This window comes from Patescibacteria group bacterium, assembly GCA_030583705.1.
Lineage (GTDB): Bacteria > Patescibacteriota > Patescibacteriia > Patescibacteriales > Patescibacteriaceae > Patescibacterium.
The window spans coordinates 576,714-634,384 of sequence record CP129471.1; the positions used below are offsets into that span (position 1 = coordinate 576,714).

Consider the following 57,671-nt stretch of genomic DNA (forward strand, 5'->3'; position numbering starts at 1 on the left):
CGCAAAATAAAGGCTGCCTGATTTTACAGTAAAATTATTTAAAAAACCAAAATCTTTTTTAAAAGAAATTAATTGTGAACCTCTCCCTGGTGGAGTGGTTTTAATCATCAGATCAGACGATTTAATAAAGAGATTTTCTCCTCTGAAGAAATTCTTTAGCTCTTCGGCTCGTTCAAATAAAGGCTGGGAAACTTGTTCTTCTAGTCTCAGTAATTTCCCCAACTGCTGATTAATATCAGCGTCAATGACCAAAACCGGTAAAGACTTAGAAGATAAAAATTTAGCAAAAAGATAAGAAAAAGTTGTCTTGCCAGACCCACCCTTACCAACAAAAGCAATTCTCATATAATATTAAAAAATTAATACTTATATAATACGCAACTAAGTTGTCTATATTTTAAGCATGTTTACAGGCCCTCTTATCTAATAAAAGGACCTATAAACCTTAATAAATAACGCTAATTAATGTCCGTATTCAAAAATCTCCAGATGACCGAAAATTAAGAATAAACCGATCATCACCGCTGCCCCAATTACCAAATAAAGGGTCTTAAAGGCTTTCTCCTGTGAAGGGTTAAGTCCTTCGCTAGTTACTCTTAGGTAAACTTCTTTAAGCAACAAGAAGCTAACATATGTTAAGGAGCCGGCTGCTAAAGCTCCCCCAGCTTGAACCACTTCTTCGGAGAATTGTAAAAGAGTGGTTAAGAAGCCGGCTATAATAATTGTTCCAAAGGTATAGATAATCTTTACCCAAGCAATTTTTCTACTATCTCCCTGTCGACGTAGAAATTGGTAACCAATGACTTTATGAATAACATCATGCAGCATAATACCCAAAGCTACTAAAAGTCCGAACTCCCAACTTACCATAATCGCCAAACCAATAATAAAACCATCGGTAATGTTATGAATATGCAAAAAGGTTAGGAACTGATTACCCAAACCCTTAACCGGAGTTAAAAACTTATGCAAAAGATACTGAAAGACAATACCAAAGATAATGAAAAGAATAATCATCATTAAAGAGATTTCTCTTTCTTCAAAGATCTCAGGCACAGTATGAAAAAGCAAATTAGCCACCACCATACCCACTAAGAAGGACATAAGGTAACGCCAATTATTTTTAGGTGTTGTTTCCATAGGATTAAATAAAATTAAAAGTTAAAGTTATTAATTAATAATAAATGAATAATAATTAAGCGCACGACTTCTGGCATAATCTACATAAACCGAAAAACTCCAGACTGTGCTTTTCTATAACAAAATTAGTTTCTTTCATAATCTTTTTTTCTAAAAGACAAACATCTCCTTCAGCGTAAACATCTTCAACAATTTTACAAGAACGACAAACCAAGTGATGGTGATGCGGCAGCCCGGCAATCTCGTAATATGTTTTATCATCATCAAAATAAATATCAACGATAACGCCTTGCTTTAGTAAAAAATTAAGCTCACGGTACACGGTAGTCTTATTAACCTCAATTCCCTTTTTTTTCAAATAAACCAAGAGTTCAACCGCATCAATGGGCTTTTTAAGTTTATTTAAATAACCGATCAGCTCTTGTCTGACCTTGGTTTTTTTATAACCACGCTCGCTTAACTCATGGATAATCTCAGCACTGGATTTATTATTAGTTACTGTCATATTGACTTATTAACACCTTACTTAAATTATCTAACCAGTATAAGCAACTTAGTTGCGTTTGTCAATAGATAGTTTTAAAGCTTATATTGAATAAAAAGAATACGCCAACCGGGTGGCGTATTTAAGTTAAAAATATACAAGATTAATTTATGTAATTAATCTTTAAAACAAAAATTAGAAGATAAATGTCTTTTAGAGTTAGAGATATAATGTAATATATATTTAATCAATTAAACCAAGTGTATATATACTCTCTTGCTCTTCTGTTGTCACTACCCTTTGATATATACGAAACTCACTAATATGTCCGTTAAACATATATGTTGTGCTATGCCCCCAACCAATTCTAATAGGATTAGCGGATGATTGAAAAGGAGTTGTTCTATTTGCCTCTAATACCTGCACTCCATTAACATATAATCTTTGTTTACCTTCAGCTTGGCTGTATGTATAACCAATCAGCATCCATTCATTTGTATTAATGACACTGCCTGAAGTATTAGTTCCTCCAATACTGGAATTCTGTAAGTAGAGAGGTCTAGAACTTCCCGCACCATTAACCATAATGCGACCTGGATCATGACCGTTTCCATTCCAAAATATTCCCGAATAACCTCCAGAATGATTCCCATTCCATTTTATCCAAGCTAAAATTGAAACCTCAGTTAACCCACCCATAGGAATTAAACCAACATTAACACTTTCACTAACATTTCCTGAGAACAATAAAGAGTGCCCATTCCCCGAAGGAGTGTCGGTTGACCAGAGTGACTGAGTATCAATATTAATAGTTCCATGACGTTCATTGCCACTCGTGTCAAAAGCTGTACTACCACTCCCTTCATTAAACTGCCACCAACCAATTAAACCAGAGTTGCCTATGCCTCCTTGGGGGCTAGCTGTATGTATACCGGCTTTAAGAGAACCAATATCTGAGCCCAAACAAAAACCAATAGCGTATGATGCACCATTTAGATTAACAACATATGAATATTCACTATCCGGACAATCCCCATCAGTTCTTGGGGTTGGGTTATTGGGTACTTTACTCATATATACTACTCCACCTTGTTCTAGGGGTTGTCCTGGGGTAATAGAAGCGGGATATGAGTTATTATCTGCAAAATATAACTCTAGAGCATTAGCCATAGCTTTTAGATCATTTAGTCTTTTAGCGTCTCTGGCACTAGTTCTAGAGTTACCTAGGGCTACTACTACTAGAGTAGATAATATACCTATAATAGCTATAACCACTAATAATTCTATTAGGGTGAAGGCTTTATGAGTCTGATTTATAGATTTTTTATAACTCAAATAAGTCATGTAATGACATCTTATAATAATATCATTATTATAGCATTTATAATGCTAGCTCGCAATAAAAAAGTGGTTGACTTTAAGAAAATATCGAAATTATAGGTAGGATGACATAAGAATAAACACCTCAACTAGTTGAGGTGTTTGATTGCTCAGTAAAATAAAGGCTTAAAATGACTAGGCCTCAATAAAATTAACAGTAAAAGAATACATACCGCCCATAGTACACATACCAACCAAACTATCTCCGGCTTTTTGTACCGGTATCTCAATTTCCGTTAAACCAGTGGCTGGTAACTGTTGGCGGTAATTAATGGAAGGAATAGTAAAAGCAGCGGAACAGTCATAGGTTGAATTGGTTTCTATTTCCAGCCTTGTTGGCATACCGGCTTTGGCAACAATCTTTTTCGGAGTGTAACCTACCTTGGCTAAAACCCTAATAACCTGCTCACCGTTTTCTTCGCTCACAACCTCGGAAATTGCCTGCTCTCCTCCAAAAGAATATACTTTACCCTCTTGGGACGATCTACTTGAAAAAAACCAAACAGCCAAAACCGCTACTGCCGCTACAATGATCAAAGTCTTATTATTCATATTTTTTAATTGTAATAAATTTAAAATAAAGTAAGTGGTTTAATTATACCAAAAACCGCCAAAATACCCAAGAGGGCATATAAACCAAGCCCCACTACCACAATACCCGAAGTCTTAAAGAATAACGAACCATATTTACTTGAGGCTAAAGAAAAAGATGCAAAAGACAGAGTAGATAGAACTGGTAGGGTACCAAGGGCGAACAAACCCATAATTAAAGCGCCTTGCAAAGGTGAAGAGCTGGCTAGGGCCAAAATCTGCATGGATTGGGTAAAACCACAAGGCAAGAAAAAGGTACCAGCTCCAACAATAAAGGGCGAAAAAGATCCAGAGCTTCTTTTGGTAATGGAACGAAAAATCTTATCAGGCAAAGTCATAAAGCGATGATGACCTGAACCCTTAAAGACTTCTAATAGATTAAGCCCAACAATAATCATTACCAAAGCCGCTAACATACCCAAAAAAGAGGTTACCTCATGACTAACGGAAAAAGCTTCTCCCACCAAACCAAGTAGAGCTCCTAAAACAATAAAGGACAAAAGTCGCCCAATATGAAACATAAAAGCAGATTGTTTTTTAGCCCCAACTTTAGCGGCGTTAGCGGATAAAGATAAAACCAAACCTCCCACTACTGCCAGACAACTAGATAAAGAGGCAATTAAGCCAAGCAGGAAGGCGGTAGATAGATTAAAAGACTCACCAGTAGAAAAATCTAGAATCCCTGAACGCTGAAAAATAACAAAACCAAATAAAATAAAACAACCTAAAAGAAAAGCTTGGAGTAGAGTTGTTTGTTTTCTTTTCCGCGCTTCTACTGTTATATTCTCTTCTATCTTACTTCCTTCTTCTCCCCTTCCTTCTTCTCCCCTTCCTTCTTCTCTTTCTCTTCCTTCTTCTCCTTCTTCTTGTGAGTAAAGACTATAACCATGAACTTTTAATTGACCCTGCCAATCTTCCAAGAGATCTTTTTGTTCACGACTAAAGTCTCCTTCCACATGTAGTAAATTAGTTTTTAAACTAACTTCAGCTTTAATGGTTTCTTTATCTTCTCCAATAATATCTTCAATTATTAGACGGCAAGCGGCACAATGCATGCCTTGTATTTTAAAACTATGTTTTTGCATATTGTTGATTAAATAATAATACCATAACTGTCTTAAGAATTAAACATTTTTTTTGCGATAAACCATCCTTAGAGAATTACCAACCACCAAAACACTGGAAGCGGCCATAGCTCCACCGGCTAAAGCTGGATTAAGTATAATTCCGAGAAACGGATAAAGAATCCCGGCAGCTATTGGAATACCGGCCGTATTGAACAAAAATGCCCAAAAAAGATTTTGTCTAATTGTTCTTTTGGTTTGTTTAGATAGAGCAATAGCCTCAGATAGTTTACCAAGATCTCCATGAAGAATGGTCAGATCGGCTGTAAAGATAGCGGTGTCTGTACCGGTAGACATAGCAATACCCACATCAGCCGCCGCCAAAGCCGGAGCATCGTTAACTCCATCACCCGCCATGGCCACTAAACCTTCTTTCTTATCTTTAAGACTATTAATTAACACTTGCTTATCTTCCGGCAAAAGCCCTGCCTGATAATTATCTAGACCAATTTCTTTGGCCACCCAGGCCGCTGTTGATTCTCTATCTCCTGTAGCAAGGAATAACTCTATCCCCTGTGCTTGCAAGGAAGCTACCGCCTCTTTAGCTGAGTCTTTTATCTTATCACCAATCATAAAGTAGGCCAAAATATTTTTCTCATCAGATAATATTACCGGAGTTTGGGTAAGATAAGTATCATTATTAATAATCTCTTCTTGAGGTTTTAAATTAATTTGTTCTTCTATAAAAAGCGGACTACCGATCAAATATCTAGAATCTTCTATATAAGCTTCCGCTCCCTTACCTCGGTGAATAGTAAAATCTTTTAAAGCTAAATTATCTGGAGCACCTTTTTCCTCTCCATATTGCATAATCGCCCGCGCTAGAGGATGCCCAGCTGAAGCTTCCAGGGAAGAGGCTAAGGAAAGAATACGTGAATCACTTAAAGTTGAAACATTGATAAAATTCATTACCTCAGGCCGCCCAACAGTTAGGGTGCCAGTTTTGTCAAAAACTATTTTCTTTACTGCCGAAAGCTTTTCTAAAGCCTCAGCGTTTTTAATTAAAATTCCCCGCCCAGCTCCTCGTCCTACTCCAACCACCATAGCCGTTGGAGTGGCTAAACCTAAAGCACAAGGACAAGCAATAACCAAGACCCCGACAAAACAAGCCAGACCTAAAGCTAAGGCAGATGAAAAATCCATAAAGCGCGGACCAATTAATAACCAAGCGGCTAAGGATAACAAAGCAATCACCACTACAATAGGCACAAAGACCGCAGAAATCTTATCCACCAATTTTTGAATCGGTGCCCGACTGTTCTGGGCTTTTGTTACTAAAGAAATAACCTGGGCTAAAAAGCCGGCTTGCCCAAGAGCTGAGGTTTTAATTATTAAACGACCGTCTTGATTAATTGTTCCGCCTACCACCTTTTCTCCCTCCTTTTTCTCCACTGGCATAGCCTCCCCAGTAATCATCGCCTCATCCACAAAGGATTGACCTTCTAAAACAACTCCGTCTAAAGGTATTTTTTCTCCAGCCGAAACTACTATTATTTCCCCTATTACAACCTCAGACAAAGGCAAAGTCATTGTTTTTCCATCGCGTTGTACCGTAGCTTCTTTGGCTTGAAGAGAAATTAAAGAGCGTAAAGCCAAGCCGGTTTTGGCTTTAGCCCGACGTTCAAGATAGGCTCCAAGAGTTACAAAACCAATTACCACAATGGTAACATCATAATACATAACCTCAACGTCTAAATAGGGTGCCAGACTACTTTTAAAAGCGCTTAAGATAAAACTGTATAAAAAAGCGGCCGTAGTACCAAGACCGATCAAGGAGGTCATATCCGCTCGCCCATGACGCAAAAAACGCCATAGACCGGCCAAATAAGGCAGACCTATAACAAATAACATATAAAAGGCCAAAATAGGCATGAGGTGATGAATAAAGCCCTTTAAAGGATCCTCAGGCATAGCCCAGAGTCCATAAGAGGCTCCAATCTCCCAAGCCATAACCACTATACTGATAACGATAATCGGCCAAGAGATCATTACTTTTTTTCTTAAATCAAGTAATTCTTTATCAGCCTCATCTTTATCAGCCTCATCTTTATCCTTAGAAGAGTTATCTTCACTACCACCTTCTTTAACTAAAGAATAGCCCAAGTCTTTAAGATTAGCATTAAGTTTCTCATACCCAACCTCGCCTTTAATCGTCATACTTTCAGTAGCATAAGAGACTTCAACCTCATTAACTCCGGGAAGTTTTTTTAACGATCGCTCAATTAAAGAAGAACAAGAAGCACAGTGCATGCCTTTTACTTGGTAGCTTTTTGAATCGTTCATATAATTAATTTAGTTAGTTTAAAAATAGTAAAGAGAATTAAACAGAGAGATTATAAATCTTTAAAAGCTCTTTAACGGTCTGCTCTTTGTTCTCTTTTAACTTCATAGCTAAACAACCATCCAAGTGTCCGGCTAAAAGTTCCTTTTTTAAAGACTTAATCAAACCGCCAACACTGTCCGCTTGTTGGATAATGGCAGGACAGTACTCACCATCTTCAATCATAGCGGCCACTTTGGCCATAGTGCCTTGGGCTTGCTTAGCCAAAAGCAAAGCTTTTTTACCATGAGTTACTTTTTTCATAAAAAATCTTTAAAGACCTTAAGCTGGTCTATACCTATAGTATAGGCTATAGGTTAAAATTAAGCAAGAGAAAAGCCGCCTTTGTAAAAGCGGCTTTAAAATTTTAAGACTCAGAGGGTTTTTTAATTTTGAATATTAAAGATCTAGATAAATTTTATTTTTTAAAAAATCCATCAGATCATAAGCTTTCCCGAATTGGGGAAATCTTATATTAAGAATTAAAGATAGAAAAATAACATTTTTATCTTTAAGTTCTGTAAAGTCTGCAGTAAAATCATGACCCTTGTTTAATTCTCCGGCTAAGACCAAAATTACATCATATTGATCATAATCAGAAGAATCAATTTCTTGCTCCTCTTCTTTCATCTCAATCTTAACATGATAGCTGTTTTTTACTGTGATTAGATGTTGTAAAATATCATCTATTTTGTTTTGTCTAAAATGCTGGTTAGTAATAATCAGCACCTTTTTTTCTTTTTCTTTTCTCTCTTTCTTTTGTGTTTTTTCACCTTCCATTTTCTTTTTTATATTTTTTAAATTTTTAATTTGCTCTTAAATAGAAACATAAATAAAGAAAAAAGGCAATAGTATTTTGATCCATCTTGGCTTATCCACAACCCTACCTCTTGACAAGATATATATAATTTGCTAAGATGTATATATAATATATATAAATAATAAATATATGAAAAAACTAACAGAAAAACAAAAGAATGTGCTTGATTATATTACGGGGTATATAAAAGAACATGGTATCTCCCCTACTATTGAAGAGATAAGGCTTAAATTGGGCTTTCTTTCCATTAGATCAGTAAGTCAGTATTTGGATGCCCTGCAGAGTAAAGGCTATATTAATAAAACCGCTAAACCAAGAAGTATACGGATTATTGATCAGAATAATAACAATAAAGCTGAAACTGTTTTAGTACCTCTTTTAGGTATGGCTTCCTGTGGTACTCCGGCTTTTTATGCGGATAACAATATTGAAGGCTATATGCCGGTTGATGCGAAATTACTTAAAGGAAGTATTAAAGAACACTTTCTTCTAAAGACTTCCGGTAATTCCATGAACAAAGCCGGTATTAATGATAATGAATTGGTTTTAATTAGGAAAAAAGATTATTATGAATCAGGAGAAAGAGTGGTAGCAGTCGTGGATGATAAGGCCACTATTAAAAAACTTCATAAAGGAGACCAAGCCGTTATCCTTTCCCCGGTTTCTACCGACAAATCCCATAAACCGATTATGGCTACAGAAGCCGCTATTTGCGGTGAAGTAATCTGTGCTGTCCCCTTCTTTACCGATGTACAAGGTAACCTAAGTTATTTTGCATAAATAAAAAAATACTCCCTAACAGATGTTAGGGAGTTTTATTTTAAAATATGTTTTTATAAAATCTATATTATTCCTCCTTTTCTTCAAAAAGAGAAACATTATCTTTTTTGTGCCAATGTCCTAGGCACGTTTTTATATAATAATGTGTTTTTTTGGCTTTTATCTTTTGATCAAAAGTTAAAAGCAATTTTTTTAAGGTAAGAACTGTTAAATCTACTTTTTTCATTTTTTTCTTCTTTTAAAAATACTACGTATACGAAAACGTTTTTCTAATCAACCTCTATTTAAACTCCCCTCATGAGTTTAAAGTTCAACCAAGTACCACTCCCTGGCTTAATAAAAAAACAGAGGGGAATCTTAAAGAATCGATCAATAATTGCTTGGAACCCTTATTAACCCTTTTTGTAATTTGAGGGGTTACTATGGGCTCCGTTTATAACCTTGTTTTTTATATTGGTAATTTTCCTCACCTCTTGAGGTTTGTACTTTTTACTTCCTAAAGATTTTGAACTTTTTTTAGACATTAATTTATTTTTTTGATTTCTTAAAAATACGAAGCCTCGTTTTCTTTAATGTACAAAAATATAAAACTAGAAACTGTCCATTGTTACTCCTTTTTAATTAACGGAAAAAAACTACCATATATACTAATTATCATATAAATCATAATCAGGCAAGTGGATAACAAAAGCTGACCTTTTTTTCCAAAACAAAGGTTTTTAGCTGTCTAAACAAAACCACGGCTCCCCTATGGGTAAGCCGTGGTTTGTTGGGCCAAAATAATCTGGCTCTTTAAGAAAATCTTAAAGAACAGCGTCTTTGGCAGACTTAGAGAGACGGAACTTTACTACCGTCTTGGCCGGGATCTGGATTTGTTCACCAGTGGCCGGGTTGCGACCCATGCGAGCCTGGCGACGCACCTTTACCATTTTACCAAGACCCGGCAAGGTAAATTCGCCGTTGCTCTTAACCTCGCTGTAGGCCATGTCGGTCAAAATATTCATAAAATTGACGACATCCTTTTTAGCAAGGCCTGTCTTAGAAGCCAAAGCTTCCATTAGTTGGGACTTTGTCATAAATCCTAATAAGTTAGTAAGCAAAAGGCTAAACACCTTTCTTAATTACCATTATACAGCAAAATGAACAAAACGGCAATAAAATAAAGGGTTTTAGCAAGAGCTTGCTAAGTATCCTTTTCTTGACAATACCAATTTTTTGTTATCATTAACCTATATAATAAAAAATAGCTAATATTAGGTGGTTTTTAACAGAAAATAGGATAAAATAAAGCTTTTTTGTTAAATTAACAACTAGTCATGAAAAAAATCCCTTCTTCTACTTAAAAGTTTTCAACATGCCATATTATCAATTACCGGCTAATTCAAGTATCTGTTCTGGCGTTAAAACACCCTCATAAATACGTAAATCATCAATCGCAAACCTATCCCATGTCTCATAAATAAAGAGACGATCTAAAGGTAGCCATGGCCAAACAACTAAATAGTCAATATAAGGTTGTCCATTAAAATAAACCGTTAAAGTCATCTCTTGTGCATCATAAACCAACCCCATATGAATCCAGGCGTAATAAGCTAGTGGTCTGTTTAAGAAAAAGGCATAATTATTTATCTTGGCATAGATATTGCCATAACCCCCTTGTAAACCAAAGTGCCCATCTAGTAGACTACTATATAAACTAACACCACCTTGTCCGGAAAAACCCGGCATACTGTGTCGCCAAAAAGACAGAGAGACTGAACGACTGTTTAAGCTTGGTATTGATATATCATAATTATGGACTCCTTGCACCATTAAAAGACCTTGACTATACCGACCAGTCGTTAGAGCGGCTTGGGGAATAATCACTCCCCCGACCTTATCAACAGCCAAGGTTCCGCTATCTTCAAAATCCCAGTAATGTAATAGCTTAGCTGGCTTAAAGCTTGGTTGTTCAACCACTGGCGGAATTTGCTGATTAAATAAAGCCGCTACTTCTTCTTTAGCTAAGGCTCTGTCCCAAATGCCAATCTCATCAACTAACCAAGCGCCAACTCCTCCATACATGTTCATTGTCATCTTAACAATCTCGCCAGACAGTGCGCCAGACAGCGGATATTTTTTAACCAACTGTCCATTAAGATACCAAGCTATATAATTATGACCAAAAACAAAGGTCATTAAATTCCAATCTCTATTTTCCGGATAAAGTCTGCCTATACTCGGCCATGACCCATTATGGATATATAAAACATTATGGCCGGAAAAATGAGTACCTGCCAAAACTTCTTCATTCTCATCAAAAAAGTAAAAACCATTTTGGGCAATACCATTAACGTCTTTGGAGTAAAAGGAGAAGGTTAATTCCGGACTATTAAGTGTAAGTGGTATGGTGGTGGAAGTCTTTTGTTCATAATAATTATACTCCAAAGCACAATCCCACTTACCAACTGCCCATAAGGTATCTGGTAAAACATCTTCAATTAAACTATCCCGAGGCTCACCAACGCATTCCGAGAAATGCCAAAGTCGTTTAAGACCCCTGTTTAAATCTACTGTCCGACTACCTAAAAGATGATTAGCTTTGGGCTCTTGGCTAAAGACAGTCGGCTCATCATAGCTTAAATGATCAATAACCGTGTTATTATAAAACAACCTAAGCTCTCCTTCCGTGTTAGGTATAACCGGTGAAACATAATAACGATCAGCTACAACAAAGTTCTCGCTATATCCTGGACCGGCAATTAAGAAAAAAGAGTGAGGTTCAAGGATAACATAATTAAGAGAAGCACCTGAAGCTAAAGTATTCCAAAAACTTAAATCAAGACGCTTAGCCTGTACCGCTAAACCACTTAGACTAATCGGCTTATTGGACTGATTATAAATCTCCAAGTATTCTCCTCCATCAAGGCCAGTGCCATAGGCGGTAATTAATAAAGAGCCGAGCTTAGGAGACTCAGGCGGACCATTATAAACAATTTCTTCTTCCTCAACCTCATCTACCTGTTCATTATCTTCTCCTTGTTGTTCTTCATCGCCGTTTTCTTCTTCTACCCCATTCCCTTCTTCACTACCTTGCCCACCCCCATTATCTTCTTCATTACCTCCTTCTTGTTCAGAGTCCTCTTCTTCAGATGAAGAATTACCTGATCCCGACCCTCCTCCTATACCAGGTAAACTAGGCCACCAAGGCTGGCTTGGTATGTTTATATTACCAATTAACCCATCTACCGCCTGCCTAGCTGGATCTGGTAATAGAGCAATGGCTCCTTCCACTAAACCGGGTATTATCGGTAGAGGAATAAAATTATTACCAGGCTGAGTAATTCTCTCTATCACCTCTCCTACGGCTTCTCGTCCGCGGTTAACTGTTTCATTAACCGCGTCATTGATCGCCTCATTAATAATTTCCCCTGGAGTTGGAGGCTCTGAACCAACGTTATCAAAAAAGAGCTCTAACAAACGAACACCGTAGGAAATCATCATGGGAGAGATTTCATGCCAATAGGCTTCATGAATATCTTCGGTTAAAATAAGTTCATCTGTCCTTATATTATAACGAGCTAGGGGTCGTGAGCCATCGAATAATATATCCCCTCTTACCGTTATCCGATTAAAAGGTTCTCTAAAATCAGAACCGTCAATCGTGTCTTTACTAAAAAAACGACGATTAACCCAAGTAGCTAAAGAGGCTATGCAGTCTCGGTAATCGCTACAATCAGGCAAAGGCGGTAAGGGCTCTTTCATTGGTGGACGATTAAACTTAAGCCATTGTTCAAAAGGATCCCCCTCCGCATGCTGATCATTTCTTACATGAGCCGGCACCGCCGAATCTTGTAGAAGATGTAAAACATGTCCCAAACAAGTATGAGCCTTAGCTAAATTATTATCCCTTAAAGCTCGCCTGGCGGTTGGCCAAGAACAATCGCCAGTAATTGGTTCAAGTCTTTGTCTGGAAGGCGAAGAAGCCCAAAAAGGCGAAGGCCAGCCCAGACTAATACCCAAGATAGACAAACCTTTTTTAGATAAAGGATTAAAAAAATGATTAAGCGGCCGAGAAACTGGTACATCTTCGCGACTACTGCCATGCGCCAACCAAGCGATGGCGGTAGCGTCCAGACTATTATCCGGATGACGATCGTTATAAGCATAAGCTACTGCCCTAGAAAGTGCCGGATGGACCCCATAGGTGTCAAAAGCTTTGGTAGATATTGGCCAAAAAGACATGACCAGAAAAAGCCCAACACCCAAAAACCAAACTTTGGCTAAGAATATTTTTAACATAAGAAAGAGTTAATAATTAAACTGAGGGCTAAAGCTCACTAATCTGCCAAACCGAGGGAGAGAGCTTAATAAACCTTATTTGCAACGTTCGTCTTCCGGCTTCAAGATAAACTCTTTGGCCAGCTATCTCGCGTTCTTCGTCTTGTAAAAGGTCATAATCATATTCATAAACAGCGGTTTCTTCGCAAATATTTTCATAATCACAAGGCTGGCGATAAAGCTCTCGTAAAATTGGTTTGTCACTAATTTGTCTTTCACGCCATTCTTCGTTAGTTAAAAGTTCTTTATAATAATCTCTTTTCTCACGAGAAATATATTTAAGGGCTGTTTTAAGATCATTGTCCTTAAGAGCCGAGGAAAAAGCCTCATAAGCTTCTTGGGGCGAGGAGCTTACCGGATAAAAACGAGCTTCATATAGATAGGGGGCGAATAATAAATACGAGCGATAATAAGAAAATAGCCAAAAGGCGAAAAACAGGCTTAATAATAAGCCTCCCCATAAAATAAAGGATTTTTTCATAAGAAAAAATTAATAATAAAGGAGGAAAATAAAAAACACCCTCACGAGGAGGGTGTTTAAGTTTTAGTTATTACTTAAAGGATTTATTCATCCTTAGAAAAATTCTTGGTCCAAAACTCAATACTACGCATGGCTTTATAACCATCGCCTGGACGACCCATGAAATAACGCTTTCCGTCCGATGGACTTACATACCAAGCTTCGTTATTACCATCTACTTGTAAAAGTATTCTACCTTTTTGGCTATCCGCAAAACCTTGGTCAATAGGCAAACTCTCACCTGGTATTAAAGGATTAAACCCGGCTAGAATTTCTTCTTTATCACTATAACCATCACCATCGGTATCGGGATTATTGGGGTCTGTACCAAAAGAAGCTTCAACTTCATCAGATAAACCGTCACCGTCCGAATCAAGACCAACATCCAAGTTAGAATCAGCTACCGGAATACGCATAAGATCAGCCGAGCTCATACCAGAGCCTAATTCAAGAATTAAGTTATACACATTAGCATCAGCTGCGGAAAGAGCTAAACGACATTCACCAAGATCTTGTCCGGCATTGGCTTGAAGTTCAATCTCCTGTCTATATTGGGTGGCTTTAAGATCCAACTCGGTCTGCAAAACCGAAGATCTCTCCAAGGCCTCAGCAGCTTTTTCTTGAGCCGAAGCAACTTCCTGTGTTTTACTCGTAAGGTTAGCTTGTAAGTCACTAACTTCTTTCATTAACTTTGCGTTATTATTACCAGTAATAACAGTTAAACCAATAGCTCCCAGCACCACTACAATTAACAAAGCATAAAAAAGCCAACGTTGCCAATGGCGTTTCTTAACTTCACGATGCACTGCTTCATGATGTTCGGCGTGTGGTACGCCACTTGGTACCGGATTAGCCCCAACTGGAGAGGCTACCGGGTTAGTCGGTTGTTCAAACATAGGTTTTTCGTTAGATGATTGAGCTACCGCTTGACCGCAAAACGGACAAACGGCTGTATTATTTAAAATTAGCTTTTGACAATTTGGACATCTCATAAATTAATTATAGCACAACTTATTAAAAATTGCCAAATAGTCTTATAGGATAAGAATTAGGTGGTCGCGTCAACTCGCTTAACTGACTCAAATTCCTTTTCAAGCCTACGGTTAAAAACATCGTTCTGATCATGAATAATGTTAACTAAATCACCTACACGTTCACGCATAAAACCACCCGCTAATCCGGTTAACTCACCAACTTCTTCAGAGAGCTTGTCAAATCGGCGATCCATTTCTTGTCTAACTTGAACAAACCCGTCTTTCATTTCTTGTCTAATCTCAAAAATATCCTGTTTCGTCTCTTGTCTTAATTCAGCTATAGCTCGCTCGTTGCGATCAAAACGCTTATAAACTTCCGCACGAAAATCACTCATTTCAGCACGAAAAGCAACGAATGATTTCGCCATATCAACCACCATAGCGGTTAAAGAAGAGACTGAGTCTTCAAGAGATGAAACAGAAGCCCTAAGAGAAGAAACCGAAGTTTCAAGAGATGAAACAGAAGTTTCAAGGGAAGAAACAGAAGTTTCAAGGGAAGAAACAGAAATTTCAAGAGAAGAAACAGAAGTTTCAAGGGAAGAAACAGAAGTTTCAAGGGAAGAAACAGAAGTTTCAAGGGTGGAGAGACTTACTGATGGTATACTCATAAAAGTACATTACTAATAACCGAGGGAGATTATCTTAACCTATAATAATATAGAGGAGGGGGATAAGAAGATTATAGCAAAAAATATTAAGATAAGGCAAATAATTTATAACGCTCTTTCTTCTTTATGGATTAAATGTTTTAAGATTAAAAAACCTTTTATAAAACCCTTATAAATAAAGCAGTTAAACCCGCCAGGCGGTTGGCGGGTTTATTTTTAACAACCTCATTAAAATATATAAAATAATATCTAATAAAGTTCTCTCTTGACTAACTGTTACACTTTTGATACACTATTAATATATGACAACCGTTAAAACTAGAATCAATATAACCACAGAACCTGAGGTGGAAAAAGCCCTAAAAAATGCCGCTAAAAAAGACGGTATACCTGTTGCTGCCAAAGCAGCTCAATTAATACAAATGGGGCTTATGCTGGAAGAAGATATTGCCCTTGCCTCCCTGGCGGACAGCCGTCGCTTTAAGAAATCTTCTCTAATAACCCATGAACAAGCCTGGCTTTAAAATTCTCTATCATCCTTTGGTCGTTAAGAACGATATCCCGAAATTATCAAAAACAGAAAAAAACAAAATTAAACAAGCTATAGAAAATAAACTGATTAATTATCCACAAATATACGGCCAACCGCTAAGGGGAACTCTTAAACATTACTGGAAGCTGAGAATCGGCGACTGGCGAATTATTTATATCATAAAAAGCAACACAGTGATTATCCTTCTTATCGCTCACCGCGGAATTGTTTATAAAGAAGCTAAAAAAAGACTCTAAAAAAATATTCCAATCTTTCTTAATCTTTCTTATAAAAACAGCCCCCTAAAGGGCTGTTTGGTTATATAATCATTATCTTAAATTGTTTATCAATAAAACAATAAAATTAACCCAACTACCTATTTAATTATTCAATGGTAGTGGTTAAACCATTAGGTTCAATAGGGATATCAAGATCTTCGTCATCTTCATCCTCCCCTGTTTCCGCACCTTCAATAGTAGTGGTTAGTCCACTGGGTTCAATCGGGATATCGTTTATAGAGTTTTCATCTTCATTATCTGCCCTAACTATTGTAACGCCTAAAAGCATTACCAGAGATAAAACAACAGCCAAAGAGGCTTTAACTAAAGAAAAATAGCCTTTCATGTATTTTGATATTAATAATTATTTTTTATAATTAATCTCCTGAAACATTCCAAACATGTTGAGAAAGAAAATCCAGAGTGTATTTTACTGATAGATTATCCTTGTTAATGAACTCAACTCTATTGGGATATTGAGATAATAATGGAGCGATAAACTCATCAGCCCAACTCGGAGTCAAAACTTTAACTCCGGCAAAATCAAGGGTAATTTCTCCCTGTTTAGGGATTTCTCTGGTTTTAAAAACCAGGGCCGCCTCCCTGCCTATTAATCTTGAAAGGAGCATATCTCCGAATTTTACAATCATGATATTCATATTTTTATGATACTATATTTATAATAGATAGACAACTTTTGGAAAACCTTATACATTTCGTCAAATATCTCTCAAAAATACTAATAAATACCCCAAGCCTTATACAAAATATAGCAAACCTTATACATTATCGAAAAACTTCAACCACAACGCATATTTTCAGTTGTCCGATTTTTGCGGACAACTGGCCATTTAATCTACTTTGTTTAATTAAGTAAGAAGTGTATATCAAAAAAGCCTTGATTTTAAAGGACTTAAACCCGCCAACCGGCTGGCGGGTTTAATTGATTTAAGAATAAAAAAACAATAAATAATATTTATATGTATAAAGATAGACATATAAAGGAACATCCATATTAACTCACACCAATACACCTCACCTACCAAATAAAAATATTCTCATATACCAAAAACCCCTCCTTTTTAAGGGAGGGGTTTTGGTTAGTTAAGTTTAAGAGGTTATCAAAAACTAAACTATCTGCGAAATTCTTTCAGGGCTAGTTAATAGCCTCGAAAGGAGTGGCAGCTTTGTTGCCTAGGTTAAAGGTGTATGAATTGATGGTCGGAGCAACTCCTCCACCAATAGCACCGTTTGTAACTTCGTCAACAGTCCACTCAATGTTTTGAAGCAAAGCGCGAACCTGTTTAGCCTGGGTCTGGTTAGTTCCTATTACAGTAATAGTAAACGTACCAGTCTGACCAGCAGCAATTCTAAACAAAGCCTCACCGTCATAAACAGCACCAGTGTAACCACCGGCACCAGTTACGGCTTCAACCTCTGAACCACTTGAGGTAGTGATAGTACCTGATTGGCTAGCCAATTCAGCACCTGCTGAATATTCAATAAGGTAGATAACGTCAACATCACCAGCGGCAGCTCCAGCAGCTAATACGATATCAGCAGGAGCACGGTTAATGTAAACATCTCTATCACCAAAGGCTTCAACATCAACCTTCCAGGTAAACTGGGCAATATCATTGAAGTTACCATCAACATTAGTTATGGTAGTAGTAGCTTCGTTAACAGTTACCATAATACCTCTTGAGCGAAGTTCATGGGTCTGAGAAGTAGCTGAAACAGATTTGATAATATCATCCTCGTCATGACCATTAGCGTCAGTTCCCTTAAAGTTAGCTGCATTAACAACTACATTTAAGTTAGTGCCTTCCACATAACGAACACCTTCATTTGTGTCAAACAAGTCAACTTTAACAGTGAAAGTCTTAGTTTGGTTGGCAGCTAAGGCGATGTTCATGTTGTTAAACAAGGTAACACCTCCATTAGGAACGGTCTTAACACTTCTTTCAGTAGAACCTTCATATAGGTAAGCTCTGCGGATAACACTGTTTTCAGCAGTAGTACCAGCAGGATCACCAGTAGTAAAGGTTACCTGAAGATCATTAACGGTCATAGCAACACCGTTCTTTTCCTTCATGGTGAAGGTGTAAACAGAAACTCCGTTAGTGTCTGAAGTTTCGCTTACTTCAACGATAGCAGCATCAATCTGAGGGTTGGCAGTTCTAACTTCCAAAGAAGCTTTCTTAATACCACCAACAGTGAACTGTTCTTCAAGAGCAGTTGCATTAGCAGCTAAGGCTGGAGCTGATTGGTTCATAGTCAAACCAGATTCATCAAGAATTCTGATGTCTCCAAGTTCAAGATTCCAAACAGCGGTCTTGTCATTTGAGTCAATGTTATTATGCATTGAAACAGCAACAGAAACCTTAGTGGTTGCATTAGAAGCCAAGACAGAGCTTAGGCCACTGAAACGCATACGGTATTCAACAGTAGCGTTTGAACCAGCATTACCAATGTTAGTACCGGCAGCAAAAGAGCTGGACCAGTTAGCACTTGAATCAGCATTCATAGTACCAACAACAGCTCCATTAACCATCAAAGATACATTCTTGAAATAATTCCAAGGACGTACTGAGTGAGTTCCTGGGTTGCTTACAGAAAACCAAACATCGGCAGTCTGCAACATCAAAGGACCATCATTGCTCAATTCAACATCAGTAGCGTAGATTTCTACATTGCTTTGTGCTTCAAGAGCTTCGGTCTTATTACGTGAACCTAGGGAAATATTATCAATAGTACCTTGGGTTCCTCCGTTTTGATTAAATCCTGGGTCAACTTGACCAGGGGCAGCTTGCGCAGTGTTAGTTATATCAGCTTCTGCACCGGTAATATCAGAACCCATTGGGCTCATAGAGAATCCGGAAGGAGCGGTTACAACATGGTCAAAGCTGAAGCGGTTGGCATAAAATGCATTTTCGCCAGCAACTTTGCGGAATTGTGAACCAGTGTAGTAGTAAACATCTGGGCTACCGGCTGCCTTTACTAACTGACCACCAGTGTACTGGCCGTTAGGCTTTTGTCCACCCATGGTGTAGTTGTTAAAGAAGCTGTCAGCAACGTCAACTACCATGCCAGCCCAGTTAGGACCGTACATGCTAATAGCTTCCTGCTCGCTGGAGATGTGGTAGATCGTTCTGTCCATACCTACAGCATAAGTCTTAGGATCACTGGTGATCTTCATCAACTTAGTTCCAGGGCGGATAGTAACGTTGGAAGTCAAAGTGTAGTTTGACATTTCAGCCTGTGAAACTACTTGCACATTATTAAAGTCACGGTACCACGTAAAGTATACACTTGAGTGTGGGAAAGCGTGACGGTTGCTGCCGTTTACATAGTAAACAGCTGAATCGGTTGACAGTTTGATCAAGTCACCTGTTGAGGCGGCTTTGGCTGATGGAGCGGCCATACCGCTCATAGTTACAACCATCATGACTGCCATGACGAAAGCAAAAGTTTTTCTTACAATATTCATACAATAAATCATTTAAAAGTTTATTTGGTTCAACGTTATCACATCAATCGGAATCCCGCTTCCCCGCATCAATGAAAATAAATTCATTAGAGCCGGAGAGTAAACATGCATGGGACATTCACACTCCGTAATCAACAAGAGTTTTATTCTCATTGATACGGAGAAAAGCTTAATTGATGTAAGCTCGTCATGTTTATGTAAATAAACAAATTAACCGCATAAACCTTTGGGGTTTATAAGTTGATTCGTTAAACGAATCAAGCACGGCTACTCATTAAATTAATGAGCATCGACCTTTGAAGGCCGCACTGCCGAAACTTTTAACCGAAGTTAAAGAGTCGGTCTTTCTCCTTGGTACAAGTACCGCGGATATCGGAAATCATTTTGGCGTGGAGGGCGAACAATTAAGTCCGCCGCCAAAACGAGTTTCCGATACCAGCACTACTGCCCGCTGCTTTGGATTTTAATGTTTTTTAATTTTTCAATAGCTTCCGCATACTGAGCACTGTCAAAAAGATTCTCAATCTCATCTAAAGCTGCCTTAACCGAAGCATCTACGGTAGCTGCGGCGGCAATTTCACTGGCAATTATAACATCACCATCGCCTTGCTCCGCTTTCTCCCCTTCTAATGTCTTTGCTTCCTCACTACCAACCGCTGTCGCTGTACCGGTTACAGATAATTCTTGATTTTTATTAATTCCAGGCTTAAGACCACCAACCGCTTCTTGCTTGGCTTCTTTTTCTTCCAACTTAACTAATCTTTCTCTAGCAGAAGACAATTCTTGTTTAAAACTGCGAGAAAGGTTTTCCATTCTCGGATCTTGAGTAGCGCCTTCTATAACTTCTCCATTTTTTTCTTCTCTATTCATTAACTCAATCATTTCAATAGCTCTTCTTTCTGCAAAGTTAATAGATAGCTTAGCTTTTTCTCTTTCAGATAAAGTAGCAGCCAACCTAGCTCTCTCGCCAGCTGTCTTAGCCATATATAGAGGATCACCGGGTGTACTGTTTTTAGAGAAAGTTATTGCCGAACCAGCCAACGCAAAAAAAGCGACGATCATCATAGCGACCGGCACCGGTTGACTTAAACGGCTAAACAACAAAGAGAAGCGAGCTCCCATGCCCAACTTAACCGCCTCAAAAGCTTCACCATTGGAAATCTGGCAGCTTAAAAGCTCACGATTTTTATCCACCCAAGACTTCTCCGGCTTAGTGGCCGATAGAGAAGAAAGAGCTTTGGTAAAATCTTTATCTAACATGTTGTTGTTTTAATAAGTAAAATGTTTGTAAAATTTTTATTCTTTTTGAAAATTAACTTTTAACCAGTTTACGAAGAGCCTCTAAAGATCTGTGTACTAGGACTCTTACATTACCGGATGTCTTATCTAGAATATTCGCTATCTCGGCAATAGATAATTCGTTAATAAATCGCATAATGACAATTTCCCGATACTCGTCTTTAAGTTGAGGGAGAGTCTCTTCTACTAATTGTCTAAAGTCTACCCCGTCCTGAAGTTTTAATCTTGGATCAACTACGACCTGGCTCGGTAAGTTCTCTTCATTCTCAACCATAGCTTCTAAAGAGACAGACTCTTGTTTGGAAGTCTTACGGTAGTGATCTATTACAGTGTTACGAGCTATCTTATAAAGTAGAGGCTTAAGGGTGTCCTGGTCATCATCTAAGTTACCTTCATAGACATAGTTCCAAGCTTTTAGAAAGACCAAAGAAGTTAAATCCTCGGCCGTCTCCCTACCCCGCACTTTATAATAGACAAAGCGATATATCTGGTCAATGTACAAGTTGTAGGCTTCAATAAAAGCCTGTTTGTCTTTATACTTTCGTAGTCTGGTAAACAGGGCTTCCTCGCCACCGAATATGGTCATATAGGCTTACGTTATTAGTATACGTAAAAAAAATAAAAGCGTTACACTAACCCTTTTAAAGAAACATAACGCTGATTAATACACCTGAAATAATAACATATTATAATATAAATAGCAATACTGGTTTTAATTTAAAATTTAAAAAAGCAAGTATAAAAACCTTAAAACCTTATCCTACTTATCCCCTGTTTTCTGATGCACTTAAATTATGGTAACTGTGGATAATTATGAATAAGCAGCGGTTTAGAAAATCCTGTTTTTTAGATTAAAGTATATAATTCAATAAAGACTTTAAGTAACTCCTCCATAAAGGGGTTTTTTAATTATTCATCTTTTAAATGATCTTTAAAATGGGATAATTAACTTAAGTCCAAACAGGCCTGGACTTATCTTTAAAAATAGTTTATGATGTTATTAACTTAAAGGAGCCTATCCTAACTTAAGTCCAGGTCAGTTTGGACTTAAAAATATGATTAAAGAATCTAACCAAGAAAAAGAATTAGAAATAAAGCCTATTTGGGTCTCTGTTTCAGAGGCAGCCAAACTGGCTGGCGTTGGGGATAAAACCATTCGCCGAGCTATTGATGCCGCTACTGTCACCTTTAGGGTTGTTCATAATCGTTATTCCATTGAAGTAGAATCTTTGCTTGAATTTTTAAACTCAAGTACCAAGCTAAAAAATAAACTTAACAAACAAGGTATAGGCAGATACGTAGAGCTGTGGAAAACTAAGAGTAATACACAGGGTAAGTAAAGAAGGTAAATAAAAAACTCCGCCACTTAAACAAACGTGGCGAAGTCCGGAGGATACTCAACTTATATAAAAGGAAAGAGCAAGGAAAAGAACTATTAAATACCTAGTTTCTTTTTTTTATTTAAATTTCTTGAAGCTTGATTTCGTACTTACCATAATTAGGATCTTTCTTGCGGTAATGCATACGCGGTAAGTAACCATTGATCTCGTTCTTAATAATTCCAACAAGATCACTTAAATTAACCTTGGCTAAGCTGTTAATAACCAAAGACTTAATTAAGTAAATAGCATCAGTGGGAATTTCCCTTTCATCAAAATAAGGGATTAGATCACTCTCAATGAGTGTCAATGAACCCACGCTATCTAGTACAAAGAAATTCTTTATTCTATGCTTTGGTATAATTAATATATTAACCACATGTCCTCCTTCTTCATGTGGGGTATAGTTAATATCCTCAGCTATTAATTCCTCATAGAGACCGGAAGTGTCTGATCTTAATGAACCCTCAAATGGCCACTCAAAGATTCTTATCTTTGATACCCTGTCATCAACATAGACAGAGTCGGTGCTTCTTACATTATAAAGTCTATAAGAATCAACCTGTTTGGCTTGATATTGAAACATTAAAATACTTATAAGATTGATTCCTCTCGGGAATGACAATCCCACAAAAACACCTAAGGCAAAACCGAAAAATAATACACAGGTAAAAACAAAGAATTTTTTACTTTTCATTTTAAACTCTCCCTTTAAATTTAAATGAACGTTTTAATTACTTTAATACTGCCCCCATTGTAGGGGTTTGTCAAGTAAGGGTAAAAAAGGGGTAAGAGAAAGTAAATAAAAAAACGTCACCCTAAAAAACAAGGTGACGTTAAAGTTACTAAAAATGAGCTACAGATTCCTTGAAATTGTTAGTTAAGAAACTAAGTATGAAACTACCGGCTTCATACACTCCATAGCCAATTAATCCAACAATAATCCAAGAAGACGCTATTACAGCAATAACGTAAAAAGTATTTAATACTAATTTCATCGTCATAACTTTTATTCTCCTATTTTATTTGAAATTATTAAATTATTAAAAGAACTATATTTATCCTCATTAAACTCTTTTTATTTTAATTTGTCAAGAGCTGTACGATTGCATAGTTAGGGTTACCTTTTTTCTAGGTAATATATAAAGAATTAAATAAATAACCGCACCTGTGGAAGATGCGGTATAGATTCAGATATTCCTGCAAAGAACTGCCAAAGCAGGAAAAGACACAAATAACATGGATAATGTAAAATAGAAGAACCCTAAAAAAACCACCGGTTTCTTATGAATTAATTTTATTAACTTATTCTTCATTTTCTACCTCTCTTTTTTTATTTTACTCTTGTTTTGTTTTAGAAAAAGATTTTAAAAAAAGATAATAAAGTAAATATTTACTTCAATTTAAATCATACATGATCATGCTTCAGAAAAAACATTAGAAATTATCTTGAAGTAATTTCTTGTTTTTTACTGTATTTTTTTTAATAAGATCCTTTAAGTGAATCTTATCCGCAAAATCCAAAAAATGATTTAAATAAATAATGAACCTTGCGGCGGATAAACTCATTATAGCCAGTAACAAAAATATTAACCAAGGTCCATCTATAAAGTGCTTTGCCAAAAAGAAGGCGGCTATTATAGACATCTGGCAAAATGTTATAATCTTACTACCCGGAGCTATAAAATGCTCCTTTTTAGCTCTTCTAATTAATGAAGAAAAGATAAATCCCAAAACTTCAAAAATCAAAAGTGCAATAAAGACAAATGGACTAATTGGCCAAAAGACCAGAAGTAGCAATTTATCTCTAATGGGATCAAGAATCTCCCCTAAGCTACTCTTTTGATTAAAATATCTAGCAGCTTTGCCATCATAATAGTCAGATAAACCGACTAGAATAAGGAAAACAAACGTATGAAGATATTGACCAATACTAGAAAAGTGAATAGCAGCTAGTACAAATAAAATACCAAAGACCGTAATAAGGTTAGCCCAGGTTAGGCTTTCCCCTAAGCCTTTTTTTGAATAATTTTGGGTAATCATTTTTTCTCCCTTTAGATTTTTTTAAACTTTTTTTAAATGTTCAATTTAACTTAAAAGTATAACTATTTCCTATAAATGTCAATAAACAGCAAAAAAGCCCCTATTGGGGCTTTTTATATATTAACATTGGGTTATTAATATTGGGATATTAATAATTGAGATATTCAGACTGACGGTTCTTTTAAAAAACCTTAACTCTATCCTTAACCCTATCCTTATTTCTTAGCAGCTACTTCCTCTAAATCATAAGCCAAGCCTTCCTTGTCCCATTTTTTCAGAGTCTTAATAGCGCGAGCAGACAAAGTCAAAGTATGAGTTAAACCGGTTTTAGGGTTAACCACCTTTTTAGTCTGCAAATTAGGTTTAAAGCGGCGCTTAGTTCTTCTATTAGAATGGCTTTTATTAAAGCCGGAAGAAGCTTTGCTGCCAGTTAGTTGACACTGTGTTGCCATAAAAATTCATTAAATTAAACAATAAAATCATTATCTCTTAAAATATGAGGTCTGTCAAGGGTATAAGATAAAAGCCTATCTAAAGAATTAAAAGGCTATTTATTTCTTAATTTTACCTTTACCTTAGTTTATAGTTGATAGTTTATACTAAACTATCAACTATAAACCTCCTACCCCCTATTATACCTACCTGCCCAAAGATTAAGCTTAATATAGAGTAGATCTTTTAGGGTAATTAAACCGTCTTTAATCGGCCTTAAACGGCTATTGGGAGAGTTAAGCCAGTCAACGGGTACTTCCACTAGACTATAACCCAAATTCTTAGCCACCACCAAAACCTCCATGTCAAAACCGAAGCGTTTAACCTTTTGAAAGGAAAAAATATCTTTAGCTGCCTCAGAGCGAAAAAGCTTAAAACCGCACTGCGTATCACTAACCAAGTCGTCTAGTAAGAACAAATTGATCAGTTTATTGCCCAACCTACCTAACCAAATACGGTATATGGGTTGTTTAATCTTAACACTAGAACTATCTAAATAACGAGAACCGATTACCAGATCAGCCTTATGTTCTTTTTGGGCTTGCCAAAGCTTATCCAACTCAGTTATCGGAGTGGAATTATCCGCATCAGTAAAGAGAATAAAACGCCCGGTAGCTTCTTCAACTCCGGCTCGCACCGCCGCTCCCTTACCGCGGTTACTTGGTAACCTAATTACCCTAAGGGAAACAAAGCGAGACTTCATCATTTCGGCTATAATCGCTGTTTTATCTTGACTCCCATCATCCACCACAATAACCTCAAAAGAAAAATCTTTACCTAAAAGATATTCTTGTATAGCTGTTAAGGTTTTACCTAGTCTTTCTTCTTCGTTATAGCTCGGTATAACAATAGATAATTCCGGACCAGTCTGTTCACTCCCTGAAACCTTAGCTCCTGTCTTAAAAGTCCAAAGCCTGTTAGCTAAAAAGTTCCAGGCCACCACTAAGACCGAAGTAATAATTTTAGCGGCAATATACCAAATGGCCAAAAGATAAACAAACAAATACATGCTTAATAAAGTTAAGCCCAAGCCAACTAAAGAAACAATTAAGAATTTAATAAAAAGTTTTTTGTAGTTCTTAGAAGGATGCCGAAAGGTCCAAAACTTGTTTAAAATAAAATTATTAATCACCGCCAGTATAAAGGCTAAAGAAGCAGCCAAAAGTACTGGTAAAAAAAAGAACTCCACTAATAAGTAGAGAGAGACAAGATCAATTAGAGTCCCAGAAAGGCCAACAATGGCATACTTAACAAAAGGCTTACCATGGTCGTTAAAAAAATTACTAAAAAAGTTCAGCTGCTTATTCATAAGCCAACTAATCTATCTTATACCAAAGAGGCTTGCCGGTCGGCAGTTCAAGATAAGGAATTTGTTCGTCTGAGATATTTTCCAGATGTTTAACCAAGGCTCGTAAACTATTACCATGAGCCACTACCATTACTTTCTCCCCTCTCCTTAGAGCCGGACGAATAACTCGACGCCAATAAGGGATAACACGTAAATAAGTGTCTTTTAAAGATTCAGTGCGAGGCATTTGCTTTTTGGTTAAACCACAAGCTTCAGCAGAGATCTGCTTGACTAAACCTTTAGACGACATAGGAGGTGGAGTAGCTTCATAACCACGACGCCATTGATGAATTTGTTCATCCCCTAACTTAGCAGCTAAAGCTTTCTTATTCTTACCCTGTAAAGCTCCATAATGTCTTTCGTTTAAGCGCCAATCATAGGTAATGGGTAACCACATCATATCCATTGCCTCTAAAGACAACCAAGCGGTTTTAATAGCTCGGTTTAAAACTGAGGTAAAAACTCTATCTGGCTTAAAACCACGACGACGTAAAAGTTGTCCGGCTCGCCTGGCCTCAGCCTCTCCGTATTCGGTTAAACCAACATCAACCCAGCCGGTAAAGATACCTTTTTTATTCCATGGACTTTCTCCATGACGGATTAAAACCAGATTATGATCAGACATAAAACAATAAAATAAGACTTAAAAACAAAAAACAAGCTAATTACATTATAACATGGCAGGGAAAAGAAGGGAAATGAAATAAATAAAGAACAATAGACTACTTTTAATTTGACAAAAAAACAAAAAACTATATAATAAAGAGATAAAGGTTCCACTCTGCTAATAAGAGCCCTCGGGCTCTTCCGAAAGGATAGGCGGAGTGGTCGTTTTTTTATAATGATTATTTAATAATATAACATTAAATTAATCTAAAAATAAAAAATTCTTAATCTGCCCATTAATCTCTTTAAGAGGCCTCTCTTCTCCTCTTTCCACATAAACGAACCCAGCCCAACTGCAATAATCAACTATTTGACAATTAATATCAGCTTCGCTTCTATGAAAATAAATATAAAATCTTCTCCGAAACCTCCTCTTTAAATAATTTTTTAAATTCTTTAAAATACTTTCATGTTTCTGCCTTGTGAATATTTTACCCAAAACCACAATTATTGAATCTAAATTTTTATCAATATCATATCTATAGTAAATATTATCCAAGAGTTTTTTTGAAATTATCTTATAAAACTCTTCATCTGTTAAAAATTTATTATCAAATAATCCTTTCTTAACTGCCACTATGTCAATTTCCATATCATCCAAGTTTTTAATAAGATTAAAAACCCTATCCCTCACAAACTGCCTATCTTCCGTCGCATGAAAAAATTCTTGATCATTACCCTTATTCAATAATTCATATTTAAGGTTAATAAACTTATCTCGACTATAAAAAGGGTGTTTTGTTGTTATTGAAGTTAAAATAAAATGCCTTGTTCCTTTGTGAGAAAAATCAAAGTTACCTGATTCATCAATAAAAATATACAGGGAATTATTTTTCATATATTTAATTTAAATTATTAAAAACAAAGAACCCTCTATGTTAAGAGGGTTCTTTGTTTAAAAAAAGTAAGATGAAAACTAAATTAAATGTCTTCTTTGCCAAAATTAAGTGGTCCAAAATTTGTCATTTTCCATTTCTCACACACTAATTCGGGAGTAACTTTAATAAAAACAACATCATCAAAATCAGGCTCTTCTTTCCAATAGTCATAGGACTGCATATTTATTTTAAAAATACCAGGTTTTAAATTTGGATAGTTACGAGAAAAAGCTCCCACAAAGTTCTTAATAAACTTCTCATCTTCATTATTATTAAAAAGTAAGACCGTCTTATGCTCTTTCTTAAATTGATTCTTCATTGGAAAAAAGGCCCACTCACTGTCGTCCTCATTAAGGAAATCACTTAACACCAAATCTCCCTCTTGAGGAGTCACTACAACGTCTTCGTTGTACTCAAAGGTGTCCTCTAAGGTATTCTCATTATTATCATCATGAGAGTTCTCAAAATTTAGCCCTGGCTCAGTGTACATATATTTATGATTAATATTAATATATTTATTATTATATATAATCTAGCAAAAAAATGCTATATATGTACAATTATATCGTCAAAATCACCTTCTCTCGGGGTAATATATAAAGAATTAAATAAAAAACCCGACTTTACATGCCGGGTTAAAACTAAAAAATTATCATCAAAGTACCTATCTCTACCGTTAAATAGACAGTCCATAAAAGAAACTGTCGGTAGGTAGAAGATAAAATATTCTCACTTTTTAAAATGTACAACACTAATGTTATACAAATTCCCGCTAAAGCAAGGGTTAAAAAGCTATCCGCCATCCTTTCTCCACCAATAATAAAGATTGTTAATAAAGTTGTGGAGTAAAGAACAAGAAAAATAGATAAACCTATTGCCACTTTATTTCTTGCTGCTCTTCTCATATCATCCCTCTGCCTGCGAAGTAAAAAGATAATATGATACCGGCTATAATAGACAATGAATAATATATTATTTTTTTCACTGTTAATTTACCCGCAGCCTTGCTGTAAAGAAAAACCCAAGTAGCAATCGATCCAACAAGAAATAGAAAAACTGCTAAATGATCTGCTTTGGAAAAATCAAAGAAGAAATCATTTATTTGCATATTCCCCAAAAAAGCTATTAGGACAAAAATTACTATGCCTTTAATTATTTCGGGGCATTCCTTTTTTTCTCCTTGCTTATTCTTTTCTCTTTCTTCAATCCTTCCTTTCTCTATTATCATTTTTTTAGTTATCATCTTTTTTCCTCCCACCCTCTCGGGTATTTTTATTTTGAAATTTTATTTTTTATAATAACAATTTTAATAATTTTTAAAAAACATTTTAGATAACCTTAAATAAATCACAAATAACTTAGATTGTCAAGACAATTGCTGAATTAAAACTTAAAGTGCAATTAATCTAACACTCATAACAAAAAAATCTAAAGTTTTAGGTTATCCTTAATTAAAAAACTTGACCCAAAAAAACTGAGGCTATAAACTAAGATATATGATCTTAACTGACAAACTACAAAAAGCCATTAATCTTTGTGCAGAACTCCATCATGGACAAATGCGTAAAGGCAGAAAATTGCCTTATGTTGTTCATTTATTCAGTGTAGCCATTATAGTTAGCGAATATACAGACAATGAAGATCTCATTATTGCCGCCTTATTACACGATGTTTTTGAGGATACCCAAGGATATAACGAAGAAGATATGAATAAAGATTTTGGACCAAGAGTTGTTGCTTGCGTTAAAACCCTAACAGAAGATAAAGATCTACCCTGGATGGAAAGAAAAAAAGATTACCTTGAGCGGGTTATAGCTTCTGACAAAGAAAATTTTTTAATCTGTGTAGCGGATAAAATCCACAACTTAAATTCCATTAATCGCGCTTATCTTAAAGAAGTAGCCGGCCAACACCAAGATTCTGAAGCTCGCTTTAAAAGAACTAAAGATTTCTACCTCACAATAGCCAAAGCGGCCTCCCAAAAATTAGGAGACCACCCAATCGTTTCTCGCCTTGAAGAAGCTTATCTTAGGGCAGAAAAAACTTTTAACGAATATTTAAAAGAATTAGGGATTTAGAGCTCTTTCTATTTGAGCGGTAATCTCCTCATAGCTTGGTGAACTTATTCTTAAACCATTAACATAAAACTGTGGGGTACCAGTTACTCCAGCAGCTCGGCCGTCTGACATATCTCTATTAATAACCGCCATGTGCTTATTACTCTTTAGAGCTTCAGAAAATTCTTCAACATTAAGCTCAAGTTCTCTAGCATAGCCTTCAAAGATCTCTAAAACCTCATTGCGAGTCTTAACTCTGGGAATTGAGCTCCCCCACTCGTCTTGGTTTAAAAAAAGTAAATCATGCATTTCCCAAAACTTACCCTGATCCCCGGCTGCTTCAACCACCTGGGCAGCTGTTTGGGCATGGCTATGACCGGCTAAAGGAAAATGACGAAAAACCACTTTAACATTATTAGGATAATCTTCTAAAAGTTTGTCCTTTAAAACAGCAGCACTGCGGCAAGCCGGACATTGAAAATCCGCAAATTCAGTAACCGTTACACTAGCTTCTGCATCACCTTTAAAATAAGCGCCGGAACGTTCTTCCAACAAAGGATTAACCTGCTCAGCCGGTGAAGAAGCAAACTTAAACAACAAAAGACCAAAGGCAATGGCGCCCAAGGCAATAGCTAAAATTATCTTTATTTCTTTAGTCATATTTTTATAATTATTTTTAAAATTATTTTAATCTCTTTAAACTATCTAATAAGATCAAATAAAGAGCGGTTTTGTTTTTTATAAAGAAAGAGTAAGGCGATTATAACCAAAAAAGCTATTAAAGACAAAACCGGTAAGGTTATAAAACCAAAAGACCAACTTACTTGGGCACAAGGTACTCCCACCTGACAAGCCTCCAAAACAACCGGGAAAACTCCGGAGCTGATCAGGACATGATAAAAAGCCACTAAGGCTCCAAAAATTGGGAAAGCGATGGCATAATGGAAAACCTTATGATCCTTTAAGATAATCCCAACAGCTAAAATAACCGCCAAAGGGTAAAGAGCTAAGCGTTGGTACCAACATAAGACACAAGGTGCTAGACCAGCTACCTCACTAGCATATAAACTACCAATAAGTCCCAAAAGAACGATTCCTAAAGACAAATAAAGAGCATTATGCTTTAGCCATTTAATAATTTTTTTCATAAAAAATATTTTAAAAATACCTTATCTATATAAAAAGTATAACATTATGTAAAAAATATAGCAATGAAAAAGACCCCGCCAAAATGGTATAAATAAAAAACTATTTAAAATAATTATTAACGGCATCTTCAAACTGCTCAATGAATATCCTCTTAGAATAAGAGAGATTATTCATCTCATAAAATAATATAACCGCTTTTCTGTACTCTTCAATATCCACGATTCTATAAGAAAGCGGAATTGAATTATGCGCCAACAAGATAGCATTAGAAATCATACGAGAAGCTCTCTTATTACCATCTTCAAAAATTTGGATATAAGCGATAAGAATTGAAGCTAAAAAAGCTTTCTCAAAAAAAGACTCTTTTTTGTTGATCAAATCAACCATGCCTTGCATAGCAACTTTAATTTGATGATCATTGTCTAGGGGCTTATACTTTGTACCAGTAATGCCAACCGGCGATTTTCTAATATTTTTAGAAACTCCAAGTTTTTTTGTTAGAACAAAATGAATGTATTCAATATCAGAACAATGTAATTTTTTAAAACGTTCCTTATTCTGCATCGCCTCGTTAAAAGCGTCTTTATGATTAAGAATCATTTGAGTCTCTTCTTTAGTCTTACCTTCTCCAATAACATTATTTTTAATCAATGCTTCAGTTCCTAAAAGAGAGTAAGTATTTCCCTCTATGGCTGAAGATTTCCAGGAAAACTCAATCATTATTCTTTCAAATTCTTTATTAATAAGAGTCTGGCTATCATATCTTGATAAATTTCTAACAAATTCCTCTTGCAATTTCTCTAATTTTTCTTTTTCTTCGAATGTAAAAATGTCGTTTTCAAGAACAATAAAAATATCAAAATTAAAACTTTCTCTTATCTGTCTTTTTAAATAAGGAGTTTCAAAATATTCTTTAATATTAACCGGCAGGAATAGCTTATTAATCTCAGTAACAACATAGACCGTACTTCGTCCTAATCCTCTTTTTAATATAAACCCTTGTTGTTGTAAATAACTCAAATCTCTTTGTAGAGTTGTCCTTTCTATTGAATCCCCAAGGAAATCCAAAATTTCAGAGTTAGAAGCAATATCTTTGCTCTTTATAAAATCAATAACTTTTTGTTGCCTAATCTGCTTCTTGTTCATAGTTTTTATTACAGTGCTTAATTGCTGCATTTAAAATACCTTATTGCTGCATTTTATTACTAATTTTACAAAAAGTCAAGTAAAAATACAAATTTATTGCTGCATTTTATTTGTACTATAAGACATCCATATTCCCACCAAACTTTCTTTTAAAAATTATCTTATAGCTCTACAAAAATTAGAGCCAGTTTAACCCTATAAAATGCACTATTTATGTAAAAGATAATTTTATTACAAATATTTTAGAACTATTTCCTATAAAAAAAGACCCCGCCAAAATGAAGGGTCGTATCATGCAGAGAGCAATCTTTATGATAAATGGCGGGGTAAAACCGAGGGTGGTGTGCAGAGACAAGCATCAGATGATACAAGATTTTCCTTACTCATTAGAGTAAGTACTTGTTTAACCTTATAAGGTCATGATCCGGTTGCTCCGCACACTTCTCAAAAAAATAATCAAAGAACTTATATTTTATATTATACACCATAGAAAAATGTTTGTCAATAGTAGTTATCCACAAGCTAATTAAACAAAAAGACAAAATAAAAAAAGCCATCAGCAGGGCTTTTTTAGGTAAATACGTTTTTTTCTCGTTTTTTTGTTTTTTTCGATTGTAAGACTACCGTGCTGATGGACTTTATAATAAAAGGAAAAGATTATTTGCGGGGCTGTTTGCCCTAGTTAGAATTTTAACAAAATCCACCCGGCAAACTTTGGCCTAATCTCCCTCTTCTTACTTCTTAAAAAACTACAAAAGAACTCATATTGAATTTAAATATAGTCCTTTTAAAAATATTTGTCAAGAGATCGCTGTGTCTCATGTCAAATGCGACATAGTGAATTCCTTGGGGGTTTGCATATTTAGCCCCATGTGAGGCCGTTTGTTAAGATAATAGTCTAAAAACTCCTCTACTCTCTTTTGTACCATAGGCAAGTCTTTTTTACGATATCTCCAGTACCCCAGACACTCTTTTCTTAAAGTACCATTAAATTTTTCAATGAAGGCCTGGTCGTTCTTCTTGTAAGGTCGTGAGGTACGAATAAAGATGCCTCTTTGTCTAGCTTCGGTGTCCCAATGATCTTGAAACTCCGGACCACCGTCTCGTTGAATCTTGTCTACTGTACCAAACCATTGGAGTTGTTTTTGGAGGGCCTCTTTCCCAGCTAAAGATGTGAGGTTGTCTTGGATCACTACACAGGACTCTTTAGTGAAGATATCTATGGCAGTGAAAGCAAAGAGTTCTCCCAAGACTACGGTGTCTACTTGAATCACTTCTCTTGGTTTTTCGGCCTTTAAAACCGGCCCTCGTCTCTGGTATTTCTTCCATTTACTACGTAATTGGTACTTTTCTCCCAGGATGCGGTAAATGGTACTCACCCCTACAGACAAACCATGGTCTCTTTGCAGGATATAGCGTATCTTTTGACCGCAGCAATTTCTATATTCTTCACGAATAGTTAAAACCTTGGCTTTAAGGGCTGGATTTACCTTACGGTTACGTCGACCTCGTTTAGCATTTTGGTAACTTGCAAGGAACTGGTGAAAGCCCATTTCCTTAATTCCGGCCAGCCAACGATACACGGTGGCGCGGTGCAGACCCAATTTAGCTGGAATCTTTTCCGGGCTTACCCCGCTGCCATAGAGTTGCCAACAAACGTGAATTGGGGTTATCCTATCTATGAAATGTGACATAGTGTTTCTTTAGTGATTTAGACCTCTAAAGTATATCACTATGTCGCATTTTTAATTAGAATACAGCGGAGATTTGGAAAAAGCCTAACTGACTTGAAAAGAATAAGACAAAAATAAAAACAGGAGAAAATTAAATTGCCTATCCCCTAAAAATTTTTCGGCAACTTTTTCTCCTGTATAAATATAGGGTCCGTACCTCGGAGACCGCAAGTCATTGAATGACAAGTCATCAGATAGACTGAACAGTTCGGACCCTAAAATCATAGATCGGTCTCTCCACTCTCGGAGAAGATAATTAGCCCCAGGTTCCTCAAGCATGCTTTCTTGAAACCCAGAAAAGAGAATTATATATAACCTGATATGAACCATGCTTACAAGTTATGGCACTCAATAAATCGGAGTGCGTTTCGCAAGCAGACAAACCTTAAGTCTGTCTTTCGTTTTTAATTCCACCACCTTAGATGACGGCTAAAAACAAAAAGGTGATCAGATTAATTCCTCCGTAGCGCGTAAGTTTCTGCGGCTAAGCACACCGAGATAATATGCCTTACCAATATCTTGATAAACAAATAGCACAAGTCGATGCCTACGGGACCCTGTGACGAATTAAACAATCACAAAATCGTGGACCGATCTATTATTAAAATCTTTTTCTTTTTCTTTAAAGAGCTGCCTGAACTATAGCAAAATACAGCAATTAGTCAAGGGGTAATAAATATTAAATGAAAGATTAATAAAGATTTAAAAGAACAAAAACAACAAAACTTAACTAATTTTTGGCTTGCTATTGAAAAAAAAGCTAATCACAGTAATAATACAAGTAATATCTCTTTTGTTGTATTTTAACCTTTTATTAATCCTTTACTCTTTTATCCCCTATTCTTAGTATATTTCTTTAATCCATCTATCCTTATGTCTTTATCTTTCTGGCACAAACTGAAAAAACCTTTTTTTGTTCTAGCTCCTATGGCTAATGTTACTGATGCAGCCTTTAGGAAGATTATTGCCAAATACGGCAAGCCTGATGTTTTTTATACTGAATTTGTTTCAGCTAACGGTTTGGCTTCAGCCGGCCGAGAAGCTCTAATGATAGATCTTAAATATGATCCAAGTGAGAACCCGATTATAGCCCAGTTCTTTACAGATAACCCGGAGAATATGCATAAAGCCGCCCAACTTGCTTATGAGCTTGGTTTTGCCGGAATAGACATTAACATGGGTTGCCCGGATAAGAATGTTATGAAACAAGGAGCTGGTGCTTGTTTAATTAAAAAACCCCAATTAGCTCGTGAATTAATTAAAGCCGCTAAAGAAGGTGGACAAGGCTTGCCGGTTTCTGTTAAAACCAGAATCGGTGATACTAAAAACGAACTTAAAACCTGGTTAAGCGAGCTCTTAACCGAAGAACCAGCCACTATTATTATCCATTGTCGTACCAGAAAAGAAATGTCCAAAGTACCGGCTCGTTGGGAACACGTTAAAGAGGCGGTAGAAATAGCCAAGGGTTCAAATACTTTAATTGTCGGTAACGGAGATGTTAATAATCTTAAAGAAGCCGAAAAAAAAGTAGCCCAAACCGGTTGCGACGGAGTTATGCTCGGGAGAGCAATTTTTGGTAATCCCTGGCTTTTTAATAAAAAGATATTAATAGAAGATATACCTATTCCAAAAAGACTATCTGTTATGCTTGAGCACACCGAACTTTTTGAAAAACTCTTAGGACAACATAGGTCTTTTCATATTATGCGTAAACACTATAAAGCCTATGCCAATGGTTTTAAAGAAGCTAAAGAATTACGCATTGCCTTAATGTCCACCGAAAATGCCAAAGAAGTAAAAGAGGTGGTTAAAAAGTTTTTAAAAGACAAAGATTTAAAAGACTTAACTTAAATTGACAATAATGGTATAATAGAAAATAACTCTCACTATTAAACTAACCTCTATGCGTCCTTCACTTTTTGAAAAAATTATTGCCAGAGAAATCCCCGCTGAAATCGTTTATGAAGATGAAGTAGTTATCGCCTTCATGGATATTAAGCCTCTTCACCCAGGACATATTTTAGTAGTCCCTAAAGATTATGAAGATTATATCTTTGATTTAAGTGATGAGAAATACACCGAGCTTTTATTAAAAGCTAAGAAATTATCTGCTCCCCTAAAAAGAGCCTCAGGGGCCAAAAGAATTGGTATGGTAGTGGAAGGTTTTGGTGTTAATCATGTTCATGTTCATCTTATCCCGATTAATAATGTTAACGATCTTGATCCCAATTTGGCAAAATTAGCCGAAGCCGAAGAATTAAAAAATATGGCGCAAAAGATTAGGAATGAGATTATAAAATCAAATGTATGAATATAAAGAGCCCAATAAAAAAAAGTAAAGTATACACAAAAGGATTCACTCTTATTGAGCTCTTGGTGGTTATTGCAGTTATTGGCATTCTTTCAACATTAGCTATTGTCGCTTTATCAAACAGTAGGGTTAAAGCTAGGGACTCAAAAAGAGTTTCTGATTTACGTTCAGTGGTTACTGCTTTGGAATTATACTATGCCAATAATAATGGATACCCATCATCTTTAACTCCTGGACAGCCGCTTTCAGATACCTCAGGCACTACCTATATAACAAAGGTGCCACAAAACCCCGAACCCCGAACAGATGGTAACTGTCCTAACCAAGAATATAATTATACAAATTATGGCGGACACTATAGCCTAAAGGGTTGCCTTGGTACGGGCTTCGCAGAATTACCAGCAGGAGGATTTAAAATAAACACAGGCTCACCCCTTAAATCAACCGGACCAATTAACGGTTTAGTTGGTTGGTGGCTCTTTGAAGCTGGTTCAGGTACTACAGCATTGGATAGCTCAGGCAACAATAATCACGCCACTCTCTATGGAGATAATGTTTGGGTAAGTCAAGGTTGTCCCTCTGATTTTTGTCTCCATCTACCAACAACCAGTCAATATGCCTTAGTGCCAAACTCCTCTTCGATTAATGTTACCGGGCAAGCTATTTCTTTTGGCGGTTGGGTTAATTACACTGGTATGCCGGCTTCAACTATATTAATGGATAGGAATAATCATTATCGTATATGGGCTAAGTCAGCCAATAATATCTACTGCTACCTTCATAATGGTTCTAGCTGGAGTCCAAACTTAATTTCAGCAGCTCCCTCTACTGGCTGGCATCACCTTATGTGTGTATATGACGGAATAAATTTTCGCTTATATGTAGATGGAGTTCAGACAGCTTCCATTTCATATAATCAAAATATGCCGAGCAACTCTAATAGTTTAACTATCGGCAGATCATCCGGAGGGGGTTCTGGTATAGGAACCTACTTAGATGATATAAGAGTATATAATAGAACTTTAAGTGCTGATGAAGTTTTAAGCCTTTATCAAGCAACTAGACCAAACTAAATTACCTCATCAGTCTCCTTATTTTTTATTAAGAGCTTAAGTTTACTTATATTATAATAACATTATAACACTCTATCAATCACTCCCCCTCCTAAAACTTCATCTTGGTCATAAAAGACAGCAGCTTGTCCTGGGGTAATAGCTCTTTGTGCTTCTTTAAAAGTTAACTTAATTGTTTTATTATCTATTCTTTTAACCGTTGCTTCTTGGGCTGGATGACGATAGCGGATAACGGCGGTAATCTTTTTAGGTAATTCTCTTTCTTTAGTTAAAGAAAGATCTTTAACTATACACTCTCTACGCCAAAGTAAAGGGTCTTGAGGATTATCCGAGACTATTACCAAATTCTTTTTCATATCTTTAGCTACCACATAATAAGGTCCACCGCTAAGCTCAAGACCTCCTCTTTGCCCCAGGGTATAGAAAACCGCTCCCTCATGCTCGCCTAAAACCGAACCGTCTATGTAAACAATCTTACCTTTTTTTGGTTTAAGTCTTTGTTTTAATAATGCCCTTATATCCACTTCCCCAATAAAACAAATTCCTTGGGAATCTGGTTTGTTATACGTCGGTAAATTAAATTTTTTAGCTAATTTTCTAACACTGCTTTTTTGTAAATCACCTAAGGGAAAAATTGTTTTAGCCAACTGCTCTTGTTTAAGGGTATATAAAAAATATGTCTGATCCTTACTGTTATCCCTACCTTTAAGTAGACTATAATCTTCATTCTTTTTAACCACCCTGGCATAGTGTCCCGTAGCTACATAATCTGCACCAAACTCTTTGGCTTTAGACAAAAAAACCTTAAACTTAATCTCTTGGTTACACATAATATCCGGGTTCGGTGTCCGCCCGGCTTTATATTCTCTAAAAAAATAATCTATAACCCCCTGCCTGTATTCTTCTTCAAAATTCCAAACATAAAAACGAAGGTCTAAAATTTGAGCCACTCGCCTGGCATCCGCTAAATCTTCAGACCAAGCGCAAACAAAATCACCAACATCTTGGCTCCAATTTTTCATAAAGACGCCAATCACTTCATAACCTTGTTCAACAAGTAAAGCGGCCGTGACAGACGAATCCACCCCACCGGATAAACCAACCACCACCCGAGGTTTTTTAGCTTTAATTGTTATTTTTTCTATTCTTTTCATATATCCGCTAAATTACCATACTTTTTGTTTAATTTCAATTGTTTTAGATAAAAATTAAATAAGGTTAAATAAAAGACTTAAATTGCCATAATAGTAAAAGCATGTTAAAATGGCAATATCTTTAAATTAGACAATCTCTTATTACAATTAAACTAAATATATGTCACACACTCTTCCCTCTTTGCCTTATAGTTACGACGCCCTAGAACCCTATATTGACGCTCGTACCATGGAAATCCACCATACTAAGCATCATCAAGCCTACGTAGATAAATTAAACGCTGCCTTAGCCTCTTATCCTGATCTCGCGGATGACCCAACAGAAAAACTAATTGCCGATCTTGAAGCTATCCCAGAAGATATTCGCCAAGCCGTGCGTAATCACGGCGGCGGACATGTTAATCATAGTTTTTTCTGGCAACTGTTAAAGAAAAACGAAAATGGAGAACCTCTGGAAAAACTAGGACAAGCTATTAATGAAACCTTTGGCTCTTTTGATAATTTTAAAAAAGAGTTTACCAATACCGCCCTCGCCTGTTTTGGTAGTGGTTGGGCTTGGCTTAGCCTGGATCAAGAGAATAAATTAATAATTCATTCAACCCCTAACCAAGACAGTCCTTTAATGATAAAGATGAAACCAATTATCGGTCTTGATGTCTGGGAACACGCCTATTACCTTAACTACCAAAACAAGAGACCAGACTACATAGCCGCTTTTTGGAATATTATAAACTGGGAAAAAGCAGAAAGGAATTTTGAAGTCGCCAATAGCTAAAAAAACCAAAATACCTTAAAAATAAGGAAAAAAGCAAGACCTCTTGCTTTTTTTATTAAACTATGCTATAATAATAGATTAACAATTTTATAATAAAAATAAAAAATAGGAGATATAAAAATTGAGCACACAAATTAAAAAAGCTTTGATTAGAAAAAATCAAACTCAGACAGAAAAAGCAGAAAAATGCTACCTTATATACTTTCTGGATGAGGATGATAATGATTACAGATATTTCAAGGGTCAGGTTTGGGCATTAAATCCCCTTAAAGCTCTGTTAAAATATTTAGAGAATCAATACCTTTTGATTCATAGAAGTAACCTGGAATATGTCAGGGCTGAAACCAAGGACAAGAAAGTCTATCTTGCTCTAGAAAAAAAGGAGGACAAAAAGGGCAAGATAGAAAAAAAATCTACTACCCTTAAAAAGAAGGGTGGAGATAAATCTCCTATTTCCTCTATTTCTATTGAAGAAGAAAAAAGAGAGATGTTAAAAATGGTAGGTACAGGGCTGGATATATGGCGCTGTTGCCCGCAGTGTGGATATAAAGACCCAGCGTATGGATCAGGAGTAAAATGTCCTAACTGTGATTATCAGGAGGGAAGAAACGATGACTAAACATAAAAGCTGGGGAAGGGTGCACAAAGTTGTGAAAAAACCACCCAAAAAAACGAAGATTGAAGATGACAGGATAAAAGATAGTATTGAATTCTCTTTATCCTGTCCTTCTTGCGGGTTTTTTGACCCCCAAGGAAGACCAACTTGTCCGAACTGTGGTGAAGAACCGGATGAAGTGGACATCTTCAAGAATCTCAGAAACCTTTAAAGAAGTATGCATATTAATATCGCGTACTTCTTTTTCATTTTAGGCATCCAATACCAAAAACTCTTAAATTAAGCTGTTAATAACTCTCTTGCCACAAATTACCTTATGTGCTATGCTTTATTTGTTTGTAAGTGTTTTCATCTTAGTTGGGTGGTTAAATTCCGCGGAGCCGTAAAGGGTCTGGGCAATTAAGTGCGAAAATAAGTCGACTTGCAATTTTATCATTCTAAGTCTAACCTTTTATGGCAAAAAAGCTATATGTGGCCGGTATCTCTTACGATACTAATGATGACAGTCTGCGTAATCACTTTGCCCAAGCTGGCAGTGTGACTTCCGCTAACGTCATTACCGATCGTATGACCGGTCGTTCTAGGGGGTTTGGTTTTGTGGAGATGTCTTCAGACGATGAAGCAACTAACGCTATTTCTATGCTTAACGGCAAAGAATTAGACGGACGTTCTTTGACTGTTTCTGAAGCTCGCCCAATGGCCGATCGTCCCGCTCGCCCCAGCAATGGTGGTGGAGGACGCTGGTAATACCGGTGAACTAAAAAACACCCCGTAAAGGGGTGTTTTTTTATTACCAATAACTTACACCTAAAAAATAATGGTTAATTCTCAGAAAATTATAATCCTTGACTCTTGTTTTTCTTAGCTCGACGAATTAACTCATCACGAAGTTTCTCGGCATCCGCTTGAGATAAACCAGGTAACCTTCCCTCGGCAGTTCCTCCTGATAATAGGCTACGTCCACTTAAAGCACCAGCGCTCATTCCAGCTGTTTGAATATTTAAGTCAGATAATCCCAGAATACGCGCCAAAATTCCCCGATAGATATCAACATTCTGAATACGGTCATAAGGAATAGTCACATACTTTTTGTAAATGACACCAAGCTCCTTGCGAAAACCGTCATTAGTTAACTCATAACGATAGAAATTATAGCTAAGTCTTGCCCACATAAAAGATATAACAAGAAGTATAAGAAATACTAAAATTGCTACCCATAAATAACTTAAAACAATGGGGTAAAAACTACCGCCATCATCAGTGGATTTAATAATTTCCGAATTTTCCGATAAGATAGCTCCAAAAACACCCAAGCCCATCCCTATAAATACAACCGGAATAAGTAATATCCCAGAAAGAGAATTAAAGAAAAATAACCAAACGGATTTTGGATCAAGTTGTTTCATATACTATATATTAACGCACATAATTAAAGATACTTTAATTTTATCCCCTCTTCTACTAAAAAGTCAATAAAGCTCTACCTCACCGCCCCAGAATAAGCAATCGCTCGCAAGGTATCCCAGTAGGAGGCTCTGTCCGGGGTATTCTTAAAGATTGAACGATAAATGGAGAGAGCTGCTAATTCTGAGTTGGTGTTTCTCGGCACCGGACGCATACCATACGCCATGATGGTTACGGCGGCATTATCTTTAGGATTGTTCATATCCGGATTTCTTTTATATACTAGGTTAAAACCCGTAACCGCTCTTTGTTCAGCTACTAAGTTTCTGGTAGCGGGCCAACGACCATTGGCTAATTTCATAATATCTTCCCAGTCACTAACCTTATCAGGCAATCTACCATGTGCCGCGAAGAAACTATTAACCACTCCCCCTCTTTCTCCGGCACCTAAGGCTTTAGTTGAACCCGTACCATAGGTAATAAACAACAAGATAGTTTCTCTTAATTCATTAGATGTTCCTTCTGGTACTACTTTATCTCTAATGGAAGCCATGCTTTGTTCCAACTCAAGCGAACGAGTCATACCAACTGCCGCCGCTATTTCCTCGGCCGACCGTCCAGTTATCCCAGCTTCACAAGAAAATTGTTCAAGGGTATTACCGGTACCGCAAGAATCTAACTGTGATTGCATGGGTTGCTCAGGTTCTTGTGGTTCTATCGTGCATGACTGGGTCATGGCAGCGGTCTGTGCATTAGTAAGGGTACAATTAGCTGGTAGTTGTGAAATCACTTGACGTGTCTGTGTACCAGTAGTACTACATGTCCCCCACGCACCGTATGATACTGAAGTGCAATTAGTAACTGTTGGAGGATTTTCTCCACCAGAAGGGGGTGGCGGTGGTGGGATATTAATCGTATAAGCAAAAGACGCAATAGCAGTAGCATTATCCTGTGCATCACAAGCTATGGCCCTAATTGTTTGGCTTGAGCCTACGCTAATCGCGGAACTATAGGTAGAGCCGCTGTTAACACAAGCCGGATTACTGCCATTGGTGGTGTAACGAATCTTAGGGGCTTGCGCAGAAGTTAGGGTAACAGATTGAGCACTGGTATAAGTACCTGCTACAGGCGAGGCTGTTGGTTGATTTAAGACAAACCAACTATGTTCAAGACCGTCATGCCAACCATCTCCATCTCTACTCATAACCCTAATAGAGTAATTATTACCGGCAGTGCCATTAAGAACAATCGGCTCATTTAAGGCTGTTACTGAGCTTAACACTCCCAAAGGATTTAAATAAACATATTGAGTCCCCTCGTTGTCTTGTACTGTAAATGAAGTTTGGGTTAGAGCAGTAATAGCTGAAGCGTTTAAAAGGGTTGGGGCAGGCAGAGCCGGTTCGTTACCATCAGTGGTAATAGCGGGAACAACCACTGGATCACTTTGTCCACTAAAAGAATTTTCGGCAATTACCGATATGTTATTAACAGAATCTTCTTGTAGGGAAGTAATAATAAAGAAATCTGTTTCTTCACCACCCAAAAGATGCCTACCAACCTCAGTTTCTCCGCGATAGGCTTTAACTAAAGAGCCAGCTGGTGCTGTCCCGATAATCGGGTAATAAGAGGCATTAACCGTTACCGGAGCAGCCGGTGAGGTTATTACTGGGTTATTAACTTCAAGCATGCCCAAAGAAGTAAAAGCATTAAGACGTTTGCCGGAAACCGTTTTCCCGGACAAAGCTGCCAGATCATCCCCGCCGTCCATTAATAATTCTTTAATAGAGTCAATGGAAGCTGTTGGAGCCTTAGCCCAAAGTAAAGCCGCTGCTCCAGCTACATGGGGTGCTGCCATGGAGGTGCCATTTAAAAAGCCATATGTTTCCCCAGCACCATCGGTAAATTTTTTAATAGAAAGATCATCAACTATACAACCTTCGTAATTATTATCACTACCATCGGTCGTCCAACGAAAACGCAGAGTAAAGTTAGCGGTCAAATACTGCTCAGCTATCCCAATTTCCAACCAACGAATTGGCGAAGGTCCAGCCGGATTTTCATCATCATCTAAAGTATATTCATCCCATCTAGCAATTTCAGTAAAAGAACTACCGTTACTACTAAAATAAAGACTCATATAATCAAACCAATCTTCATCATCATATTGAGTATCGCATTGGGCTCTAAACTCCACTACCGCTCCCAAAATATCCGCACCAGATAAATCAATAACCGGCAAGGTTAAATTATTACTAACATTACCAGTATAAGGATTACGGTTAATATCTCCGTACAAAGCCCTACCCCAAGACCCTCCAGGTTGTTGAGTACCCCAGGTTAAAGGATTGGTTTCGGCTACCCAGCCGGCCGGTAACGTCGGAACAGTAATACCCTCAAAGCTCTGATTCAAAATAACTGTCTCTCCCAAGGTACTATAAATATTTACTCCCGGAGCCCCAAGGTCAACACCAACGGATCCAAAGTCCGAAAAGGAGGCCAAAGCGTCATTTTGATCAGTGGCAGCCACACAAATAATATTATCCAAGTTATAACTACAAGGATAAAGAGGAGAGCTATTATGATTAAGTCCCCTATTGCCGGCGGCCGCTACAAATAAACCGTCAAAAGACTCAATGGCGGCTCTTAATGTAAGATCATTAGCTGTCCCTCCCCAGCTGGCATTAATAACCTGGGCACCATTATGTTCAGCAAAACTAATAGCTTTAACAATTTCACTTGTAAATAAAGCTGTTTTAAGAGCCATAATCTTAGCCTGCGGTGCCACTCCGACAATTCCGGTATTATTATTCTTCACCGCCGCAATCGTACCAGCAATATGGGTTCCATGGCTGGAAGAAGTTGGAGCCGGGTCTTTATCATTATCTTCAAAATCATAACCATGGATACAATCACCCAAAGCAGCGCCGGTATCACTTAAACAAGTCGTACCATCCCACATGGAGCCGATAAGGTCAGGATGCTGATGGGCTACACCAGTATCAATAACAGCAACAATAATATCCTCACCACCAGATAATTCCCAAGCGTTAAGAATATCAATATCCGCACCAGCCGTACCAGTTATACCATTAACACTTTGTCCGATATTACGAAGTCCCCAGAGTCGGTTAAACTCAGTATCATTAGGTGGATCTTCGGCAAAAATATCGTAACGATAGTTGGGTTGAACATAATCAACAGCCGGATCGGCAGATAATTCACTAATTAAATCATTCAGGCTTTTATTATCTTGGATTCGGTAAACGACAAAATTTCTCTCAGAATGACTATCTAAAAGAGTTAAAGAATTAGCAGAAGCAAAGCTCATGGCTTGCGAGTGAGCAAAGGGTTTTTTAAGATCAAGTTTAGCTGGCTTAAAAACCACAATTACTTCATCTAAAACAGCGGACTTGGAAGGAGATGGTAAAGAAGAGTTTGAAGAATAATGATATTCTTTAGACTTAACAAGTTGCTTAGACAACCAAGAATTTTCTTCTTTATACTCAACTTTATTCTCAACCAACTTATCTATTAAAGAAGCTTTAAAAACATTCCCATTAACCCCCTCGGCTGAACCAAAGAAGGCGGGTAATTGCAATAGGCCAAATAAGGCCAGCATAAAAAGATTTCTGTATAACATACCTAAATTAAAGTTATTTATTATGGTTATTATTATAGCATAATTAGCTCTTACTGGGCTAGAGATTAATAAACAAGCTAAAGTTATAGATAATATTATTTTGATTTATAGTACAAAATTTAATTAATATGAGTTATAAATTTGTAAAATTTCTTCAGAAGAAAGAGCTCTATTATAGATACGGGCATCATCAACCAAGCCATTTAAAAACCTAGTGGTTCCTCCAACCGCCGCCGAACTACTGGCAATAAACAAAGGGGCTGCAGAATAGAAAGGACTTAAACCAATAGTTGTTCTACTATTTCTTAAAATTCCATCAGAATAGAGCCTTAATCCATCCGATTTTTCTGATTCATAAACAAAAACCAAATGCGTCCATTCATTAAGAGTATTTTGAGCATTGTAATAAGATGCTTGATACTGTCCGTCTGAACCGTTTCTTATACCAGCTCTAAAATTTAAAGATGAAAAATCATAATCCAATCCATATTTATTGGGCTTAGCAAATAGACCAATAACATTACCATCAGGAGGATTGGCTATTTTCTTAACCCAAATAGCCATGGTAAAATTACTGGTATTACTAAAATTAAACTGCTCTGTATTACCAAGATTTAGGTGTTGATTAATCCCATTAAATTGTAAACAACTTCCCCTCTTACAATCTGAAGTTACCCAAAGAGGGTTATTAATTAAATTTGCATTATTTCCATTACCAGATAAATCATAAGAAACAGAACCAGCTCCCTCCTCAAATCTCCACCAACCTATTAAACCACTTAGAGTACCTATTGATCTAATAGGCCCGCCTGCTTCAACAATAATTCCTCCGGCCGGTAAATTTAAGGTATTTGAACCAAGACAAGAGATTAAACTGTAGTAATTTAAATTATTAGAAGTATATCTGTATTCTTCATTCGGACAATTACCGTCTGTATGGGGAATAGGATTACTTGGCACTGAGCTCATATAAACTATGTCATTAGCTTCTATTGGCTCTCCGGGGGTTATAGATGAAGGATATGAATTATTATCAACATAATAAAACTCCAAGGCATTAGCTATTGATCTTAAATCATTTAGCCTTTTAGCGTCTCTGGCGATAGCTCTTGAGTTATTTAAAGAAACAACTGCCAAGGTAACCAAAATACCTATAATAGCTATAACCACTAGGAGCTCTATGAGGGTAAAGGCTTGAGAATTTCGCTTTAAAGTATTGTTTTTTAGTAATTTGTACATATACTAAACATAATAGCCTATCTTTAAACTTACTATTTTACTGTCCTTTTAATACTTTTATTATATCATAAAAACTACTCTTTGTTATAAAGCCGAGCTAAAACAATAGTTAGGGCTTGAGCAACGTTTAGAGATTCAAGTTCTTTTTCGTGTTTAATCATTAAAGAAGGCGCTTTGGTCTTAAGCTTTATCCCCTCGCCTTCGGAGCCGGCAATAAGCAAAGTTTCTTGGGAAAATTTTTTAAGTAAACGATCGTTAAAAAATTCAGCCTTTGGCTTGGCTTCCAATCTATACGTCAAACGATTTATTTTTTTAATTGTTTCTTCAGCCTCTTCTCTTTTAATCTCTAACCAAGGTACGGCAAAAAAAGCACCGGCCGATGAACGAATTACTTTAGGGGAAGAAGGATCGGCTGACTCTATTAAAACCAAAGCAGCCTTAAAGCCAAGACATAATCTTAAAATAGCTCCAACATTACCAGGATCCTGGACTCCATCCAAAAGGACAATAACTTTTCTTTTTAAAAGATCGCTTAAGTTGTTTTGTGGTATTTTAGCCACTCCAGCTATTGGTTGCGGAGTTTGTACACTAAGTAGTTTTTTAAAATTTTTGGTGTCTTGTACTGTAAAAGAAAATTCTAGAAAATTCTTAGCTGCTTCAAGATTTTTCTTACCCTCCACTAAACAAAGACCTGTTGTCTGACGACCTTTTTTGGATAAAAGTTTTTTAATGATTTTTTCTTGTTTAAGAGTAATCATTATATAATGATCATTAAATATTAGAATATTTTCTCACAGCTACCAAGCTGGCCGCCATATTAACCAAAGCGGCAATAATAAACTGAACAGCAAAGAAGGTTGGGAAATTGGCAACAAAATAAGCGATGATGTTAAAGTCATATTCTAAAAAGAAAGTTTCTAAATAGGGTTGAAGAAGTGTTAGGAAGAAATAGAAAAGACCGGAAGCAATGATCATACCCAAAAGAGTATAAAGAAGACCTGAGATAAGGAAAGGAGCGCGGATAAACCAAGCTGAGGCTCCAACTAAACGCATAACTCCTATTTCTTGGCGATGAGTATAAATTGCTACTCTAATAGTGTTATAAAGCACCAATAAAGTAATAGCGGCAAAGATTAAGCTAATTACCAACCCAGCCTCACTGATTCTGCCTGTGATGGAGTTAATCTTATCCAGCATTACCGTATGATTATCAAAATTACGACTCTCAATAACCGGACTGGATAGATTATTAAGTTCAGCAATCAATTCATCATAACGATCTATGTCAAGGGGACGAATAGCTAAACTGGCAGACAAAGGATTATTACCTATCTCACGCAGAGCCTCAAGAATTTCTGGGCTATTATGGTAGCGTGCTTGAAAATCTTCCAAAGCTTGTTCTTTAGAAACATAAACCACCTCACGAACATTATCCAAAGAGTTAATTTGTCCTCGCAGGGCTAGAACCTCGCTTTCTGAGGCTTCCGGTTTCATATATAAACTAATATCTATCTTATCCCGTACGGTATCCACCGCGGCTTGTGAAATAACCTGTACCGCCAAAAGTAAATTAACGGAAAAAAGAGCTAAAACCAAAATTATAACCGTTACCGCAGATAACCAAATATTACGGACAACATCCTGTAGACTGAATTTAACGGCTCGTAAAAAAGAAATAAACATATTTTTAAATCATATAAGTTCCGACTTTTTTATCGGAAATAATCTTACCATCATGCAAAGTAACCACTCTGCGCTTTAAACGATTAACGATTTCTTTATTGTGGGTTACTAAAATAATAGTGGTACCAAACTCGTTAATCTTTTGTAGTAAGTCTATAATCTCCTGGGCATTAATGGAATCTAAATTACCAGTAGGTTCATCAGCTAAAAGAACTTTAGGTTGGTAAACTAAAGCTCGGGCAATGGCCGCTCTTTGTTGTTCGCCACCAGAGACTTGCCCAGGATAACGATGCATCTTCCCAGCCAACCCAACAATCTTCATTACCTGTGGAACCACTGCCTTAATTTTTTTTTGCGGTTTACCAGCTACTTCAAGAGCAAAAGCTACATTTTCCGCTAAAGTCTTTTTTGGTAAAAGTTTAAAGTCCTGGAAAATTACGGCTACCTGTCTTCTTAAATAAGGTACTTCACTTTGTCCAATTTTGGTGATGTCCCAATCGCCCACCATAATTCTGCCTTCTGAAATTTTTTCTTCACCAATTAAACAGCGCACTAAAGTCGTTTTTCCTGTACCAGATTGTCCAACTAAAGAAATAAACTCTCCGGGCTTAATCTTTAAATTAACTCTATCTAGAGCCACTACGTTATGAGGATATTTTTTTGAAACGTTTTCCAGGGTGATCATAAAATTATTTAATATGTCTATTGAATATGTTGTCGGGCAAAATTCGTTAAGGCCAAGGTGTCATCTAGACTAGCTTGTCTGGTCGGGGAACCCAATACTACTACAATAACATTTTTATTTTTATCTGTCGACCACTTGGTGGCTAAACAGTGTCCCGAGGCGTTAATAAAGCCGGTCTTGGAACCAAGAATACTGCGATCTTGTCCATGAGCCAAACTGTTGGTGTTTTTAAAACTGTGAAATCTTTTAGTATTAAGGGTAGTTAAACCGTATGAAGGTAAAACACTAGCTGAAGCTATGAAAGGATCAAGCCAAACAAGACGAGCAATCATGGCATACTCTGAGGCAGTAGTAATATTGTCTTTAGATAGACCGGTTGGTTCAACAAAACGCGTTTGGCGAGCTCCCCATTCTCTAACCAAAGCGTTCATACGCATAATAAAAGCCTCACGTGTTAAACCGGAGACTCTTACCAATGATTCCACTGTGTTATTGGTTGAACCAACCAAAGAAGAATTAACAAAATCGCGAATTGGTAATTGATCACCATCCTGTAATCTAAGCCTAGCGGACTGTCCGGCTGGTACATAGAGATGATTAAACTCTTCATCCTTAACGGAATAGCTAACCACCCGGTTAAGATCAGGACGAGTGTCCATAAAAACCTTAAGGGCAATAAGTTTGGTTAAACTGGCCATTGGTAAAACCTGTTCAGCTCCTTTACTCCAAAGAATGGAATTGTCCGCACTGTTTAAAACCATAGCCGCCTTGGCTTTAACCGGTAAGCTTGAGGAAGAATTTTCTCCAGACAAAACAGAGGCCGCTACTACTGCTCCCCCGGGCGAACGAGAAGGTATATGATCGGGTAGTTTTTCCACTACCACGTTAACAACACCTTCGCCTAAACCAGCAATTACTCCAAAGGCGACTGCATCAAGATCTACTACACGATCCGGATGAACTCCTCTATTGGGACCATGATCATTAACCACTACATCCACCGACTTCCAATTACCAGTATTAATAACTCTAAGTCTAGTACCTAAAGGAAAATCGGGAGAAGCGGCAAAAAGTCCGCCTCGGTGACGATACCAACTAGCTTTCCCTTTAACTAAAACCCCTGGACTTTCAAACATGGCAATTCTGGTAAAAGGAAAAGTAATATAACTACTCACTACTTTTTTGCCAAAGTTCTCATTAGAAGGCAAAGGTCGCCAACCACCCGGATGATTTTTATCGTAAAAATAAAGTTGTTTATAATTAGAAGATTCAGAACTTTTAATACTAACAAAGAATCTGCCAGCATTAAAAGACGCAGCCGGCATATCTATTTGGTACATCGGTCCAACAAGTGTTAAGCCGGTAGGTGGAGTAATACTTTCATTAAGTTCGGTTAGAACAACAGATGAAGCGGTCTTAAGTTGTCCGGCTGGTAGACCCACCTCCAATGCTCCATCAAAAGCATTAAGAGCGCGGTTTAAGGAAAGCTCGGTTTCCCCAACAACAACTTCATGAACACGATTAGGTAAAGGAGTTATCACAGTTCCCTCTTCGGCGATTAAAAGAGAAGGAGAAACTAAAATACCTAAAGATAATAAGGCAAACAATAATAAAGAAGAAGTTTTTTTAAAAAATCTTGGCTTTATAAATGACTTAAGATATTTTAAGGATAAAGATAATACAGATAAAGAAGGGTCAGAATATATTATATTTAGAATCATAGATTTGTTATTTTTATTTATTTTAAAAATATTAAGAGTTTTAAATAGGTTAAAAGATTAAAAAATTTTAAATTAAAATATTTTAAAAAGCCGCGTTGACGACAAAAATTGTTGAGAATATAATTATAGCACAAATTAAGCAAGACAGACAAATAAAGGAATAGGGAGATAAATAACCTAGAAATAAGCTAAAAAAATCTTTAAATAGTTAAGATTAGTATAATAGCAATAAGTAGTCTTCCTAAAGCTGAAACGTGGGTTCTATTCCGGTGTTTTACTCATCTTTAAATAAAAAAATCTAAATTAATCTATTGATAACTTAACTTGACTATTCCTTGATTGTTGATATTATCAAAAAGAGATTAAAAAATTAAACCTTAACTAAAAAGCCAAGGTAGCTCAGTTGGCAGAGCAGCGCACTCGTAACGCGCAGGCCAGGGGTTCGATCCCCCTCCTTGGCTCAAATAAAAACAGGCTTGTCTTAAAGATAAGCCTGTTGTCATTTAAAGCAATCGTTTTACTTTACACTAGCTTTTACAGCTACTAAATCCTTCCATTTACCGAGCTTCTTTTTCTTGGAAAAATCGTAATTGTCCTCTCGTGATAAAAGAAACAACTCAAGGGAGCGTATAAAGCCAGCTGAAGACTCTTTCATGTTCGGTCTTGGCACATTGTTTCTAGTAAAAACTATCATCTGTCCTTCCTTTATTTTGAAAGGTTTTTTTAATTTTACTACATGACCACTTTCCTCTCGATTTTTTAACCACTCTTTTGATAATTTCCGGCTATTACCTTGCATAAAATAACCGTTAGCTTCTTTTGCAATATAGAATATAAAATCGTACTGTCCGGGAATTAAATGTGGAAAAATAGGGGCCATTAAATGTGTTACTGTTTGACTCTTCATTTTATTTTTAATTTACTTATTTTATACACTATAACAAAAAAAACCTTTTGGCAAGGTTTTTTATTAACTACTAAATTAAATAAAGAAAAATAATTACTTTTCTTATTTCTCTAATTTTTCTTCTTCAACACCGAAAAAATAATCACCCCATAGTTTAAAGCCTTGTACCAAGGCTGGCTCAGGGGTAGGTTCGGGAGCAGGAGGTAGATCAAAAAGACCGGTACCGATGGGGCGCTCTTGGCTTTGTCTTACTTCCACTACAGTTACCTCTTCCCCTGGTTTTTGATAATTAAGTTTAGTACGAGCTTCTTCTTCCGCAAAACGATCTGTTTGCATGTATTCAATAGTCTGTTTAAGTGTCTCGTTTTTACCTTCGGTTTCTTCAACCATTTGCCTTAATTCGGCAATATCTTGGTCCACCGAAGATTTTTGTTGCCAAACACGAATAAACTGCTTAACCGTAAAGACCAAAGCAGCGATTAAACAAATAGTAAAGAGGAATTGTTTGGAGAAAATGGCGCGAAAAAAAGCCTTCATAAAGAATAATATAATAAACTATTTTTATTATATATAACTATATCACAAAAAAAGCCAATAAGCTAACATCGATTTATAAATACTAAAAAGGTTATAAAAAAAGACATGGTTTTTAATAAGACCATGTCTTTTAAGTTGTTATTAATAGCTCCCGAATTAAAAGATTTAATAATCTTGTAAACAACGTACTGAGTTGGCATAATGCCTTTGATCAGTACCGCTATGGATAGTGGTAGCGGAAACCATGAAAAGTCTACGTAAAGCGTGGTGTGTTCCATCCTGATCAGCTAGCCATAGTCTGGTTTGGCTAATTGGGTAATAATACCAACCATTATGGTAGCCCGCCATAATTAAAGAAAAACCCATTAAGTCTTCTCCATTACCCTGTCCGACTTTTCTAAGAGAACGACTGGCTCCAAATTCTCCACCAGTATTACCGGCTGGATTACCGTTAGGATAAACACTGTCCGCACAACGACGCCAGGTTGGAGCAAATCCAATAGTAGAACATTCATATTGAGGGTAAACACTACCAATCTTTTCCACGGTATATTGTTCCAATACGGCAAATTCCTGATCATTTGGGATATGCCAACCAAGTGGACAAATACCTTGATGTTGTTCACGAATAGACTCAGAGCAATCTCCTTGTAAACAGTCCTCATAAGAAAGTAGCATGGCTTGCGGCCACTGATAAAGACCTCCATAAAGAGAACAATTACTTTCATTGTCATCAAGACAGTATTTTTGAATTACTGAATCATCGCTTTGGTGGGTAGTGGCGTCAATCCTAACACCAACTCGCAAGTTTTCTTGCATCCAACATTGTTCACCTATGTGTACGGTTTTATATTGATTACCCTCAGAGTCATAAACAAAGGGTTCGCAAAAAACTGGAGATGACTGAATCTTAGCTCCATTGTATTTAAAAATTTCCGGTAAACTTAACTTAAAAGAAGAAATTTTTGATCTAACAGAATTTTCAAACGAAACTTGTCTTGAAACATCGGATGAGGCGGAAACACCAAAACCGAACATAAAACAAGCCAGGGTAATAAAAATAATTTTCTTAGTCATATTATATAAATAATAAATAAAAGTATTTAACCTATATACTTATATAATATCATAATTAATTAAAAAAGTCAATGGTAGTTTTGCACAATAACTAAAAACCGCAATAATTAAGAGAAAAACTCCATATTACCGCTCTTATTGGCTTATAATTATAGAATAACCAAGGGAATACTTTTTCTAAGAATCTTTAACACAACGGACTGAAAAGCCAAAGTTTTTCTGAGCGGTATTAGTTGTTATTGTAGAACGATTAGGAACAAAATACCTTGTATTACCCCAAATAACAGATGCTTGATTGGCAAGCCACATTCTACTAGTGTTGGAATACGAAGATCCGTTATAGCTTCCTCCTAGCAAAAGAGAAAATCCGCCAAGATCATCACCCGCTCCATTGCCACTTCCCTGGCCCACCGCTTTAATTGACTTACCGGCTCCCTTGGCTCCGCCCGTGGCGCCGGCTGGAGAGTTGTCTGGGTTAACGCTATCTGCACAACGATGAGTTTGACCTATTTCATCATCAAAATCAAAAACATTACAAGCATATTGAGGTTTGTCGCTGTTGGCTAATTGAACCAAACTTCGTTCTAAAGTAACAAATTCTTGGTCGGTTGGTATGTGCCAACCTGAAGGACAAATACCTTGATGTTGTTCCTCAATTTGTCCGGAACAATCTGAAACAACACAAGCGGAGTAAGAAAGATTCATAGCCTCAGTCCATTGGTAAAGACCGCCATACACATCACAGTTAGCTGGGTTGTTGTCATAACAAAACTTCTCAGTTACTGAATCATTACTCTGGTTAGAAGAAGAGTTAATGGTTGTTCCAACTTTAAGATTTTCTTTCATCCAACACTGTGGACCTATTTGCACAGTGTTATATAAATTACCGTCTTCGTCCCCTACTTGTGATCCACAATTAAACATACCCGCTGAAGTGTAATAACCAACAGGACCAGGAGTAAAAGAACCCCCACTAGAACCCATACAGACTGAAACAATGTATTGACCGTTGCCTAAGGCAGTATAGCTGTATTCTTGCCCAGGACAATTACCGTCTGTTCTTGGTTGTGGATTTGAAGGTACTGCCGACATATATATTGTACCGTCCGGACCAGTCAAGGGTTGTCCGGGAGTTATTGTTGAAGGATAGTTGCCGTGGTTAGCATAATGAAGCTCAAGGGCGGAGCCTATACTTCTTATATCAGAAAGTCTTTTAGAGTCCCTGGCCGACGCTCTGGAGCCACCAAGAGCTACAATGGCAAAGGTGGAAAGAACTCCGATAATAGCTATAACCACCAAGAGCTCTATGAGAGTAAAACCTTGTCCTTTCTTAAAACTAATTATGTTTTTCATATTATTTATATAAAGGGCGTTAAGGCGCGCCTTATAATACTTTATTATATCACAAAGTATTTAAAGAAAACTATCTCCAAGAAGTGTCTTGAAGCGATTTACCTATCATATCTACGACTGTCTTATGTGAAGATTTAAAATTGTGATTAAGGAAATAGGCATAATCTTCGCCTAGTCTACTAAAATTTTCTCCCACACTATAACCCCCTGAACCCTCAAAAGGAGCCTGCGGGTTCATATTACGAAAAACTGCAAAATGTACATTGTCATCAAAATGTTGCACGCCGGTTATTAAATAAAAGGTTTGTGGATCCATAAATATCGGGTAATTATCCTGTAAGGCATCATTTAAATATTCTTCTTTTTCCCCTTCTTCATACTCTTCTTCATAAACACTCTGTATTAATCTCCAAAACTTAGGGTAAAGGAACTCATGACCAGAAGAGGCTATGGTATAACGAGAGATAAAGGGACTTTCGTGTAAACGACCGGGTCCAAGAGGGTTATAAAGAGCACGAACTTCATCTCCATCCAAGAAACCATCACCGTCCGTGTCCGGGTTATTTGGATCAGTGCCCATAAGTAATTCCTCAAGATTGGTTAAACCATCGTTATCCGAATCTTGGGACCAGTAATTGTCAGCAGATGAAGGATTAGAAGAATTCCTATTAAATAATCCTAACCCAAGATACTTTAAGTCATCATCATCGTTATTATCAAAATCATCAAAATTTTCCGGCCACTGATTATCAACAGACGGGAAATTTGAAGAAACATTATTTAACAATCCCTCGCTAATCGCTAAAGCCCGATAATACTCATAAGCCGATTGAGCTAAAGGATCAACTGTAGGTTCTTCAATTATTACCTCTTCTCTAGCAATACTTATTTCTAAGTTAAAATTATTATTCTGTTGCTCATTATTATTGGGATCGCTGGAAGACCACTCTATCTTTTCAAGTTGGAGATTTTCATTGACAACAAAAGATATGTCTATCTTGGCCATATACAAAAATGAAGGAAAAACTTCATCAAGTAGTTTGCTGACACTATCCATTTTCCGAAATATCTCTATAAGTCTAAGTCTTTGTTCCTCTGTACCAAGCCAGATGAAGGCAGACTCACCGGGTACATAATTAGTTAAATCTTCAATTATGTTAAAATCAAAAAATACCCATATATCAACGCCTTCGTTAAGAACTAAAAGTCCATTAAAAAAGCCTTGATTAACAGCCCCTGACTCCGGATAGGCCTGAGAAAATCCAAATTCATCATAATGACTTTCATTTTCTGTCTGATCCAATATTTCTGTCTCCTCGGGCATCAACTCAATAGGTTCATTTTCCATTTGTCCGAAAATATCGGAGTTCTTATTATAAAAATAATCTTCCCAATATTCTCTCAAAGTATTGCCATCCAGCTGATAAGATAAACGATATTGATTCTGATCCTTTTCTAAAGACATGGGTTGAGTCTGGTCTATGTTGTCCAAAACAGATTCCGCAAAAAACAAAGAGCCCTCGGGTGAATTAATGCGTTGTACTGAGTTATCAAATGAAACAATACCACCAGAATCAATTAATAACTCATGAGATGTCAAAAGGTATCTAATATAATTAACAGCTGACATATACTCATTTAATTGTTGATTATATTCTTCCCCTCTTTCAAGATGAAGCCACTTATCCAATAAAAATGAAGCTTCTTGAGCAATGGGTCCAGGAATTCCTGGATTTAAATACTCAAAAGAATCACCAATAGTAGGATCATTAGCCAAGCGGTTTATTTTAAAATAATCTTTTCCGTCATATGACCTACTTGTTGCTTCAATTAAAGATTTGAGCAAGAGATGTCCTTCATCCTCCGTTATTTCATTTTCATAGTTTCCCTGATAAAAAATTTCAAAATCATTTTCAAGGCCGTTTTTAGGTTCAGCTATTCTGATTTTGTAAGAATCAATAATCTCTTCTCTCTCGGTTGATCCATATTGAGACCAGCTAGATACTTTGCTTTCAATAGACAAAACAACGTTACCGTTTTTTAGACTTTGAAGATCAGCTAAGGCTGCTTGCATAATCTCTTCGGCTGGAAGATCTTTAAGTTCTTTATTGCCCAAAGAAATTTTAGAGAAAAGATTAGGAAAAAAACGAGCTGAAGCTACACCGCCTAAGATTAAGACTAAAATAACCGCTCCAATAATAACAGGGCGGCGGAATCTGACAAAAAAAGAATCTTTGGGATAAGAAGCTTGTTGTTTAACAGGCTCCATAACGGACTCGGTTGTTTTGGCAACTACTGGTTCAGCTTGTGCTTGGGGTAAAGACAAAGCTTCAGCAATAACCTCATCAGACCAGCCTTGTTCTTTTAAAGCCGGAGCTATATCTTCGTTACCAAAACCTCTGTCTTTTTGTCTTTTAATATAATCTTCCAAAGCTGGGTTAATCATATGATTGGGCAATCTTATTGATTCATTTAATAGATCAAATAAAAAGATTGATGAGTTAATAATTAATACTTATATTTTACCATAAATTAGGAGAAGATGGCAAAGGTGGATAGGTTATTTATAAAATAGTTCCTGATTTCTAAGCTCATTTTTAATATCTCGGTAATCCGGAAAAACTTTTTCCACCAGTGCCCAAAACCTTTTGGAATGATTAAATTCTTTTAGATGACACAGTTCATGAACGATAATATAATCACGATGCTTAGGGGGCAAAAAAATAATCTTATAATTAAAATTTAGATTTTTCTTATTTGAACAACTACCCCAGCGAGTTTTTTGATTCTTGATAAAAACCTTGTTAAAAGAAAAACCATATAGGGCATTATACCATTCTATACGCTCTTTTACTAAAATTAAGGCCTTCTCTTTATTTTCTAGATAATCCTTACGTGAAAAAGAACGAATTGATCTTGAATCAATATTTTTAAAAAATTGTAATTTATTTTGTATCCATCTTTTCTTATCCAAAAAGAATTTCTCAACTATAGATTGATCTACTCCAAAGGGAGTAGTAATAACTACCGTACCATCACAGTAGACCGCCAAACGTAAACGTTTAGCCCGCCAACTTCTTTTTAGCTTATAAGAAACGTTTACATCCATAGGTGTTTGGTTATAGTTTTTTGGTTAGATTTAAATGGAGCATAGACTCCATAGATACATTATAATGATTTATAAACTAACATTAATATTATTTGCCTTACTTGGCAACACTATTTAAAAAGGATTTAACATATATACCGATCGTTTTGCCGGCGTTGGGAAAACGATCTGTTTATACAAAAATATTTAATTCTTATAATTGGTTAACAACAAGAGATTACTTTCAATTATCTCCGGAGATACAGGCCAGGATGCGACGACCGGACTTATTTCCAAAGCGTTAACCAACCACTCTTTACCATAAACGCGACATCCACCCACTTCATTGTGTCCAAAAGGAATTTTTAAATAAGTGCCGGTAAAAACTATAATGGGTTTTACCCAGATATCGGCTCCGGTCTTTTCAAGTAGATAATCATGTAAGCCCAAAGCTTGCCTTCTAGCCTGCTTTAAAAAATCTTTCTCCAAAACCCGACCGTTTCTAAGTAAGCTTGATCCGTCAAAGCTGATTCTACCTTTATGGCTTTTTACTTCAATCGTAAACACACCGCCAGGACCCAGGACAATAAAATCAATATTGTCACGGCGACCTGGTAGCTTAGCATCTTGAAAGACTAAAAAGCGGTCATCGAGGCGAGTTAATTGTTTTAAGATTTTTTCCTCACCTATGAGACCTGAGAAGTAGAAGAAACCTTTTTGATCAAGGTTTTTGTGTAATATATATAGCAACCAAATAGTGGATAAAAAAGGGATAAAGAAAAGCGCTATGCTTATTA

60 protein-coding genes and 1 tRNA gene (2 of these 61 cut by a window edge) are annotated in these 57,671 nt (G+C 36.6%); 13 read left to right on the forward strand and 48 right to left on the reverse strand.

The features are described from left to right. The 9 genes from QY321_02805 to QY321_02845 form a co-directional block, all read right to left on the reverse strand. Positions 1–345, reverse strand: partial view of an AAA family ATPase gene (locus QY321_02805; protein WKZ24521.1) — the 5' portion only. The gene continues 615 nt to the left of window position 1, outside the view; only the first 345 of its 960 coding nucleotides appear in the window; its start codon is at positions 343–345; the stop codon falls past the left edge of the window. A gap of 117 nt (positions 346–462) precedes the next feature. Continuing rightward, the gene (locus QY321_02810; protein WKZ24522.1) at positions 463–1,140 is read right to left on the reverse strand and encodes a ZIP family metal transporter; all 678 of its coding nucleotides are present in this window, start codon (positions 1,138–1,140) and stop codon (positions 463–465) included. A 55-nt stretch (positions 1,141–1,195) separates the two neighbouring features. Continuing rightward, a complete protein-coding gene (locus tag QY321_02815; protein ID WKZ24523.1) occupies positions 1,196–1,645 on the reverse strand; it encodes a transcriptional repressor in 450 nt (149 codons plus the stop codon). A gap of 222 nt (positions 1,646–1,867) precedes the next feature. Continuing rightward, positions 1,868–2,959, reverse strand: a complete 1,092-nt coding sequence (locus QY321_02820) for a prepilin-type N-terminal cleavage/methylation domain-containing protein (GenBank protein ID WKZ24524.1) — start codon at positions 2,957–2,959, stop codon at positions 1,868–1,870. Positions 2,960–3,139: 180 nt separating this feature from the next. Then, positions 3,140–3,556, reverse strand: a complete 417-nt coding sequence (locus QY321_02825; protein WKZ24525.1) for a cupredoxin domain-containing protein — start codon at positions 3,554–3,556, stop codon at positions 3,140–3,142. Between the two features lie 20 nt (positions 3,557–3,576). Beyond that, complete coding sequence (locus tag QY321_02830; GenBank protein WKZ24526.1) at positions 3,577–4,680, reverse strand: sulfite exporter TauE/SafE family protein; 1,104 nt, start codon at positions 4,678–4,680, stop codon at positions 3,577–3,579. Between the two features lie 39 nt (positions 4,681–4,719). Next, positions 4,720–7,002, reverse strand: coding sequence for a heavy metal translocating P-type ATPase (locus QY321_02835; GenBank protein ID WKZ24527.1), 2,283 nt, complete (start codon positions 7,000–7,002; stop codon positions 4,720–4,722). 37 nt (positions 7,003–7,039) lie between these two features. Beyond that, the gene (locus QY321_02840; GenBank protein ID WKZ24528.1) at positions 7,040–7,303 is read right to left on the reverse strand and encodes a metal-sensitive transcriptional regulator; all 264 of its coding nucleotides are present in this window, start codon (positions 7,301–7,303) and stop codon (positions 7,040–7,042) included. A gap of 135 nt (positions 7,304–7,438) precedes the next feature. Further along, on the reverse strand, positions 7,439–7,819 hold the full coding sequence (locus QY321_02845; protein ID WKZ24529.1) for a hypothetical protein: 381 nt from the start codon (positions 7,817–7,819) through the stop codon (positions 7,439–7,441). 169 nt (positions 7,820–7,988) lie between these two features. On the opposite strand from QY321_02845, the gene lexA reads away from it, so the two are divergent. Then, positions 7,989–8,639 carry a transcriptional repressor LexA gene (gene lexA, locus QY321_02850; GenBank protein WKZ24530.1) on the forward strand — a complete coding sequence of 217 codons (651 nt, stop codon included), beginning with the start codon at positions 7,989–7,991 and terminating at the stop codon, positions 8,637–8,639. Between the two features lie 67 nt (positions 8,640–8,706). Here the strand turns inward: lexA and QY321_02855 are convergent, their stop codons facing one another. The 6 genes from QY321_02855 to QY321_02880 all read right to left on the reverse strand — a co-directional run bounded on the left by QY321_02855 (position 8,707) and on the right by QY321_02880 (position 15,121). Further along, positions 8,707–8,865 (reverse strand): hypothetical protein, encoded by a 159-nt coding sequence (locus QY321_02855; protein ID WKZ24531.1) that lies wholly within the window; start codon positions 8,863–8,865, stop codon positions 8,707–8,709. A gap of 577 nt (positions 8,866–9,442) precedes the next feature. Continuing rightward, positions 9,443–9,715 (reverse strand): HU family DNA-binding protein, encoded by a 273-nt coding sequence (locus QY321_02860; GenBank protein WKZ24532.1) that lies wholly within the window; start codon positions 9,713–9,715, stop codon positions 9,443–9,445. A gap of 289 nt (positions 9,716–10,004) precedes the next feature. Beyond that, on the reverse strand, positions 10,005–12,920 hold the full coding sequence (locus tag QY321_02865) for a hypothetical protein (GenBank protein ID WKZ24533.1): 2,916 nt from the start codon (positions 12,918–12,920) through the stop codon (positions 10,005–10,007). A 28-nt stretch (positions 12,921–12,948) separates the two neighbouring features. After that, on the reverse strand, positions 12,949–13,440 hold the full coding sequence (locus QY321_02870) for a hypothetical protein (protein WKZ24534.1): 492 nt from the start codon (positions 13,438–13,440) through the stop codon (positions 12,949–12,951). Positions 13,441–13,523: 83 nt separating this feature from the next. Then, positions 13,524–14,471 (reverse strand): hypothetical protein, encoded by a 948-nt coding sequence (locus QY321_02875; GenBank protein ID WKZ24535.1) that lies wholly within the window; start codon positions 14,469–14,471, stop codon positions 13,524–13,526. Between the two features lie 56 nt (positions 14,472–14,527). Beyond that, positions 14,528–15,121 (reverse strand): hypothetical protein, encoded by a 594-nt coding sequence (locus QY321_02880; GenBank protein ID WKZ24536.1) that lies wholly within the window; start codon positions 15,119–15,121, stop codon positions 14,528–14,530. Between the two features lie 302 nt (positions 15,122–15,423). On the opposite strand from QY321_02880, the gene QY321_02885 reads away from it, so the two are divergent. Both QY321_02885 and QY321_02890 read left to right on the forward strand, forming a co-directional pair. Then, positions 15,424–15,645, forward strand: a complete 222-nt coding sequence (locus tag QY321_02885) for a hypothetical protein (protein WKZ24537.1) — start codon at positions 15,424–15,426, stop codon at positions 15,643–15,645. Continuing rightward, positions 15,626–15,910, forward strand: a complete 285-nt coding sequence (locus QY321_02890) for a type II toxin-antitoxin system RelE/ParE family toxin (protein WKZ24538.1) — start codon at positions 15,626–15,628, stop codon at positions 15,908–15,910. The genes QY321_02885 and QY321_02890 overlap by 20 nt, the downstream gene beginning before the upstream one ends. 127 nt (positions 15,911–16,037) lie before the next feature. On the opposite strand, the gene QY321_02895 is transcribed toward QY321_02890, so the two are convergent. From QY321_02895 to QY321_02915, 5 genes are all read right to left on the reverse strand, one after another. Further along, on the reverse strand, positions 16,038–16,277 hold the full coding sequence (locus QY321_02895) for a hypothetical protein (GenBank protein WKZ24539.1): 240 nt from the start codon (positions 16,275–16,277) through the stop codon (positions 16,038–16,040). A gap of 31 nt (positions 16,278–16,308) precedes the next feature. Further along, positions 16,309–16,590: an STAS-like domain-containing protein gene (locus QY321_02900; GenBank protein ID WKZ24540.1), complete on the reverse strand. Its 282-nt coding sequence runs from the start codon at positions 16,588–16,590 to the stop codon at positions 16,309–16,311. A gap of 497 nt (positions 16,591–17,087) precedes the next feature. Next, positions 17,088–19,421: a hypothetical protein gene (locus QY321_02905; protein ID WKZ24541.1), complete on the reverse strand. Its 2,334-nt coding sequence runs from the start codon at positions 19,419–19,421 to the stop codon at positions 17,088–17,090. 441 nt (positions 19,422–19,862) lie between these two features. Beyond that, on the reverse strand, positions 19,863–20,681 hold the full coding sequence (locus QY321_02910) for a DUF5667 domain-containing protein (protein WKZ24542.1): 819 nt from the start codon (positions 20,679–20,681) through the stop codon (positions 19,863–19,865). A gap of 52 nt (positions 20,682–20,733) precedes the next feature. Further along, a complete protein-coding gene (locus QY321_02915; GenBank protein WKZ24543.1) occupies positions 20,734–21,306 on the reverse strand; it encodes an RNA polymerase sigma factor in 573 nt (190 codons plus the stop codon). 469 nt (positions 21,307–21,775) lie between these two features. Between QY321_02915 and QY321_02920 the strand changes: the two genes are divergently transcribed. Continuing rightward, positions 21,776–22,060 (forward strand): hypothetical protein, encoded by a 285-nt coding sequence (locus QY321_02920; GenBank protein WKZ24544.1) that lies wholly within the window; start codon positions 21,776–21,778, stop codon positions 22,058–22,060. A gap of 121 nt (positions 22,061–22,181) precedes the next feature. Here the strand turns inward: QY321_02920 and QY321_02925 are convergent, their stop codons facing one another. The 9 genes from QY321_02925 to QY321_02965 form a co-directional block, all read right to left on the reverse strand. Beyond that, positions 22,182–22,796, reverse strand: a complete 615-nt coding sequence (locus QY321_02925) for a hypothetical protein (GenBank protein ID WKZ24545.1) — start codon at positions 22,794–22,796, stop codon at positions 22,182–22,184. Between the two features lie 740 nt (positions 22,797–23,536). Further along, positions 23,537–24,142 (reverse strand): CDP-alcohol phosphatidyltransferase family protein, encoded by a 606-nt coding sequence (locus QY321_02930; protein ID WKZ24546.1) that lies wholly within the window; start codon positions 24,140–24,142, stop codon positions 23,537–23,539. A 215-nt stretch (positions 24,143–24,357) separates the two neighbouring features. Then, complete coding sequence (gene rpmB, locus QY321_02935; protein ID WKZ24547.1) at positions 24,358–24,594, reverse strand: 50S ribosomal protein L28; 237 nt, start codon at positions 24,592–24,594, stop codon at positions 24,358–24,360. Between the two features lie 170 nt (positions 24,595–24,764). After that, positions 24,765–25,943, reverse strand: coding sequence for a glycosyltransferase (locus QY321_02940; protein WKZ24548.1), 1,179 nt, complete (start codon positions 25,941–25,943; stop codon positions 24,765–24,767). A 7-nt stretch (positions 25,944–25,950) separates the two neighbouring features. Further along, the gene (locus QY321_02945) at positions 25,951–26,607 is read right to left on the reverse strand and encodes a 2,3-diphosphoglycerate-dependent phosphoglycerate mutase (GenBank protein WKZ24549.1); all 657 of its coding nucleotides are present in this window, start codon (positions 26,605–26,607) and stop codon (positions 25,951–25,953) included. A 243-nt stretch (positions 26,608–26,850) separates the two neighbouring features. Further along, complete coding sequence (locus QY321_02950) at positions 26,851–27,486, reverse strand: DUF3800 domain-containing protein (GenBank protein WKZ24550.1); 636 nt, start codon at positions 27,484–27,486, stop codon at positions 26,851–26,853. A gap of 83 nt (positions 27,487–27,569) precedes the next feature. After that, positions 27,570–28,016, reverse strand: coding sequence for a hypothetical protein (locus QY321_02955; protein WKZ24551.1), 447 nt, complete (start codon positions 28,014–28,016; stop codon positions 27,570–27,572). 151 nt (positions 28,017–28,167) lie between these two features. Next, on the reverse strand, positions 28,168–28,431 hold the full coding sequence (locus QY321_02960; protein WKZ24552.1) for a hypothetical protein: 264 nt from the start codon (positions 28,429–28,431) through the stop codon (positions 28,168–28,170). After that, the gene (locus tag QY321_02965) at positions 28,428–28,769 is read right to left on the reverse strand and encodes a hypothetical protein (protein ID WKZ24553.1); all 342 of its coding nucleotides are present in this window, start codon (positions 28,767–28,769) and stop codon (positions 28,428–28,430) included. The genes QY321_02960 and QY321_02965 overlap by 4 nt, the downstream gene beginning before the upstream one ends. 253 nt (positions 28,770–29,022) lie before the next feature. On the opposite strand from QY321_02965, the gene QY321_02970 reads away from it, so the two are divergent. Further along, positions 29,023–29,604 (forward strand): HD domain-containing protein, encoded by a 582-nt coding sequence (locus QY321_02970; GenBank protein WKZ24554.1) that lies wholly within the window; start codon positions 29,023–29,025, stop codon positions 29,602–29,604. On the opposite strand, the gene QY321_02975 is transcribed toward QY321_02970, so the two are convergent. From QY321_02975 to QY321_02990, 4 genes are all read right to left on the reverse strand, one after another. Beyond that, positions 29,593–30,243 carry a thioredoxin domain-containing protein gene (locus QY321_02975; GenBank protein WKZ24555.1) on the reverse strand — a complete coding sequence of 217 codons (651 nt, stop codon included), beginning with the start codon at positions 30,241–30,243 and terminating at the stop codon, positions 29,593–29,595. The two genes, QY321_02970 and QY321_02975, sit on opposite strands and share 12 nt — an antisense overlap. A 41-nt stretch (positions 30,244–30,284) precedes the next feature. Beyond that, a complete protein-coding gene (locus QY321_02980; GenBank protein WKZ24556.1) occupies positions 30,285–30,731 on the reverse strand; it encodes a disulfide bond formation protein B in 447 nt (148 codons plus the stop codon). Between the two features lie 100 nt (positions 30,732–30,831). Continuing rightward, positions 30,832–31,878 carry a Fic family protein gene (locus tag QY321_02985; protein WKZ24557.1) on the reverse strand — a complete coding sequence of 349 codons (1,047 nt, stop codon included), beginning with the start codon at positions 31,876–31,878 and terminating at the stop codon, positions 30,832–30,834. Between the two features lie 818 nt (positions 31,879–32,696). Then, positions 32,697–33,572: an integrase core domain-containing protein gene (locus tag QY321_02990; protein WKZ24558.1), complete on the reverse strand. Its 876-nt coding sequence runs from the start codon at positions 33,570–33,572 to the stop codon at positions 32,697–32,699. Between the two features lie 912 nt (positions 33,573–34,484). Between QY321_02990 and QY321_02995 the strand changes: the two genes are divergently transcribed. Genes QY321_02995 through QY321_03005 form a run of 3 tightly spaced genes read left to right on the forward strand, consistent with a single transcriptional unit; the run spans position 34,485 to position 36,995 of the window. Then, complete coding sequence (locus QY321_02995) at positions 34,485–35,462, forward strand: tRNA-dihydrouridine synthase (protein ID WKZ24559.1); 978 nt, start codon at positions 34,485–34,487, stop codon at positions 35,460–35,462. A gap of 52 nt (positions 35,463–35,514) precedes the next feature. After that, complete coding sequence (locus tag QY321_03000) at positions 35,515–35,922, forward strand: HIT family protein (GenBank protein WKZ24560.1); 408 nt, start codon at positions 35,515–35,517, stop codon at positions 35,920–35,922. Further along, positions 35,919–36,995, forward strand: coding sequence for a prepilin-type N-terminal cleavage/methylation domain-containing protein (locus tag QY321_03005; GenBank protein ID WKZ24561.1), 1,077 nt, complete (start codon positions 35,919–35,921; stop codon positions 36,993–36,995). Before QY321_03000 ends, QY321_03005 begins: the two co-directional genes overlap by 4 nt. 62 nt (positions 36,996–37,057) lie before the next feature. Here QY321_03005 and mnmA read toward each other — a convergent pair whose 3' ends face one another. Further along, positions 37,058–38,149 (reverse strand): tRNA 2-thiouridine(34) synthase MnmA, encoded by a 1,092-nt coding sequence (gene mnmA / locus QY321_03010; protein WKZ24562.1) that lies wholly within the window; start codon positions 38,147–38,149, stop codon positions 37,058–37,060. Between the two features lie 160 nt (positions 38,150–38,309). On the opposite strand from mnmA, the gene QY321_03015 reads away from it, so the two are divergent. From QY321_03015 to QY321_03030, 4 genes are all read left to right on the forward strand, one after another. Beyond that, a complete protein-coding gene (locus QY321_03015) occupies positions 38,310–38,924 on the forward strand; it encodes a superoxide dismutase (protein ID WKZ24563.1) in 615 nt (204 codons plus the stop codon). Between the two features lie 121 nt (positions 38,925–39,045). Then, complete coding sequence (locus QY321_03020; GenBank protein ID WKZ24564.1) at positions 39,046–39,543, forward strand: hypothetical protein; 498 nt, start codon at positions 39,046–39,048, stop codon at positions 39,541–39,543. A gap of 31 nt (positions 39,544–39,574) precedes the next feature. Then, on the forward strand, positions 39,575–39,751 hold the full coding sequence (locus tag QY321_03025) for a hypothetical protein (GenBank protein WKZ24565.1): 177 nt from the start codon (positions 39,575–39,577) through the stop codon (positions 39,749–39,751). Between the two features lie 242 nt (positions 39,752–39,993). Then, complete coding sequence (locus QY321_03030; GenBank protein WKZ24566.1) at positions 39,994–40,287, forward strand: RNA-binding protein; 294 nt, start codon at positions 39,994–39,996, stop codon at positions 40,285–40,287. Between the two features lie 89 nt (positions 40,288–40,376). Here QY321_03030 and QY321_03035 read toward each other — a convergent pair whose 3' ends face one another. The 7 genes from QY321_03035 to QY321_03065 all read right to left on the reverse strand — a co-directional run bounded on the left by QY321_03035 (position 40,377) and on the right by QY321_03065 (position 49,912). Beyond that, on the reverse strand, positions 40,377–40,946 hold the full coding sequence (locus tag QY321_03035; GenBank protein ID WKZ24567.1) for a PH domain-containing protein: 570 nt from the start codon (positions 40,944–40,946) through the stop codon (positions 40,377–40,379). A 74-nt stretch (positions 40,947–41,020) separates the two neighbouring features. Further along, entirely contained in the window at positions 41,021–44,584 is a 3,564-nt protein-coding gene (locus QY321_03040; protein WKZ24568.1) for a S8 family serine peptidase, read from the reverse strand. 123 nt (positions 44,585–44,707) lie between these two features. Further along, a complete protein-coding gene (locus tag QY321_03045) occupies positions 44,708–45,823 on the reverse strand; it encodes a prepilin-type N-terminal cleavage/methylation domain-containing protein (GenBank protein WKZ24569.1) in 1,116 nt (371 codons plus the stop codon). Positions 45,824–45,897: 74 nt separating this feature from the next. Continuing rightward, positions 45,898–46,581 carry an RNA methyltransferase gene (locus QY321_03050; protein ID WKZ24570.1) on the reverse strand — a complete coding sequence of 228 codons (684 nt, stop codon included), beginning with the start codon at positions 46,579–46,581 and terminating at the stop codon, positions 45,898–45,900. A 13-nt stretch (positions 46,582–46,594) separates the two neighbouring features. Further along, a complete protein-coding gene (locus QY321_03055; protein WKZ24571.1) occupies positions 46,595–47,506 on the reverse strand; it encodes a permease-like cell division protein FtsX in 912 nt (303 codons plus the stop codon). A 4-nt stretch (positions 47,507–47,510) separates the two neighbouring features. Beyond that, positions 47,511–48,191, reverse strand: a complete 681-nt coding sequence (gene ftsE / locus QY321_03060) for a cell division ATP-binding protein FtsE (protein WKZ24572.1) — start codon at positions 48,189–48,191, stop codon at positions 47,511–47,513. A 17-nt stretch (positions 48,192–48,208) separates the two neighbouring features. Further along, positions 48,209–49,912, reverse strand: a complete 1,704-nt coding sequence (locus tag QY321_03065) for an RlpA-like double-psi beta-barrel domain-containing protein (protein ID WKZ24573.1) — start codon at positions 49,910–49,912, stop codon at positions 48,209–48,211. Positions 49,913–50,300: 388 nt separating this feature from the next. Between QY321_03065 and QY321_03070 the strand changes: the two genes are divergently transcribed. Next, positions 50,301–50,373 (forward strand) — tRNA-Thr (locus QY321_03070). Positions 50,374–50,429: 56 nt separating this feature from the next. Here the strand turns inward: QY321_03070 and QY321_03075 are convergent. The 7 genes from QY321_03075 to QY321_03105 form a co-directional block, all read right to left on the reverse strand. After that, positions 50,430–50,819: a hypothetical protein gene (locus QY321_03075; GenBank protein ID WKZ24574.1), complete on the reverse strand. Its 390-nt coding sequence runs from the start codon at positions 50,817–50,819 to the stop codon at positions 50,430–50,432. Positions 50,820–50,921: 102 nt separating this feature from the next. Next, positions 50,922–51,356: a septum formation initiator family protein gene (locus QY321_03080; GenBank protein ID WKZ24575.1), complete on the reverse strand. Its 435-nt coding sequence runs from the start codon at positions 51,354–51,356 to the stop codon at positions 50,922–50,924. Between the two features lie 165 nt (positions 51,357–51,521). Beyond that, entirely contained in the window at positions 51,522–52,433 is a 912-nt protein-coding gene (locus QY321_03085) for an FISUMP domain-containing protein (protein ID WKZ24576.1), read from the reverse strand. 177 nt (positions 52,434–52,610) lie between these two features. After that, positions 52,611–53,786 carry an FISUMP domain-containing protein gene (locus QY321_03090; GenBank protein ID WKZ24577.1) on the reverse strand — a complete coding sequence of 392 codons (1,176 nt, stop codon included), beginning with the start codon at positions 53,784–53,786 and terminating at the stop codon, positions 52,611–52,613. A 70-nt stretch (positions 53,787–53,856) separates the two neighbouring features. After that, positions 53,857–56,232: a hypothetical protein gene (locus QY321_03095; GenBank protein ID WKZ24578.1), complete on the reverse strand. Its 2,376-nt coding sequence runs from the start codon at positions 56,230–56,232 to the stop codon at positions 53,857–53,859. Between the two features lie 114 nt (positions 56,233–56,346). Further along, positions 56,347–56,895 (reverse strand): M48 family metallopeptidase, encoded by a 549-nt coding sequence (locus QY321_03100; protein ID WKZ24579.1) that lies wholly within the window; start codon positions 56,893–56,895, stop codon positions 56,347–56,349. A 186-nt stretch (positions 56,896–57,081) separates the two neighbouring features. Then, on the reverse strand, positions 57,082–57,671 hold the 3' portion of the coding sequence (locus QY321_03105) for a nuclease-related domain-containing protein (GenBank protein ID WKZ24580.1). It continues 160 nt past the right edge of the window; only the last 590 of its 750 coding nucleotides appear in the window; the start codon falls outside the window, past its right edge — the gene reads right to left on this strand; it ends in the stop codon at positions 57,082–57,084.

Coding starts and splice junctions, on each gene's coding strand:
- QY321_02940 (WKZ24548.1), bottom strand. CDS start 25,943: ATGAATAAGCAGCTGAACTTTTTTAGTAATTTTTTTAACGACCATGGT.
- QY321_02900 (WKZ24540.1), bottom strand. CDS start 16,590: ATGAATATCATGATTGTAAAATTCGGAGATATGCTCCTTTCAAGATTA.
- QY321_02860 (WKZ24532.1), bottom strand. CDS start 9,715: ATGACAAAGTCCCAACTAATGGAAGCTTTGGCTTCTAAGACAGGCCTT.
- QY321_02905 (WKZ24541.1), bottom strand. CDS start 19,421: ATGAATATTGTAAGAAAAACTTTTGCTTTCGTCATGGCAGTCATGATG.
- QY321_03035 (WKZ24567.1), bottom strand. CDS start 40,946: ATGAAACAACTTGATCCAAAATCCGTTTGGTTATTTTTCTTTAATTCT.
- QY321_02865 (WKZ24533.1), bottom strand. CDS start 12,920: ATGTTAAAAATATTCTTAGCCAAAGTTTGGTTTTTGGGTGTTGGGCTT.
- QY321_03080 (WKZ24575.1), bottom strand. CDS start 51,356: ATGAAGGCTTTTTTTCGCGCCATTTTCTCCAAACAATTCCTCTTTACT.
- QY321_02870 (WKZ24534.1), bottom strand. CDS start 13,440: ATGAAAAAATCCTTTATTTTATGGGGAGGCTTATTATTAAGCCTGTTT.
- QY321_02965 (WKZ24553.1), bottom strand. CDS start 28,769: ATGATAACTAAAAAAATGATAATAGAGAAAGGAAGGATTGAAGAAAGA.
- QY321_03050 (WKZ24570.1), bottom strand. CDS start 46,581: ATGATTACTCTTAAACAAGAAAAAATCATTAAAAAACTTTTATCCAAA.
- QY321_03065 (WKZ24573.1), bottom strand. CDS start 49,912: ATGATTCTAAATATAATATATTCTGACCCTTCTTTATCTGTATTATCT.
- QY321_02915 (WKZ24543.1), bottom strand. CDS start 21,306: ATGACCATATTCGGTGGCGAGGAAGCCCTGTTTACCAGACTACGAAAG.
- QY321_02930 (WKZ24546.1), bottom strand. CDS start 24,142: ATGATTACCCAAAATTATTCAAAAAAAGGCTTAGGGGAAAGCCTAACC.
- QY321_02925 (WKZ24545.1), bottom strand. CDS start 22,796: ATGAAAAGTAAAAAATTCTTTGTTTTTACCTGTGTATTATTTTTCGGT.
- mnmA (WKZ24562.1), bottom strand. CDS start 38,149: ATGAAAAGAATAGAAAAAATAACAATTAAAGCTAAAAAACCTCGGGTG.
- lexA (WKZ24530.1), top strand. CDS start 7,989: ATGAAAAAACTAACAGAAAAACAAAAGAATGTGCTTGATTATATTACG.
- QY321_03015 (WKZ24563.1), top strand. CDS start 38,310: ATGTCACACACTCTTCCCTCTTTGCCTTATAGTTACGACGCCCTAGAA.
- QY321_02990 (WKZ24558.1), bottom strand. CDS start 33,572: ATGTCACATTTCATAGATAGGATAACCCCAATTCACGTTTGTTGGCAA.
- QY321_03005 (WKZ24561.1), top strand. CDS start 35,919: ATGAATATAAAGAGCCCAATAAAAAAAAGTAAAGTATACACAAAAGGA.
- QY321_02845 (WKZ24529.1), bottom strand. CDS start 7,819: ATGGAAGGTGAAAAAACACAAAAGAAAGAGAGAAAAGAAAAAGAAAAA.
- QY321_02960 (WKZ24552.1), bottom strand. CDS start 28,431: ATGAGAAGAGCAGCAAGAAATAAAGTGGCAATAGGTTTATCTATTTTT.
- QY321_02875 (WKZ24535.1), bottom strand. CDS start 14,471: ATGAGATGTCCAAATTGTCAAAAGCTAATTTTAAATAATACAGCCGTT.
- QY321_02890 (WKZ24538.1), top strand. CDS start 15,626: ATGAACAAGCCTGGCTTTAAAATTCTCTATCATCCTTTGGTCGTTAAG.
- rpmB (WKZ24547.1), bottom strand. CDS start 24,594: ATGGCAACACAGTGTCAACTAACTGGCAGCAAAGCTTCTTCCGGCTTT.
- QY321_02910 (WKZ24542.1), bottom strand. CDS start 20,681: ATGTTAGATAAAGATTTTACCAAAGCTCTTTCTTCTCTATCGGCCACT.
- QY321_03030 (WKZ24566.1), top strand. CDS start 39,994: ATGGCAAAAAAGCTATATGTGGCCGGTATCTCTTACGATACTAATGAT.
- QY321_03075 (WKZ24574.1), bottom strand. CDS start 50,819: ATGAAGAGTCAAACAGTAACACATTTAATGGCCCCTATTTTTCCACAT.
- QY321_02985 (WKZ24557.1), bottom strand. CDS start 31,878: ATGAACAAGAAGCAGATTAGGCAACAAAAAGTTATTGATTTTATAAAG.
- QY321_03100 (WKZ24579.1), bottom strand. CDS start 56,895: ATGGATGTAAACGTTTCTTATAAGCTAAAAAGAAGTTGGCGGGCTAAA.
- QY321_02975 (WKZ24555.1), bottom strand. CDS start 30,243: ATGACTAAAGAAATAAAGATAATTTTAGCTATTGCCTTGGGCGCCATT.
- QY321_02950 (WKZ24550.1), bottom strand. CDS start 27,486: ATGAAAAATAATTCCCTGTATATTTTTATTGATGAATCAGGTAACTTT.
- QY321_02830 (WKZ24526.1), bottom strand. CDS start 4,680: ATGCAAAAACATAGTTTTAAAATACAAGGCATGCATTGTGCCGCTTGC.
- QY321_03090 (WKZ24577.1), bottom strand. CDS start 53,786: ATGAAAAACATAATTAGTTTTAAGAAAGGACAAGGTTTTACTCTCATA.
- QY321_02885 (WKZ24537.1), top strand. CDS start 15,424: ATGACAACCGTTAAAACTAGAATCAATATAACCACAGAACCTGAGGTG.
- QY321_02880 (WKZ24536.1), bottom strand. CDS start 15,121: ATGAGTATACCATCAGTAAGTCTCTCCACCCTTGAAACTTCTGTTTCT.
- QY321_02995 (WKZ24559.1), top strand. CDS start 34,485: ATGTCTTTATCTTTCTGGCACAAACTGAAAAAACCTTTTTTTGTTCTA.
- QY321_02855 (WKZ24531.1), bottom strand. CDS start 8,865: ATGAAAAAAGTAGATTTAACAGTTCTTACCTTAAAAAAATTGCTTTTA.
- QY321_02840 (WKZ24528.1), bottom strand. CDS start 7,303: ATGAAAAAAGTAACTCATGGTAAAAAAGCTTTGCTTTTGGCTAAGCAA.
- QY321_02920 (WKZ24544.1), top strand. CDS start 21,776: ATGATTAAAGAATCTAACCAAGAAAAAGAATTAGAAATAAAGCCTATT.
- QY321_03095 (WKZ24578.1), bottom strand. CDS start 56,232: ATGATTAACCCAGCTTTGGAAGATTATATTAAAAGACAAAAAGACAGA.
- QY321_03040 (WKZ24568.1), bottom strand. CDS start 44,584: ATGTTATACAGAAATCTTTTTATGCTGGCCTTATTTGGCCTATTGCAA.
- QY321_02970 (WKZ24554.1), top strand. CDS start 29,023: ATGATCTTAACTGACAAACTACAAAAAGCCATTAATCTTTGTGCAGAA.
- QY321_03045 (WKZ24569.1), bottom strand. CDS start 45,823: ATGTACAAATTACTAAAAAACAATACTTTAAAGCGAAATTCTCAAGCC.
- QY321_02835 (WKZ24527.1), bottom strand. CDS start 7,002: ATGAACGATTCAAAAAGCTACCAAGTAAAAGGCATGCACTGTGCTTCT.
- QY321_02945 (WKZ24549.1), bottom strand. CDS start 26,607: ATGTCTGATCATAATCTGGTTTTAATCCGTCATGGAGAAAGTCCATGG.
- ftsE (WKZ24572.1), bottom strand. CDS start 48,191: ATGATCACCCTGGAAAACGTTTCAAAAAAATATCCTCATAACGTAGTG.
- QY321_03085 (WKZ24576.1), bottom strand. CDS start 52,433: ATGACTAAGAAAATTATTTTTATTACCCTGGCTTGTTTTATGTTCGGT.
- QY321_02980 (WKZ24556.1), bottom strand. CDS start 30,731: ATGAAAAAAATTATTAAATGGCTAAAGCATAATGCTCTTTATTTGTCT.
- QY321_03000 (WKZ24560.1), top strand. CDS start 35,515: ATGCGTCCTTCACTTTTTGAAAAAATTATTGCCAGAGAAATCCCCGCT.
- QY321_02810 (WKZ24522.1), bottom strand. CDS start 1,140: ATGGAAACAACACCTAAAAATAATTGGCGTTACCTTATGTCCTTCTTA.
- QY321_02895 (WKZ24539.1), bottom strand. CDS start 16,277: ATGAAAGGCTATTTTTCTTTAGTTAAAGCCTCTTTGGCTGTTGTTTTA.
- QY321_03055 (WKZ24571.1), bottom strand. CDS start 47,506: ATGTTTATTTCTTTTTTACGAGCCGTTAAATTCAGTCTACAGGATGTT.
- QY321_02815 (WKZ24523.1), bottom strand. CDS start 1,645: ATGACAGTAACTAATAATAAATCCAGTGCTGAGATTATCCATGAGTTA.
- QY321_02825 (WKZ24525.1), bottom strand. CDS start 3,556: ATGAATAATAAGACTTTGATCATTGTAGCGGCAGTAGCGGTTTTGGCT.
- QY321_02955 (WKZ24551.1), bottom strand. CDS start 28,016: ATGTACACTGAGCCAGGGCTAAATTTTGAGAACTCTCATGATGATAAT.